The organism is Candidatus Aramenus sp. CH1 (assembly GCA_022678445.1).
Lineage (GTDB): Archaea > Thermoproteota > Thermoprotei_A > Sulfolobales > Sulfolobaceae > Aramenus.
The window spans coordinates 1-54,891 of sequence record JALBWU010000001.1 but is presented as its reverse complement, the minus strand read 5'-3'; the positions used below and the strand labels follow the sequence as shown (position 1 = coordinate 54,891).

Below are 54,891 nucleotides of genomic sequence, written 5' to 3'. Positions count from 1 at the left end.
TTACTACGTTATTCGCATTCCCATACCTATCCAAGAAGAGGTCCACGTATTTTTCCGTGCTGTAACCCTGCATCAGCGTAGTCACGGGCATTATGATTGTTGCATCCCTTAGCCTCTCTAAAGCGAGCCTAACGAAGTCTCCTTGTCTGTCGAAGACCACGCTCTGCTTTTCCACGTCGTCCGAGGAGACTACCCTCTTGAGAAAAGTCGTCTTTCCAGAGCCAGTGGTGCCTATTAACAGGACGTGGTGGGTGAGGGTGAACTCGTCCAACCTTACGTTGGCCTCTATTACCTCTCCACCAGAGTACACCTTTCCCACTACTATGCCCTTCTCAGGGATACCCAAGGCTTTCTCCAGTAGCTCCGGTCTTGGCCTAAACACTGGTGACTGGGGATCTATTGGTGACACAGCTGGCCTCACCCTTCCCTTGTCGTCCATCTCTGTGATGGGGGTAAGCTGTATGGTAGTTGGAGTCATCAGAGTCTAGGGATCACTGTAGTTATTCACTTCCCTTATCTTGAGGCTAGCAAGCATGTCAGATCTAGTTATGGCTTCCACCACCCCCACCATCGTGACCCTAGGTATTATGGACCTTATTGCCAAGTACTCGCCTCTCTTTACTTGAGTCCTTAAGTAGTCCTCAAAGGCCACGTCCACCACGACGTAATGCGACTCCCCCACCCTGACGTTCTCGAACCTCGTTACCCTCCCCACTATCCCGTCGATGGAGCTCCTCTTTGCCTCCTCTTCAGCCTCTTCCATTAGCTTCTTTAGCTTGTCAGTCTCCATAGCGTTTTATTTCGTTCGGATACATTTAAGCTATGAGAGTTGCCGTAATAGGTGCGGGTCACAACGGGCTCATAGCATCTTACTTCTTGAGGAAGGCGGGGCTTGACGTAGTCGTGTTTGAGGCCTCTAACAAGGTAGGGGGAATGACTGAGACCGTAGAAGTGAAAGGCGTTAAGGTAAGCAGGGCTTCTTACGTCCTAGGCCTAATGCCAAGAAGATTGTTGGAGGAGTTCTCGATCCCGCTCATAAGGCAGGATCCCGTCCAGACCATCTACTTAGATCGGCCAATACCCTTCTGGAGGGACAAGCAGAAGAGGGTAGAGGAACTGGAGAGGGCCGGGGAGAGCGGTTTCAGGGAGTTCGAGGAGCTGGTGTGCAAGTTCAAGTCCCTCTTGGAGAGGAAGTTCACCTTCGTCACTGAACCCCCCTCGGAAGAGGAAGTGAGGGAAGAGGCGGAAAAGGAGGGCGTCGGGGAGCTCATGAGGTTAACGGTAAAGGAGTTCCTCAACAAGTACTTGTCCAAGGAACTGCACGAGTTCTTCTACTACCCCGGGATGGAGGACTCTCCCGCCTACCTTGTAGCTTACTTTTACGCCGACTGGAGCTACGTCAGGGGAGGGATGGGGACAGTGGCTGAGAGGATAAGGGAGAAGGCTGAGCAAGCTGGAGCGGAGGTAAGGCTTAACTCGAGGGTAGAGGAGATAGTAGGCAGGGAGAGTGTCAATGGGGTAAAGGTCAACGGTAAGGTCCTGGACTTTGACGTTGTAGTGCTTGCCGGGAGTCCATTACTCCTCAATGAGCTAACAGACCTAAAGCTGGACGTAAAGGTGGGGCACAGTAGGTGGGTAAAGTACAACGTCGTGTTCAAGGACAAGCCAAAGCTCCCCGAGAACTTGAGGCCCTTCGCATCCTCCATTTTAGATACGTATGCAGGCGAAATAGTCATACCCTCCTTTGCGGACGACAGCCTCGGGGGACACGTAATGGAGATGATGGGCGACATAGACGAGGCCCTGGACATGATAAAGGGGGAGGTAGTGTACAAGGAAAAGCTCACTGCAAGGGACGCGGAGAGGGCGTACTTCCTTCCCTACGGCAACCTAAACCACTTGCCGATGGCTGAGCCATACCTATTCGACGGCAGGCCAGTTAAGGGATGGGGCTACACCACCCCCATAAAGGGACTCTACTTGACTGGGGCCGGCACGTACCCTGGAGGTCAAGTCACGGGGATACCGGGCTACAATACGGCAATGAAGGTTCTCAAGGACCTATCTCTTAAGAACCCTTGAAGCCAAGTATATTATTCCTGATGCTAGGGAGAACCAGTACGCTAGAGTGGGGTAGCTGAACACGGTAGCTGAGATCTGGGCGTTGGAGTAGGACAACTCCATCCTCTCTTGTCCTATGATGAAGAAGGGATAGGAGGTAGAGTAGCCTAAGAAGGGGAGCACGTAGTTGAAGGCCAAGTAAAGGATTACTGGGTCAAGCACGTACAAGTAGCTGAGGTAGTACACTGTGCCGTACGTTTTGCGCTCGCCTTTGTACAAGTAGACCAAGTATATCGAGGACACCGTTATCACGTAGAACCTAAAGGCAAAGAGGAGCAGGTTGACGATCTCGACGATCAACAAGTCCTGCCCTAACAAGTTCACGTATAGCTGGAACGGGGAGTCCTTCACCACTATGAGCCCGTCTATGCCGTAGCTCCACCAGTAGAAGGGCAACAGGGCTATGACCACGTTTAAGACTAGGGACAAAGAGGTCAACGGGTACTTCATCATATCACCTCGTGGAACGTCACGTTTAGCCCAAGGAACGACATCTCAAGGCTGACGTTGTAGTCCCCCGAGCTCACCTCTTTGGCGAAGGCCTGGTAGTCAGTGATCACCGGAGTTACGTTTTCCTCGGAGTGGGGGTAGACGACGATGCTCTTGGGCAGGTACATGTAGTTCCCCGTTATGTTGTAGATCGTTATGGTGAAGTTATCGGGGTTTTGTACGCAGACTGTTACGTCGTTGTCAGAGAAGTAAAACTTGAGCCCTGGGTTCTCCAGAGAGGTGCGTAAGTTCATTATCTGGTAAACTCCTTGGTTAAAGATCTGTGACACGTTAAGGAAGTAGAGGTTTACTATGACGATCACGGCGAAAGCCAAAAGCCCTAGCCCTTTGCCTAGATCCATTTAAGCTCACTCTAGTATCTCAGAAGGCAATCTTAAAACATGATGATTGTCGTGAGGGCCTTGCGGATTTAATTGCATAAAAGGTTTAGCAGTTTTAAAAGGTAAGAAACAAAAATAGATATAATGGCTCAAAACCTAGAGGAAATAATATCTCAGCTCAACGCCGGTAACTTGAACTACGCCCTCATGAAGATCAAGGAACTAATAGCCATGAACCCCAGCAGGGAGGCTTACGAACTTCTAGGAAGGATCCTCCTGGAGCTTGGGAGAGATGAGGAGGCAATTGACGCGTTCATGAGCGCGGGCAAGTTAATAGAGGTGGCCAAGATTATGGTAAACAGGGGCAGGTACGCCGACGCGCTAAGGGTTTTGGGAGATAACAGCGACCCAGAGGCAAAGCTACTGAGGGCCATGGCGTTCCTGAAGCTTGAGCAGTACAAGGACGCTTTCAAGGAACTGGAGGACCTCCCAGAGAAGTACGCCTCCACACCCCTTTACTACAAGGTTAAGGGCATAACCGAGTACTTCCTCGGGATGTACTACGACGCAATAAAGGACTTGAGTAAGGCAATCTCCCTTTACGGCTTTGACGCAGACTTGTTCTACTATAGGGCGCTGAGCCATATGGCGTTGGGCAACGACAAAGAGGCTGAGGAGGACTTCGACGTTGCAATAAACTTGAATCCCTACTACGCTGAGGCCTACTTGGGGAAGGGGATTATAAGGGAGAAGACTGGTAAGCTGGAGGAGGCAGTAAAGCTGTACACTAAGTCGTTGGCAATTAACCCCGGGATGAGGCAGGCGTACGTTAGGAGGGCAAAGACTTACTTCAAGATGGGGAGAGAGGAGAACGCTATGAAGGACGTGGAGAGCGCGATGAAGCTTGACAACTCCAAGGAGGGCTCAAGCTGACCTAAGCCTTCATCCGCTATGCCCTCTTGAGCATCTCTATTACCTCGCTCATCTTTGGCCTCTGGGCGGGGTTCGGGTGGGTAGTAGCGAGGATTATTGGGCGGAACCTCTCGGGCACGTCGCCTAGATTCCTCCCGTAATAGCTGGCGTAGATGTTCTTAGCCCTGTTTATTGCTTCCTGGTAGCCTACAGACCCGGACAGCATCTTGCTCACAGCCTCGTCCATCAGCTTGATCACCTCTGGTGGGTTATAGGTCACTCCCGTGAGGGCCTTGTACAAGGTGGCCCCAAAGGCGTAGACGTCCATGGAGGGCTGCGCCCCCCTCCTAGTTATCGCTGCCTCAACTTGTTCTATTGGACAGTACTCGGCTGTGTACTCAAAGAATGACTCTCCTATTCTTCTGGCTGAGCCCAGATCCCCGAGTTTCACCACCGTCCTCCCGTACTTCAGGTTCTCGAGTACCTCCTCTCCTAAGTTGCCCGGAGGGACCTTGAAGAAGACGTTCTGGGGCTTGACGTCCAAGTGGACGTACCCAGTTGTGCCCTGCAACTTGGGGTTGTGTATGAAGTCCAAGGCATACGCTATCCTCAGGAAAATCAACTTCACAGCGTCCGGCCAGTACTTTGACAGTATCACCTCCCTCTTTTTGATTAGGTCATTTAACGTTCCTCCTTCCGTCAGTTCCATGACTATTGCTGGGGGAGACGTCAAGTAGTAGGAGGTCTCGCCGTTTTCGATGCTCTTTATGGTGTTGACGTCTATGAAGGTACCGAATATCCTCACTATTGCGTCGTTGTTCTCAGACAGTTCCTGCAACTTGGAGGACTCCTTTGACAAGTCAACAAAGGTAGTGAAGCTCGCCCTAGTTGCCTCCTTCTGAGCCCCGGACAGTTTTGGTATCTTGATTGCGTATCTCTCGTTTCCCCTAACGCCTTCAAGGACGTAGGAGGTGCCACCGGAGCCCAACACTCTGGTCACCCTATAGCCGTAGAGTTCCCTACCTAGCCAGAGCTCTGGTTTCCAATGGTCTAAGGGAGGCGCCTTCAGTTGTTGAGGCTGTGGCGGTTGCGGTGGTTGTTGCGAGGTCTGCTGAGGCTGGTGGTTCCCGTAAAGCCTAGCCATTATCTGCTTTGCCTTTTGTGCCCTTATGTCCCTAGTGCCCTTTGAGAGTATAAAGCCAGCGAGCTTCTCTGCGTACTCTTGGTCTGTGGAAGCTAGGACTTCGAGGATCTTGTCAGCTGGCGCTGGCAGGACGTTTTTGCTTATCATGCAGTCCACTGAGTATCTTAGGAGTTTGCCGCACTTGCTATAGTCAATCCTGAAGTTGTCCTGCATCCATAAAATGGCGTTGCAGTTCCTGCTAGAAAGCACTTCCAAGAAGACCTCAGTCTCGGAGATGCCGTAGCTCTTGAGCATGTTCAGGTAGTTCCTGGCTATGCCGTAGTTCCCCTGGTTCAAAGCCTTCAGAGCCTTGCTCTCTAGGGCATATGGGTCAAACAAAAGGGGCGAGTTTACCCCTACCACGTAGAGGTACGCTAAGGGCAAGGGGGAAAGGAAGTAAGGTGCAGGCCACGTAATCGTGAGGTTAAGGATATTGAGCGACTTAAGGGCTTGGTAAGCAATGTACAACGATATCGCCAACGCCAACGCCGCAGGCACTAATCCCAGTTCCCTCTTGACAACTGAGACGAAGCTGAGGAAACCGACCACGGGCAATAGGTAGACCAAGGCTGAAGGTACGCCCCACAACGCCGCGAAGGACGCTATCCCAGCAAGGGAGACCGCTACTGAGGGTAAGGTAACGTCTATCTCGGGCCTCCCAGTCCTAAACCCAGGTCTCAGCGACGCTAAGGTCGAGCCTAGGAGCACTCCAAAACTGGATAGTAATCCTATCTCGTCTAGGTAAGTGTTTTGCCCACCCAAGAACGCGAGGACTGGTAGGTCGCTAGTCTGCGAAAAGCTTGGGGGCAGAGGTCTCAGCGAGTACGTTAGGAGGGGCAAGAGGACCGGTACGGAGCCTAGGAGAGTAGCTATGAGGGTCTTTAGGCCTCCCCTTTTCCTAACTAAGACAGGTAGGACTAGGGAGCTCCCGAGGAAGAACAGCAGCGAGAAGACAAGCTGTTCGTCGTTAAAGATCATATGGCTCTTGAAGATCACTATTCCAGGCACGGAGATCCCTATGGATACTAGCAGGGCCGAACCCAACGCCTTAAGGTAACCGGAAATTAGGCCAGAGAACGCAATAAAGGTAAATATCAAAATCAGCTCTACTTGGAGCCCAAGTTTCAATACAGTAGTGAGCGCCAAACTGTCATGGGAACTGGTTACGACGCTCCTGTATGAGTGGGCGTAGTATGTCAGGGACAGGAAAGCGAAGATTAACGTAAGAACGAATCCAACAACTTTGAAACTCCTTGATACCCCGTTTACAACAGCAGACTTCTTAGGTCTAATGGGCAACTTGCTTCACGAAAATCTTTCTTCTCAAATTATAACTTTTGCCTCTTTCACGTTCTTTTCATGGCTCCACGTATTACTCCCTAAGCTCAATAATCATTTATTTCGTGAGTATATAACAATGTAATATTAGTTAAATACAATTTTTAAGGTTATAATGAATGTTAATCCTACACATTCAAGAAAGTTTTATTATTTGTGACAGCAGTTGATTTATCTTGATCATGAGTAAGGCTAGGGAGGTTTCTCGCCAAGAACCCAAGAGGACAATAACCTTTAGGGACATAGTTTTCCTTTCTTTGGGGGGCCAGTCCCCTTTCCTAAGCGTGCTCACCTATGGCGTGGTGGCCTTCGTTATAGCCGGTCCCTTTGGTCCAGTAGCGATTATCCTGGGGACGTTATTGGTGTTAGTTAACGGGCTAGTGGTCTATAAGCTCTCAACGAGGTTCACCGAGTCCGGAGGGTACTACACGTACGCGTTCTACTCCCTTACGAAGAGACTTGGCTTCGAGACAGGCTGGGTCTACCTCGTCTACTCTACTCTTTACGGTGCGGCGTATGTGCTGGGCTCAAGCTACGTGGTTTCCCACGTCCTGCCAGTGAGCCCTTGGCTCGTGGCACTACTCATATTTGGAGTCTCGTCCGTCTTTGCGGTTCTGGGAATTAAGCCCACTGCGAAGTACGCGGTGGTAGCTAGCTTAATAGAGATCTCCATTATGGGCGTCCTGGCTGTGCTTTTCTTAAGGTCTACCAACTTCACCTTTTACAACCCCTTCAGCTTCCACATCCCAATATCGCAGTTGACGTTGGCGATACTCTTCGGCTCAAGCATACCTACAGGCTACGGGTCAATAACCCCTCTCTCCGGAGAAGTAAAGGACCCAAAGAAGACAGTGCCTTTAGCCATAATTACCGTTATCCTGTTGGGGGGACTTTTGGCTTCCTTTGACGTGTACGCTATCTCAGACCACTTGATATTTTACCACATTTCGGCCAACAATGTGGACTTCTTGAGGTTGATAGAGGACAGGTTGGGGATAATTACCTTGATTTTCGTGCTTTTCGCTGCGGCCAACGACGGAATACTCGCTACTCTCTCCTTTATGTTAGCTACTTCGAGGACCGCCTACTCTATGGCGGTGAAGGGATTTTTGCCCGAAAGTTTGGCTAAGTTTGAGCCTTCAAGGGGACCCTTAAACGCGGTTCTGTTGACTGCTCTGCTCTACGGCATCTCGGTGTTCCTAGGCCTTGACTTGGCCTCCGGAAACGCCTTCCTGGCGTTTGAGGCAATAGGCGAAATCGCAGTCCTTTCCAACTTGTTTGTGCACCTTGCTTCGGACTTCTCCCTCTTGAAAATATCCACGAAGAGGTTCAGGAAGAGGCTTCCGGAGATCTCGCTGAGTGTGGGAGCGGCTGCCTTCACTATTTATAATCTAGTTTACTCAATAAGCGGCTCCACCCCTAGTTTGGTGTACGCCTTCATGACGTTCATAATTATGGGCTTCTTGGCGGCAGAGGTAATTTACATGAGCAAGGAAGAGCAGGAGGAAAGCTGAAAAACAACTTTTTATTTTCTAAAGTTTAAAAACACCTATGGCCAAGATATTCGTTATTTCCACGGCAGGAAAGGACGACATAAATAGGGCAACTATGGCTATAAACTTCGCCCTTGGAGCTAGGAAGAACGCCAATGCCGCAGTGTCCCTCATGTTCTTAGGAAGGGGTGTGGAGACCCTGCTCAAGAACGCGGCTAACGCAGAGCAGATGAGGAAGTTGGTAAACGACATGATAGAAGCTGGGATCGAGGTAAGCTACTGCGGTATATCCCTCAAAAACCTAGGGTTAACTAAGGACTTGATTTTCGACAACGTAAAGGAGGTAATGGGCGGAGTGGAGACCGCGAGAAAAATAGATGAAGGGTATGCCGTTGTCTCTTTCTAAGAGAGCGTTTTTATTTCCTCTACTACAGCTTGCAACACGTTTGCGTTCTTTCCTATGGCGTATGTTAAGTAGTTGTTGTACTGTGCCACTATAGCGCTCGTAGAGTTAAACTCGAACGAGAGGTACTTTGCTCCATCTATTGACCCCGTTGTGTAGTTCTCTGTGACGTTTTGTGTATGTGACGCTATTGACGAGAACGCCTCCTCAGCGTCGCTCGCGTTAGCAAACTGGCTTACTCCCAAGGTCAAGTAAGAGGTAGTGTTGGTGTAGAATCCTATGTAGCCAGAAGATATGGTGGCGTTAAGCCCTATCTTAGACAGTATAGAGGTGTCGTTGACGTACCCCCACCCCGCTAGTTCCATGCTGAACTTAGGTAAAATGTCCGGGGGAGTCAGACTGAGGGTGGAGTTCTTTACCAGGGAGTTCACTTGCTCTATGAGGAGCTGCGCTGAGTAGTTGACGTTATTTAAAGTGCCGTTCAACAACACCCCCACGAAGACGGAGCCGTTAAACCCCAAGGCAATCCCCGCCCCAGAGTAATCACCGTAGAAGTAACTGAAGCTCTCGTAGTTGCCGGTCTTTTCAACGGTGAAGTTTAAGCCCAGCAAGGGTATTAAGGCGTATATGTAGTTCCTGTTTAGGGATGGGTTAAGTTTTGCGAAACCAATAACTGCAAAAGTAGAGGAGTTGTGTTTCACTACTTCAAATGCCCCTTCTTCAAACGTGACGTTGCCGAGGTTGAAGCGCGTGACGTTTACGTGTCCTGACGTTAAGGGAAGTCCGCTCAAGTTGTTCACTTCAAACCACGCCGCCACATAGAATGGGGTTATTCCTGTCACTCGCTCAGCGTACTTGGGGTCTTGGGACAGCGGCGTTGGTGCTTGTGGGGAGTTGGTTTGCGTAGTAATAATGCTAGGCGTCTTAGTTGGGGCTGACACGTGGGAGGAAGGGTGGTAGGTAAGTATCTCGTATACCCCTACGGAAATCAAGATAATGGCTATTATGCCCACTATAACGTTGGCTCTCATATATTCTATTGCTTTGGATATCTGCATTATAAAACTTCTGCTTTGGATATCTGCATTATAAAACTTCTTCAAAGTCCCTATACTTTTTTACTTTTTTGAATTTTTAGCATCTTATCGACGTGTCAAATATCTTTTAATTTTCTATATAATGAATATAATCAAAGTTTATAAACGCTGACGTCATCATTAAATTATGGTCTTATCCAAAAATATTATACTGATGTTGATTTTTCTCCTGTTAGGGATTTTGTTCCCGAGTTTTGTAGGGATAGGTCTTGGCTCTCAAGTACAGTACGTGGGACCTCAGCTACTGGGCAACGAGATCGGTCCGCTCAGCCCTAGTGCTCAAGTCTGCATCGAGGTTTTTGTGCCCCCTAAGAACATGAACGAGCTCTACTTTGTAGCTCAAGAAGTTGTAAACCACCAGATAAAACCTCTGTCAAACTCGCAGTTGGTCTCAATGTTTGGGCAACAGCAGCAGGTAGACGAGATTGCCCAAGGCTTTGAACAAGAAGGGTTCCAAGTGGTGTACGAGAGCCCCTTCTCTGTCTTCGTGCAGGCGCCTGCAGGCACTGTGGAGAGCCTATTCTCAACCCAGTTCTACTTGTTCAACAACAGCGGGGAAGTGTACTACAAGCCCGTGGTAACCCCTAAGGTACCAGAGTTCCTTAAGGGCGTCGTAATCGGGGGGTTGACTAACTTCACCTTAATTAGGCCTCAGCACTTTGTTGTGGGCAAGGTAGAACACGGAGCCCTAATCCCGACTTCCCTACAAGGGTTGCCCACTTTCCAGTTCTCCGCCTTATACTACACCCCAAAGGACTTCGAGGGCGCCTATAACGTCACAGGAAATAAGCCAGGATATAACGTCACTGTGGCAGTAGTCGACGCCTTTGGGGATCCGGAGATCTACCAAGACTTGAAGGCCTTTGACAAGATGTTTGGCCTACCTCCAATTAACTTGACCGTGATCCCAGTGGGCCCATACCATCCAATATACGGCATCTTCAATGGCTGGGCCACCGAGACCGCGTTGGACGTGGAGATGGTTCACGCAATGGCACCGTACGCCAAAGTCGACTTAGTCGTGGCCTCAAACAACGGGCCGGCATTGTTTGAGGCAATAGACCTCATAGTTAGCGAGGACTTGGCGCAAGTGGTGAGCATGAGCTGGGGGGCCCCGGAGAACTTGTACTCCGCCTCAGGCTTCTACGCAGTAGTAGATGGGGTTCAGTTTCCCAATTACCCCTACCTTGACTACTACTTCATGCTGGGCGCAGCGGAGGGAATATCCTTCTTCGCGGCATCAGGGGACGAGGGAGCTTATGGGGGTACCTTGACGACGTACGGTGGAGTGTTATTCCCGTCCTCTTCTCCGTTTGTGACCGCTGTGGGAGGTACCTCACTTTACGTTAACGTCACCTCCGGCTACTTGTCGTCCTATAACTCTACTGCCACCTACGGTTACGAAACTGCGTGGAGCGTCGACCCGTGGCACGCTGGTATAGGGACAAGTACTGTAAGCTCCACCGGAGGCTATAGCACCTTCTTCCCAGCGCCGTGGTACCAAATGCCCGTTACCCACTCCAAGTTTAGGACTACCCCTGACGTTGCTGCGGACGCCAACCCGTACACCGGTGGTGTGATAATAGTGGATGGCCAAGAGGAAGTTATAGGAGGGACTAGCATGGCCACTCCCTTGTGGGCTGGGGCAATAGCTGACGTGGACTCCTACCTTGGGAAGCCCCTCGGTCTAGTGAACCCCCTGCTTTACGCGATTTACGAGAACAAGACCTTGTATAGCGAGGCCTTCCACCCAGTTACGTTTGGTTACAACGGCAAGTACAGCGCCAACGACTCCTATAACCTAGTAACTGGACTAGGTAGCCCCAACGTGGGAGGCCTCGAGAGGGCAATATCCTACCTGCTAAGTCACGCTACTCACTTGGACGTGTCAGTGGGCACTTTCGAGTCCGGAGTTCCCTACCCCTGGTACATGTACGGCTCCACCTTTACCGTGGTCGCCTATATCTCTACGCAGGGAGGAAGGACGGTAACTAATGGCTCCTTCAACGCGTACATCTACACGTTGGACGGCTTCCTGGCGAAAGTCCCCTTGATCTTTAACGGCACGTACTGGGTCGGGAACTTCACGATATCTCCCGGAGACCCTCCCAACGTCTGGAGCGTAGTTGTCAATGGAACTGCCTACAACGAGTCTGGTGTTGGAGTGGCTGACGTGGACGTGGGCGAGTCAGTAAACATCCTGACGCCAGTTGGCAGTTTCCTGCCCATCGACGAACCAATAACAGTGGAGGCGTGCATCTATTATCCCAACGGCACGCCCGTGACCTCTCAGACCTTCACTGCGTATTTCATCCAGAACGGCGTGAGCTACGCTAACGTCACCCTCCTCCCGACCACCACGCCTGGGCTCTATAAGGGCGTTACAGCGTTCCTACCCCCGACCCCACAGGGGACTTACATATTGGTAATTAACAACACCTACGGCAGTACGTACACTTTCGACTACGTGGGAGGGATCATAGAAGGCCTAGTCTTTACGCCCATAAACGACGGGCTACCCTCAGCTGATCCAGGGCAGAACGTGACAATATTTGGGCTTGCGGTAGGTTCTAGCGGTCTTGGGATATTCACCTCTAACATGACTGCCTACATCTACAACCCAGACGGTAGGCTGGTCGCCTCAGTGCCGATGGTCCCAGCACCGGAAGTACCCCAGTTCGGCATCATAAACGCATTCTTCTTCCACGAGGCCAACTTTAGTATTCCAAGTAACTTCACTCCCGGGTTCTACACCGTGGTCATTGAGGCCAACGTACCCACGTCAGTGGGTACAGAAGTTGCAAACTTCACAACCTCTTTCTACGTGGGTAGCTCCACGCTTACTCCAGAGGTGAGGGGAGTGACTACAGCATACGAGGGCCAGAACTTGGTGGTCACAGCTAACATAACTTACCCCAACGGCACCGAAGTAAAGTACGGCGAGTTCTCGTTGACCTTGTTCCCATCTCAGTTCTCCTTCGCTTCGCTTGTAGTAGAGTTCGACACCTACGTGCCCATGCAGTATAACTCAGCACTTAACGAGTGGGTGGGAGTGTTTACAGTGCCCTCCGTGCTTAACGACTACACTGGCTACTCAGACTTCTACGAGGGGGCAAACCCGTACGAGCTGTCTGGCCCCTGGAACCTCGTAATAACTGGGGTCTCTGCAACAGGGCATAACGTATACTACTCCACCTTCCTGAACGTCATGCCCTACACGTACCTAGGAAACCTAGTTGTTGAGACTAAGAACATTACCGCGGTACCGCTCTTGACCTTCAATGGCACCACCTACGTCTTGGACAACGTCTACGTAAACTCGCTAAAGGTAAGCGGAGTGGGCGAGATAGTACTTGAGGACTCCATAGTCGGCGAGCTCGACGCGTACAACTCGACCGTAGTTGTAGAGGGCTCTAAGGTAACCCAAGTTAATGCCATGAGCTCTAACGTGACCTTTATCCAAGACACGCTCGGCGGGAAGATGATAGCCTTAAGCCTAACCTCCTCTACCGCTAAGCTGATAAGCTCCGTGATCGAGGACTCCTCTTACGCCTTTAACGTCAGCAACTCCGTTGTGATGCTGGAGGGAGTCAGCGAGGTCAACGTAATAAACGAGTCGACCCTGCCCGAGCCCACAGTAACTTACGTGTCTCCAGTGAACGTGACTACCGGTACTTCGACCGTGACCGTCAACGTCACTGGAGAACAGCTTAAGGTCACTTCAGTGGAGCTCGACGGTAGTCCAGTAAGCTATTCCGTGAGTACTACTAGCAGTGGAGTATCCATATCAATCCCCTTCAACGCCTCCAAGTTGCCCGACGGGCTCTACACAATAGAGGTGACTGTGTCCGACGGGCTAAGCTACACCTTGTATGCTAACATCTATAACTCCTACCACGAAGTGGTCTCCAGTAGCCAAATAAGCTCCCTGCACAGCTCCCTTAACTCTGTGGGCACTGATAGTTACGTCGGGATAGGCATAGCCTCAGTTGGCCTAATCATAGGGATAGTTGCGTTGTTTTTGTCCCTGAGGAAGAGGGGAGGTGAGTGAAATGAAGAGGTTGGCCCTAATCTACTTGTTGTTCCTCTCCCTGGGGGTCTTTTTATTTGTGACCCCAGCTAACTCAATCTCCACTACCCCAGTACCTCAACATCCCTTCATACCAACTAACGTTACTGTCAGCTCTGCAGTGCCCTTCAAACAAGACCCAGCCTTCTACTCATTCGAGGCGTACCACCTACAGCCCCCAAACGTGACCCCAGTGAAGGTGGTAATAGCTAAGGACTTGATCTTCAACGACACTGGGCTCAAGCCCTACTACCTCCACGTGTACGTACCTCCTGGGAGCTACTCCATGGAAATACTCAACGTCACTATTAAGGAGTTCAACGGGACGCAGTACGATAGACAAGTTTACGTATTTGCAGACGGCGTCCCAGTTTTCTGGGGCTCCACACAGGAGATAAACAACTCCACCGCTGAGGCAGACGTTACCATGTTCGAGAACCTGCTAAGGGGAAACGTCACCTTCGAAGCGGTCATACAGAACTACTACGACGCGAAGGTCGGCATAACTGGCCTTTACGAACTTAACATGACCCTCTACTTGTACCCCGGGCCACAGCCAAAGGGATTGCCAAACGCCTTCATACCGCTCTTCGTGAACGCCACTGTACCTTACAACTACTCCTACGTGGTTTTAAGCCCCTTGGAGGACTCCTACACTTCCACCGTAACCATCCCTAATGGTACATACAAGGTACAAGCGTTGATCTACGAGGAGGGAGGGGGACTTGACGAGTTCTGGTACACGAACGAACCTGCAACGAGGAGCATACTGGTCTACTATGACTCCCACTTGGCGGGCGTCGTCAACCCTTACGAGACCATATACACTGGAGGGATTGATCTATTCTACTGGAAACCGTTAACCTCCATAGACACGCTGTCCTTCCACAACCCCTATGTCATAGACTTAACGCCTATGTTGGCGTACGGCGAGCAAGCTAACATAACCGTGAGCGTCACCAACCTCGTGACAGCCCTCCAGCTCACCGGGACTCCGGATTACTTCTGGGACATAGCTGGAGTCCTAATGCTGTGGGTCAACAGCTCCAACCCCTTGGTGGACTCCACTGTGATCACGGAGTACCAGAGGTTCCTAGACAGCACTCCCATATTTAACCAAGGTTTCGTGGGATTCTACTACCAGGAGGGAGGGAGCTACCTGTTGAACTACACCTCAATGCTTTACTTCAAGCACGGCTACGAACTCGCCTCCACAGTACAAGAAGGGAGGTTCTACGCTTATCAGACGTTCAACAGCATATACGAGCTAGCCAACTTGTCGGAGACCTTCACGGAGTACGCAAAGGACTCTGGTATGTACAACTACACTCTCGCAATCTCGGGCAGTTACCCCATCTCCATGTACGTTGACTTCTTCGCGACGCCAATAACAAGTCCCAGCGTCATACCCTATAACTTGAGCTTCGAGCAACTGGGGAAGATACGCCTAGGGCTAAACTACCACTGCGCCTACTCCTTCAACGGCTACAGCATTAGCTCCAACACGGTGGAGAACTTGAAAGCAAAGGGAGGGTTCGGAGGGATACTGGAGGTAATAAACAGGTATGGAGGCGCGGTCGTCGTGAAGTTGACGTTCAACAACGCGGTCACGGCTAAGAACTTAAACTTCACATACTTAGTAAACGGAAAGGGCTTCGACGAGCTCTTCTCTGCAGAGGGAATACAGAACAGCACTGTCAACTTAAACGGTTACTACAAGTACGTGAGCGAGGAGTTCTCAAGCGCAGGTGACCCTAGCCCAACCCAGTTAGTAACCTTGACGTATGCGGTTTACCAGGAGGTGTCACCGTTCTTCTTCAGAGAAATGAGAGTCCTCTACGTCTTCGTCAAGGTATAAGTCTTCTTCCTCTTCCTCCTCTTCCCTTTGGCCTCCTTTACCTTGTTCCTCGCTCTTCCCCTTTTTCCTCTGGTACTCCTTCCTCGACTTCTCCTCCAAGTCCACATACTGCTTTGTGGCCTCGTTTAAGGCGTAGCCTAGCCGGTGGTATAGGAGGGCTGCCTCCGACTGCGATAGCTGGAAGGCGACCCTGTTTTCCCCGTCGTCGATCACGAGCAAGAACCTGGCCTCCTGCGGGAACCCCTTGTCGTTTACAGTCGCGTCGTCTATCAGTAGCTCGAGTACCTTGGTCTTCGAGTCCTTGGTGAACCTAGGTACCCTGAGTATTCTTTTCATGATGGATTTTAAGCTCCTTGGAGTAAAATGCTTTCATGACGCTGGGCAAGATAGGGAGGGACGTGTTCGACAAGGTGATCTACCCCAACCTCGGCGCAGTGAGGAAAGAGGTAATAGTACCGCCAAAGAACGGCGTTGACGTTGGAGTCATCGACTTGGGGGACGGGAGGGTGTTGGTCACCAAGACCGATCCAGTTTTCATAGTCCCCCAGTACGGCTTCAGGAAGGCGTCTTGGTTCGCAGTGCACATCCTCGCAAGCGACTTAATGACGTCCGGCATACCTCCCCAGTACGCCTTGATAGACCTAAACCTACCGCCCAGTATGACGGATGAGGAGTTCGAGGAAATGTGGAGGGGGATCTCAGACGCGTTGAAGGAGATCGGCGTAATGGTAGTAGGGGGGCACACAGGGAGGTACGAGGGGGTCAACTACCCAATGCTCGGAGGGTTCACAATGTTGGGTATAGGGGAGAAGGACAAGCTGGCAAATCCCTCCAAGGTAAGGCCAGGGGACAAGGTAGTAGTCACGAAGGGGCCAGCAGTGGAGGCTACTGCCCTCCTAGTGAACACCTTTCCAGAGTACTTCAAGCAGAGGTTGCCCGCTGACGTGTTCCAGGAGGGGTTGGGCATGTTCTGGAAGATGAGCTGTTGGAAGGACGGGTTAGTGGCGTCAAGGGTCGGGGTGCACGCTATGCACGACGCAACTGAGGGGGGCCTCTGGAACGCGTTGGTAGAGGTGGCCGAGGCCTCGAACTTGAGGATAAGGGTGTACAAGGACAGGATACCCATGTATAGGGCGGTGGGGGAGGTAACCAAGATGGTGGGGATCGACCCATTCTCGTCCATAAGCGAGGGGACCATGGTCATAGTGACCGACAGGGCTGAGGAGGTCAAGGAAGCCCTCGTGAAGGAGGGAATTGAGGCGGAGGTGGTAGGGGTCGTGGAGGAAGGGGAGGCCGAGGTATTGGTCGACGGAAAGAGGATAGAGAGGCCCAGCTACGACCCTTTCTGGGTCGCGTTCAGCGAGCTCTCAAGCAGGACTTAACTCACTTTGATAAACCCTCCCTCTCTTTATACTAGTAATGAAGGTCTCCACCCCAACTGGTCCAGTAGCCTACCCCTTGATTGCCTCGACGATGAAAAGGAGGGACTTCGAGATATCGTTCGACTCAAGGGACGGTGACGTAGTGCTCGACAGCTCGGCGTCCCTTGTGCTCGATGGGCTTAGGGTCCACTATTCCCTCATAAGCAGGATGCTCGTCTTCCACCCCAAGTTGGGCAGGAGAATAGGGGTGTGGAAGAGGGGGTCCGCAAGCGACGTGATTGCTAGGGTCGTTATGGCGACGAAGGGGTTAAGCGCCGAGGTAGTTTACGTAGAGCAACCGGACGAGGTCTTCAACCTCCTGAGAGACGGCGTAGTGGACTCGGCACTGGTCACCAACGTGGTGGACGGGGAGATAGTGGAGGACCTACTCCCCTTCTACGTCCCCGGGATCTGTGGGGCCCACGTAAGGCGCTTTGAGGAGGACTTCCTCTCAGTTTACCAAGAGGGGATAGACCTCTTTAGGGAGGACCCAGAGGGGGCCTCAGTCTACGTGGCGGACAACCTACCGGTGTTGAGGGCCTCCACCTTTATAGAGAGGCTCATGGGCAGGTCTGCATTGAGGGTGGAGAAGGTGTGCGACTACTCCCAGTTCGAGAGGGTGGTTAAGGAGGTCGCACAAAGTATTAAATCTTGAAAACCAACTACTTTCCACGTGAAGGTAGCCCTAATATACTACGGTGGCCAGTACAACCACTTGATCCTAAAGAACTTGAGGTACTTGGGAGCGGAGGCCGTCTCTGTTGACCCCAACTCCACCTTGGAGAAGATGAGGGACTACGACTGCGTGGTCTTCAGCGGTGGTCCCTACTCTGTTGAGTCAGAGATATCCAAGATGGGAAACTCCCCCATCTTTGTGAGGGAGCTGTCAGTGCCAATGTTGGGGATCTGCCTAGGCCACCAGCTCATCGCCTACGTCTTGGGAGGTAGGGTGGGGAAATCGCAGAGGCCCGAGTTCGGCCTCACCAGGGTAGTGGTAAACGACCACGATATCATACTTCAGAACATGCCCAAGGAGTTCAACGCGTGGGAAAGCCACAACGACGAGGTCATTGAACCGGCACAGGGCTTCAGGGTGTTGGCGTCAAGCGAAAACACCAAGGTACAAGCTACGGTCAACGAGCAGAGGGGAATCTTTACGGTCCAGTTCCACCCAGAGGTCAAACACACCGAGCACGGCCTCGAGGTCTTCAAGAACTTCCTCAAGGTGTGCAAGGGGTGATAAAGCAACTCTTCGTGGAGAGGCTTCTGGACTTCTTAAAGGAGGATGCGTACCCTGAGGACGTGACCAGCAGGATAGTCTCCGGGATAAACGCTAGGGGGATAGCGTTCTCCAAGGACACTGGCGTCCTTTCCGGTAACTACTTCCTGGTGCCCTTCCTCGAGTACTTGGGCTTTAAGGTGGAACAGTCCAGGAGGGACGGAGAAAGCGTCTCCTACAAGGACGTCCTCCTGGTGTTCCAGGGGAAGGCAGATGAGTTGTTGTCTGTGGAGAGGTTAGTGTTGAACTTGTTGGGGAAGCTCTCCGGGATAACTACCGCCACAGCCACCATGGTGAGGTTAGCTAGGGAGGTGAACCCCAGCGTAAAGATTGCGGGAACTAGGAAGACGACCCCGGGGCTGAGGCTTTTCGAGAAGTACGCCATAGAAGTGGGAGGGGGAGACCCACATAGGTTTAACTTGGCAGACGCCGTGTTAATCAAGGACAACCACCTCGCCCTCCTAGAGAGCGTAGAGGAGGCGGTAAGGAGGGCAAAGGCAATAAGCTTTACCAAGAAGGTGGAAGTGGAGGTCTCCAGTTACGAGGACGCCCTAAGAGCCTACAAGGCTGGGGCGGATGCAATACTCGTGGATAACTTGAAGCCAGTCGAGATAGTGCCAATAGTGAACGAGCTGAAGGGGAAGCTGATAATTGAGGCGTCCGGGAGGATAACTCCCGAAAACGTCAAGGACTACGCTAGGACCGGGGTCGACGTGATCTCCAGCGGTTACATAACGCACTCCGCTAGGTCCCTGGACTTCTCCATGGACGTGGAGAGGGCCTAAAAGGTCCTCTTCGTAAACGCATTTAACCTCCCGAGGAGAGTAAGGCTCATGCTAACGGAGGAGATGTGGAGCTCGATCTCGGACGTGTACTCCGCGATACTGTCCCACCCCTTTCTAAGGGAGCTTGCGGAAGGTACATTACAGGAGGAGAAGTTCAAGTACTACATTGCCCAAGACTATCTCTACCTCAAGGAGTTCAGCAGGGCACTCTTCGTGCTGTCGGCGAAGGCCCCTGAGGACCAAGGAGCGATCTTCGCGGAGCACGCGACCCACGTCATTAACATGGAGAGGGAACTACACCAGTACTTCATCTCTAGGTTGGGCATCAAACCAACGCCCCCGTCCTCTACAAACCTCCTCTACACGTCATTCCTCCTCTCCACTGTGTACTCGAGGCCCTATCACGAGGGGGTCTCAGCTGTCCTGCCGTGCTACTGGATATACATGGAGGTAGGGAAGGAGCTAAAGAAGAGGGGCTCCCCAAAGGAGGAGTACCAGAGGTGGATAGACACCTACGGTGGGGAGGAGTACGAGAGGGGAGTGAGGCAGGTCCTGGAGATAGCGAACTCCTTTAAGCTCACGGAGGAAGAGAAAAGGGAGGCAATAAGGAAGTTTAGACTTGCCTCGATCATGGAGTACATGTTCTGGGACTCTGCGTACAAGCTTGAGGGCTTTCCCTTCAGTATTTAGCCAGCTGTATCTGGGTGGCCTTGACGCCCTCTCCCAGCTTCACCGGTTCGCCCAGCTTGTACAACACCCTCTCCAGCGTTGCTATTGTAGCTATAGCGTCGTTCTCGTTAACCCACCCCATGTGCCCTATCCTGAAGTACTTCCCAGCCAACGCGGGGTGCACTCCCGGGGCAAGCTCTATACCGCTGTTGTTCATCTCTTGGAGGACCTGGGCAGGGTTTACCTTCTTAACAAGGACCCCAGTCACGGTGTTGCTGTAGGCCTCTGGTCTCTTGGCAACGATTGAGAGGCCCATCCCCTCGATTCCTGCCCTTATGGCTTGGGATATCCTCTCGTGCCTCTTGACCCTGTTCTCGAAGCTCTCCTTTTCAATGAGCTGAAAGGACTTGGCCAGCATTAAGATCAAGTGGACTGGGGGAGTAGAGAAGTAGGATCCCTTGCCCTCCTCCATCGACCTCATGACTGGTAGCCAGTTCTTCAAGTTCAAGTAGTAGCCAGCGACAGAGTCTTCGCCCAGCCTATTTACCGCGTTCTCCGAGAGCATCAACAGGCCAGCTCCCGGTGGAGTGCCAAGGGCCTTTTGGCTCGCTGTCAAGAAGACGTCTATGTTCTCCAGTTTGGTCTCCTCCGCGGAGACGCTGGATACGCCGTCCACCATGATTAAGTCCACTAGCCCCCTCACCCTCTTTGCCACCTCGTATATTGGTTCCCTTATTCCGGTGCTCGTCTCCACGTGGGTCATGGTCACGGCAGTGTACTTCTCCCTCTTAAGCTCCTCCTCTATCAAGTCCGGGCTGACGTAGTCGCCGGGCTCAGCCCTTAATACCTTCACGGACACGGGGTACCTAGAGAGGATGGCCTCCCACCTGTCGCCGAAGACCCCGTTTGACACAACGAGGACCTTGTCCCCCTTCCTTAGAAGGGAAGTGACGCTCTCCATGGCAGAAGTCCCTCCTCCTGGGATTATGAAGGGCTGGTCGTTAGGCTTAGCGTTGAACAACCTCCTCATTGCCTTGAGCGAGTACTGAAATGCCTCGACGAACTCCCTTGAGGTGAAGCCCACGTCTCCCCTCAGCCCCTCCTTGAGGACGTCCACGTCTATGGTGACGGGGCCCACGTGCATGAGTATTTTTCTCGTCATAGGATAGAATGGAGTTCTCGGATTAAAAAATGGTTCAGTACCCTACGTAAGGTATGCCTCTCCCGTAGCCAAAGGTTAAGAGCAGGGCCACGGACACGTAAAGCGCCAGGATCAGTCCCCACGCCACGTAGTCTGCCCTTGTGTACTTCACCTCTTTCATGTAAGTCCTCCTAGGGGTGGAGTTAAATGCCCTAGTGTCCGCAGCTATCGCAGTGTACTTTGCCCCTTTCATGAGGAATATTAAAGTGGGCACTAGTCCGTATAGGGCAGCTATCAACACGTAGAAAGGCCTCAGAAAAGCAGGCTTCCCGTAACCAAGCCCCCTCATGAGCTGGAGCTTAACTACAGTGTCCAAGATGTCAAATATCCTAGGAACCGTCCTCATGGCAACGGTTAAGGCGAAGATGAAGGGTAGGGGGAACTTTACCTTTGCCAAGTACCTCATCAAGTCAGAGGGAGTTGTGGTGAGTACTAAGAGGAGGCCTGCCAGCATTGGTGCCGTAAACCGGAAGGTGATTTGGAGGCCGTAGTACAAGGCTTGAAGCGTCAAGTAAGGCTCGTACCCTGCAAAGGTGAAGTAACTTGGCCACACCCACACTACGTTGAGCGTGTTGGTGTTAAAAGCCATTTGAAGGACGCTATAGGGGGTGTAAAAGGCGAACCCCGTAGAGACTCCGAGGATTGAGGACAGCAAGAGGTAGGAGACGTATAGGACTTTTCTCTTGGCTTCATTCAAGGTAAAGAAGAGCAACCAGAACACCAAGGTCAGAATTGCCCCAAACCACCAGATAGTCAGGGAGACCGCTACAGTTATGCTTATCACTATGACCAGCTTGGTCAATGGGCTTAGCCTGTAGAGGATGCCTTCCCCACTCTCGAACCTAGTAATGTGTAGGAACCCCCTTATTCCCACGAAGGCTAAGATTATCACAATGGGTCCAGTGGCCCCAAAGAGGAAGACGAACCAGCTTATCGCCAACTCCACCAAGGGAGGCAAGTTTGGCTGTTGGAAGACGAAGCTCACTTTCACCACCTCAGTAAGAAGTCCGAGGGGGGCTCAACGCCGTATCTGCGGGACACCTTGAAGACGTCCTCTGGTTTGCCATTGGCTACAACCTTACCCTCGCTCATGAGCACCACCCTGTCCGCAAACTCGTAGGCGAACCTCGAGTCGTGGGTCACCACGACTATTGAGTACCCCTTGTCGGTCATTTCCCTCAGCTCCTTCCCGAGCACTATCCTGTTGTAGAAGTCCTGCCCAGAGGTGGGCTCGTCCATGAAGAGCACCTTAACGCCGGAGGCGAGGACTGACGCCATGGCAACCCTTCTCCTCTGTCCCATGCTCAGCAACATTGGGTCCTGCTTTCTGTACTCCTCAAGCCCGAACTCCCTCAAGTACCTCTCCACCGCCTGCCCGAACCCCTTCACTCCCCTCCTCTTCAAAGAGAACGCTATCTCGTCCTCTACCTTGTTAGTCACAAGGATTAGGTCAAAGGACTGGGGAAGGTACATGAAGTACTTCCCCCTGTACCATATTGGCCTCCTTATCAGCTCCTCCCCCTCGAACCTTATCGAGCCAGTCACCTTTAGCTCGTTCCCGGAAAGGCCTGCTATTGCCTTGAGGAGCGTCGTCTTCCCTGCCCCGTTCCTACCCATTAACGCTATCAGCTCCCCCCTCTTGACCTCTATGGAGGCGTCCACGATCTCCCTGTCCTTTGCTGTCACCTTCAAGCTCGCCGACATTATGGGAGGTTCTGGGACCTCCTTCCTCTTCGGGACCTCTAGGGCAACCTTCCCCTCCTTTATCCCCTTCCTCACAGCCTCAAAGTCTGGCCTCGGCAGCTTCAGCTTCCTGGAGAGGACGAAGTAGGACGGGACCTCCACCCCAGCCTCCACCAGCGTCTCCACGCCCTCTATTATTTCCTCCTTCCTCAAGTCTAGGGCAACCCTCCCCTTGTCTACCAAGATTACCCTGTCCACGAAGGGGAGGACTCTCTCCACCTTGTGCTCTACCACTATCATAGTCTTCTTCCCCTTTAGTTCCCTCAAGGTAGCGAAGACGCTGTTTGTCCCCTCAGGGTCTATGTTCGACGTGGGCTCGTCGAGGATCAGGATCTTGGGCCTCATGGCTAGGACTGACGCTAGTACTGTCCTCTGTAGCTCTCCTCCAGACAGCTTAGTGGTCTCCCTATTAGCCAAGTGCTCTATCCCAGCTACCCTTAGGGCCTCTGACACTCTCTCCTTTACCTCCTCTGGGGGAAGGGCGAGGTTCTCTGGGCCGAAGGCCACCTCTTCCTCCACTAAGTAGTTGACCACTTGGCTCTCTGGGTCCTGCAGGACAGTCCCCACTACCGTGGACAGCTTAGACAGGGGAGTCTCCTTCACCCTGTTGCCCATTACGACCACGTCTCCCCTGAGCTCCCCTGAGATCATGTGGGGGATGACCCCGTTTATGCAGTTGACCAGCGTGGACTTCCCAGAGCCCGACTTCCCCACCACGAGGACGGACTCGCCCTCCTCTATATATAGCTCGTCCACTACTACTGAGGGCTTAGAGGAGCCTAAGTAAGAAAAAGACAGTCCCTTTACCTCCACGGCGTACATAATATTTACACCTGTACAGCTTTCTCTACTCTATTTGCCGCCAAACCCCCTAATATTCCTATTACCACGTCTCCGGGGATAAAGGATATCAAATCGTATATTATCCTTGACCAATTTACTACTCCACCGTAAAGGAAGGGCTTGAAGAAAGCACCGTAGAAGATGGGGTCTGGGATAGCCCATAGGAGGCCTATTATACCTCCCTCAATCGCCGCCAGTGCTATGGTCTTTGACCTGCTCCCCGTTACCCCTACGCCAAAGACCTTTCCCCCAGTTATCGCTATACCCAAGTCAACGAAGAGGCCGTAGGTCAAGGACTCGTATATGAAGTACATTGGCTCCCCGGAGAACCCGTAGTGGAAGAGGTCGCTGAAGAAGTCAAAGAGGAAGAGCGTTATCATCCCCGCCCCGATCTTCCTCACCAGCGCAACCACGACAAAGACTATGAACATCCTGCCAAGGAAGCCGACGCTGATGAAGTTGGAGAGACCAGATGGCACTGCCCTGCCTATTATTGCTCCTATAATGAACTCCCACACGTAGGCTGCAGCGGCGCCTATTCCAATGTAAACCCAGTCCACTGTCTTAAAGGCCTTTAGCCCCCCGTTCCTCTTTCCCAGTGCGATTGCTATGGCAAGGGCAAAGACGAAGTAGGCAATTACCACCTCTACTGGTATCTCGCCGGGCTGATTTATGTAACCTCCAATCCCGTTAAATCCCATTTTACTTCTATGATGGTTTAATTGTAGTAAAAATAAACTTTTGCTATATAGTGACTATAAAGTATATAGAAATAAAGATACTATTTATCCCGAAAAAGGCAAAAACTTTCACCTGCAGTCGTTAGCCGTATACGTGGGCATTCAAGGTTGGTACAAGACCTCAGTTCATGATAAATAAGAAGACAAACCTCGCCTGGCGGGGTAAGGTTTTAACATGAAAACGATTTCCTTTTATGGCGCTTTCTTTGGTGAACTAAAGATGAGGAGCCCCGATTACTCCCGCAATTCCGGAAGCGTCAAAACCGCAGTTGTGAGGCTCTTCCCTAGTGGGTAAACAGAGAAAATTGAGGAAGTTGGCAGACGTGACTGAAAAGCTGTGGAAGGAGACAAACTACGAGAGGAGACAACAATTCTTTCAGCAAAAGAAAGTGAACCTTAAGGGCACTTGGTACAAGTATTATGAAAAGTACAAGAAGGTCCTAGGAGTTAACGCTCAAGCTGTTTTGCAGAAGAACAACGAGGCTTGGTCATCGTTCTTCTCGTCATTAAAACGAAAACCGTCATTCATGAATCACGTCTCGCCACTAATTGACAACGCGTTGAGAAAACCTCTTTCCTTTCTCTTCACATCACGGAGTATCTCCCTTAAGGGGGAGTAACGCCTTAGACCTATGCAGAACCCTCGCAGGGCGGGGAGTAGGTCAAGTAACCTACATAGGTCTATGTAGAGTAAAATTACTATATAGGAAAAGTATATTTATTCAGAGATAAACAGAATCAAGTCAAAAATGGCTTTCAACGGGATCGGAGGGTATCTGAACAAGCCGGGAGAGATCCCCTTTGAGTTCGTAGTAGCGTACTTTTTGTTGATGCCTATCCTCATTTTTGCCCTAGCAAAGAGGAACGGTAGCCTCAAGTCCTTTAAGACGGTGGACTGGGTCTACATCGGGATAGGCGCCGCAGCGGCGACGGCGTGGGAGTTCTTCGTTGGTCCAATACTCGACCGCGCAATCCCTTCTAGTCTCTCCTCTTACGTGAACTTCGACTTCTGGGGGAGGATGTTCATAGTCTTTGCTGTTGCCTCCCTAGTGAGGAAGCCAGGGGTGGGCATTACGTCGCTCTTCGTCTTTGACGTCTTGGCAGACCTCTTCCACTACGGCTTTGGTGGACAGCCCCTCTACTTCATCTACGAGAGCTTAACCTACGGCGCCTTCGTCGACTTAGTCATAGCCATTACGGGGGGACACATATTTGGGCTCGGGCTCACGAGGCACCAGGCAGCGCTGGGTGCACTTGAAGGGGGGATAATAGGGTTCCTTTGGTCCTTACCGGATCCAATACTTTACGAGGCCTTCTTGATGCCGTTCATTTATGGGGCCGTCGTAAACTGGCAAAAGGTGATCTTCGACCTAGCCGCTTCCATACCGGGGACCACTATAGTGGGAGTGTTAGGAGGCTTCTCGTCAAATAGGGTGGGGAAGACGGCGCAGGTCTAGACGACACGAGTTTGTACCGAATAGATTTATCTAGGTCTCGGCATTCTCTAGTCTATGCGAAAGTACTGGGTTTTCCTGGCCCTTTTCATCGCCTTATCCGTAGCAATAAAAGTCTTGAGCGAGCCGAATGTACCGTTCAACGTACAAGTGTTCGAGGCAATTAACTACCACCAAGTTTCCTTCCTGAACCCAGTGATGGTGTTCCTTACTTTGTACGGCAGGGAGTACGTGTGGATACCGTTGACCGCCGTCCTACTTGTGTTCAAGAGGACTAGGAAGATAGCCATAACCTTGGCAGCCTCCTTCGTGCTAGCCATAATACTGGGCGAGGCGTCAAAGTACTTGTTCGCCCAGCTCAGGCCCTTCTATTACGTCCACGCCAACCTCTTGGTACCAGAGCCACACGACTACTCATACCCCTCGGGTCACGCCCTCATCGTGGGAGACGGAGCAGTTGTGCTCATGTCGACCTCTCCCAAGTGGCTCTGGATCCCCATGCTAATAGAGGCACTTCTGGTGAGCTACTCCAGAGTGTACGTCGGAGTACACTGGCCAGCAGACGTGTTAGGCGGGTGGTTACTAGGGGCGTGGACTGCGCTCTTCTCTGTGGACATGGAGAGGAGGGGCGTGCTCAAGGGAATAGAGAGGGCGCTTAAGGCAGAGTGACAGCACGAGTGCGCCTTCCCCTTCACGTGCCTGGAAGGGCGGGGTTCTGGCTGTGTAGCTTACCTTTTCAGCTTTTATGCTTCTACACATGCGTTTATATATTTACACCTGCATAAATTGGGTATGTACCAGCCACCCTACAACCCTTATGGTACGAACCCTTACGTCGGTCCCAACTGGGGAAACCCGAACATGCAGTTTTTGATGTGCCAGCAGTCCACAGGCCTCGGCGGGAAGACGCAAGTGATCCCCGTCAATTACCCAATAAACCTGCAGTACGTGGCGCAGGAGGTAGTCATGTTCCTGATGGGCCAAGGCTTTCAAGCTTTTCCGATGGTTGCCCAGAACATGGCAGTGATCCAGGCCCAACACTCAAGTCTTTTAGGTACCCTCACTGACAGCAACAAGGCCTACACGATAAGAATATGCCAAGGCCCAGGCATTGTCGTGGTCGAGACGGGCATATCTAACCTCCTCCAAGACCTCCTTGTTGCTGGCGGGACAGTGTTCTTAACGGACGAAGTGCTTCACAACAAGTTACTCACAGCGGCTGGAGGAGGCGTCGACGCATACGAGATCTACAAGGAGTACGCCCAGGAGGAGCAGATACTCAACATGATAACAATGCTGATAGCCAACGCCCCTCCGGCCTACCCCCAGGGATACGGTCCCCAACCAGGGCCACAGGTCCCATACGGTCAGCCGTACCCTCAGCAGGGGTATTATCAACCTCAGGGATACCCCCAGCCCTACCCACAACAGCCCTACCAGCAACTGCCGCAGACTTCTCCAACACAGCCTCAGGCCTCGCAAGCCCAGAGCCAGAACGTCCAGCCAGCGTCGCAACAGACGCAGAACTCTCAAGTTAAGAAGGTAAAGTGCTGGAGGTGTGGGACTGAGAACGATGAGGGGGCGAAGTTCTGCTACAACTGCGGTGCCAAGCTCTTGGAGCCTCAAGCCTCGAAGCAGTAGCTTAGTCCGTTTTTGAGCACCTCTGGAGAAAAACCGAAAAGGGCCACTTTCCTTTCTTTGTAGCCTACGTATATGCCGAGGAGGAGCCTGACTACAACCTTGTGGGCGTCACTCTGCCCCACGATCCCCTCCAGCTCTTGACAGCCCAAGGGGATGAAGTACTTGAACATGGTATCGATGTGTGTGAGGTTCTTTAAGTTCGCGGCCATCCTGCAGAACGTCACCACCCTCCTGAAGGCCTCGTCGCTCAACCTCTTCCTGCAGTTCTTGAGCACAGTGTCGTTTATTACGTCGCCTACTGTGACGTAGGGGCCTACCCTGAAGTCTGGGGGAGGGAGGGCCTCGACGTCGCTCGAGATGATGACGAGTTCTAGGTCGTTTGGGTCAAAGGCCTCAGAGAACGTGGACCTCAAGTTCTGCCTAAAGGAGGAAGTGGAGCTGTTGGCCCAGACCAACATCGCTATTGCGTACTTCTCCTCAGCTTGCAGTATGGAGGAGGACTTGGTCTTGGCCAAAAGTTCTAGTACTTCCCTCTTTACGTCCTCTGGGGTAAGTCCCACATATGTAGATTCGAACCAGAGAATATAAAGTAAGGGTTTAAATCGCGACAACTTTCAGAACTACTGTCTATTTCACCTCTCAATACTCGGCAAACTCATCATCAATTCCTATTGTAGCTTTGGGTTAAAAATCAGACGCTGGCGAACTCGTCACAGCTCAGGAGCATGATCGCTCATCACGTGGTCTCACAGGAGAAAGGACGCGAAATAGCCCTTCCTTCTCAGGGCGGAGAGGAGGAACTCCCTCCGCCTCACCTTCTCCGCAAAGGGACAGTCGACGCACTCCTTGACCTCGTCCGACTTCTCGTACACCTTGGAGTACCAGAAGGATATGGGGTCTACCACAGATATGACGTTATTGCTCACTCCCTTAACCATTGGCAAGTCAAGGGGACCCATGGAGTGTAGCTCTATAACGTCCTTCAGCACCTCCCTCCCGTTGCTCTTGGAAAGCAGGAGGTTTACGAAACCGCTCATCGCCCTGTCGTAGTCCTCCAACTTCAAGCTCCCATCCTTGGAGGTGAGGGTAAAGGAGGAGAAGACGTAGTCGTTTACCCTGAACTTGTCCTCTTTGTGGGTCGCTACTATGTCCACGCTCTGGAGCTCCACAAGTTCCTGTCCCTTTACGAAGAAGCCTACGTACAGCCCGTTGTTCTTGTGGGGGAAGGACAGGAACTCCATGGCCTCCGTCCTCACAGTGCCCTTACTGCTCAAGGACAGGAACCGCCCTACGCTCTTCTCCATCTCCACGTTCATGAACTTTCCCTTGCCCTTTGTCTCTTGGTGAACGAAGATCGCCGTGAAGAAGGTGAAGGACCCCTCTGTACTCAATGGATTCCCTAGCCTTGGGTCAAGCTTGACCGTGGAGAGGACTGGGTAGAGCGATTTCACGTCCAAGTTTACCGGCGTCTTGGCACCGTCCACCTTGACCGGGTTTTTTACTACGAAGTCCACCTCAACCGTCCCGCCCACCTCGGGGACGAAGGAGAAGAGCTTCCCGTTGTCCGTTATTAGGGGAATCAAGTAGTAGGAGCTGGGGAGCGACTTCAGCTCCCTCACCTTTTCTTCCAAGTTGACCTCCTCCTTTCCCCTCTCCCTCTTCTTCCTCTCTCTCTTGGGCTCCCTCTTGGGCACGCACTCGGGGAACATTGCAGCGTTAGAGAGCTTTAGCTCCACTACGTCCTTGCCTATGGCGTCCTTTACCTCGTCCAAGAAATCCAGGATCGCCCTGTGAAAGGTGGTCTTGTTGAACTCCTTCCTAAAGTGCCTGACTTCACCGTCGCTGATGCAGACGTAGGCGGAGAAGGAGAACTCGTCCTCCTTGGTCAATACAATTGGCACGTTGTCTTGGGTCACCAGAACCGCAACTGAGCCGTTCTCAGCGTGCTCTACGATGAACGAAAGCGTCTCAAACGGGTTCATTACAGATAAGGCGACTTTCGTAAAATTAAAGCGTTTATTTCGCTATCTCCTTATTGTTCTCCCTCACGTCCTTACTTCGGAACTCCTCTTGAAGCTCCCTCACTGTCCTCATGGTCTCCCTCAGTACAGCGTCTCTCACGGGCTCCTCATATATGGACTTTGCGACTACGTCTATTCCCAGTATGTACGTGTTTAGCGTTGTCTCCAGGACCTTAATCGACGGCTCGTCTAAAAGGAGGTCTATCTTTTTCTTTATGTTTTCCATAAGCCTTGGGACTACTACCTCGGGGTCTAAATCCTTTGGGACTTCGTACTTGGTGCGAACCTGCCTCTTCTCCTCTACGTTGTGTATAAATATGGCAGCTTGTACCATTATGTTGTTGGGTATCTTCAGGACGACCTTTTCGTCCGTGTAGATCACCGTGTAAAGTAAGGTTATGTCAATGACCCGTCCAGTGTAACCCGGTATGAGGAAGTCGTTGGAGAAGAACTTGGGAGGGTAGGTCGGCGCTATCAGTCCGTACTGCCATGTTGAAATGGTTATCCTGTCTCCCACGTGATAGGGCCTAGAGAACACCAGCATTATTCCGGCGAAGATGTTGGAGAGGACCGTCTGTGACGCAAGGCCTAGGACTAGCCCTGCAAAGCCCCCTGCTGCTAGGGCAGCTGTGACGCTTACCTTGATCAAGATGAAGAAGCCTATGAACGCGACTACGTAGCCCAAGAGCTGTGCTATAAATGCAACGTTGTTGGCGTTTGACGCCCCAATTAGCCTGATCGCCCTCCTCTTGATAAGCGACGAGATGAGTTGCGTCACCAGGATTGTTCCGACTATCCAGACTCCGGCATACGTGTAGAGGAGGTAGTCTGGAGGGACGACATGTAAGACGCTAAGAGCGAAGAGGCCTAGGCCCACTACCACCGCGCCTATTATGGTCGTCAAGATGAGCGCTATAATTTGCCTTTCCGATAGCCTTTGCATAGTAGTGTTAGTAGCTGACCGGTAATAAACGTTCTTTAGAATTAATCTGTAATTACGTTTTAATTCTGAAGAAGTGTTGTTAGGGGGTGTAGTGAACAAGACGTTTGCAAAAGCCTAGAGTAGACTTCCCCGATTTGAGGTCTTTTAAACCGCAACCCTTAACCGTAGTTAAACTCCCAGCGAGGTTGAAAGCTCGTAGGCTATGTAGCCCAAGGAGACCAAGGAGACTGCTAGGTTGAAGGGCCTCTCTATCCTGCTCGGCACTAGGTTCACCAAAGAAAGTGCCAGTAGGGAGGCAAAGGAAGACGCCACGAACGCCAGGAGTATCAGTACTGAGTAAGTGAGTTCCCCGCTAGCCAACGCTATGGTCAAGGACACTACCTTGGAGGAGGTCAGCACTAGGGCACCTTGAAGTAGGCCCAAACCCTTAGGCTCCACCTCTATCTCCCTTCCTACTAAGGATGCCCAGAGAAAGACCACGCTCACGATCATTCCAACAGCATATGACCCTATAGCGATGGCTCCCTTGGCCCCGCTGAAGGACAGTATGACGAGGGCAAGTGGGAGGGCTACCACCAGGAAGCCCGTTGTGTGGAAGAGGGCGAAGGACACCACCTTAGAGAACCTCTTCAGCATCCTGGTCATTACCACGTGGTCGGGGTCTAAGCCGTGGGTCAGCCCTAAGACTACCACGACCGCCAGGGACTCTAAGAGCTGAAAGGACATGCCCCCACTTCACTCCGTGGACTAAAAAGTTCTATTGATACTGATGTTATTCCTAATTATTACCTTCATTCTTCCCACCAAGGTTTTATTCTACGCTACAAAATTTCATCTATGACGAGGTACGTTATCCTAGGCAACGGTCAGCTAACATTATTGGCTGACAAGGACTACGAGCTAAGGGAGCTCTACTACCCCTTGCCCACCGACAACCACTTGGTCTTCTCCAAGGTGGGGCTGTGGTACAAGGGCAAGTTCGCGTGGCTCGACCAGCTAAACCCGAGGATATCCTACGAGAGGGACGCGCTGACGGCAGTTGTTGAGGCAGAGTTTGACGACCTAAAGGCGAAGATAAGGGACGCCGTGGACATGGCTTACCCTGTCCTAGTCAGGGAGGTTACCCTAACCCAGGAGGCGACCGTGTTCTTCGCGTGGAACTTCAACGTCTACAACAATAACGTGGGGGACACGGCGTTCTACGACCCCTTCACCGACTCCATGGTACACTACAAGAGGGACAGGTGGTTCATGTTCTCTTGCAATCTCCACACCTACCAGTACGCTACCGGATACAAGGAGATAGGGGGCCTGCAGGGCACTTGGAAGGACTGCGAGGACGGGGTGCTCTCCATGAACCCGATAGCTCAAGGCTCGGTGGACTTTGCGGTGAGCTTCAAGGCCAACGGCACGTTCTTCTGCTGGTTAGTCGCCTCCAACAACTACGAGAACGCGAGGAGGCTCTCCGAGTACGTGGAGAGGAAGACGCCCAAGGAGCTCATGGGTAGGACTAACAACTACTGGAGGGCTTGGCTCTTCAAGGCCAGGGAACTGGACGAGGTAGCCAGGAGGTCCTTGCTCATCATAGCAGCCCACTGGCAAAACAACGGCTCAATACCTGCAGCCCTTGACACGGACATAATGAGGTTCAACAGAGACACCTACAACTACGTGTGGCCTAGGGACGCTGCCTTCGCCTCAATTGCTATGTCCTTGGCTGGTTACCAAGACTTCTCCAGGAACTTGTTTAACTTCAGTAAGTCCCTACTCTACAAGGGGTTCCTCTTCCAGAAGTACACCTGCGATGGTCACTGGGGGAGCACTTGGCACCCGTGGACCTCTGGCTACATCCCAATACAGGAGGACGAGACGGCGTTGATGCTCTATGCTGCCTGGGTCCACTTTTACTTGTTCAGGGACGTGGACTTCATAAAGTCGTTTTACAGACCAGCTATAAAGGCAGCAGCGGACTTCTTAGCAGGGTACAGGGACGAGGAGACCGGGCTACCCCTCCCCTCTTACGATCTATGGGAGGAGAGGCTAGGGGTCCACTTCTTCACTTCAGCTGCGGTGTACGCAGGGCTTACGGCAGCGGCGAAGTTCGCGGAGTTCTTTGGCGACGAGGACTATAGGGTGAAGTACTCAGCTGCAGCGGAAGAGGTAAAGAAGGGCCTCGACAAGTTCTTCGTAGGGGATCACTTCGCCAGGAGCCTCCACGACGACAAGGTGGACTCAAGCACGTTGTTGGGGGCGATGCTTGTCCTAGATCCTAAGGACGAGAGGGTAAAGGCCAACAGGAAGAAGGTAGAGGAGGTCTTAAACGTAAACGGGGGAATAGCCAGATACGAGGGGGACTGGTACTTGAAGGAGGACGAGAGGCCCAACGCGTGGTTCATATCAACCCTATGGCTTGCACAGCACTACGTGTTTGAGGGGGAGCCAGAGAAGGGGAAGAAGTACTTGGAGTGGGTGCTGAAGAACTCCCTCAGTACTGGGGTGATCCCGGAACAAGTTTCACCCTCGGGGAACTACCCCTCAGTCTCCCCCCTAGTCTGGAGCCACGCAGAGCTAATAAGGACAGTCTACTACTTAGAGAACGGTTTCAATAGGTTTATTTAATAGTGTGACAAGAGAACTTTCATGAAATGGGCGCCAGTTGTAATAATTTTTGCCACGCTTTTCTCCTTAGGTTACCTGCTGACGGGGTACGTGGTTGACTCTGCCTTACTGGGCGTCTTGGGCTCCCTGTTTTACTTGTTGAGGTCTGGGGGGAGGAAGTACGTCGACTCCGTGCCCTACGCCCCGCTAATAGCCTTTGCCCTCTCCTCTACATCAATCTCCTTAGCGCTAATCTCCTTGGTGGTGAAGATACTGGTAATCGCGGAGGTCTTCGTGTACTCCCTCCTCGTGACCATTACCTTCGTATCAGCCTCAATGGTTGTGGGGTACTTAAGGAGGGTAAAGGGATAGTCCCTCCATTGCGTCCTTGAGCAGTCCCCTGAGCTTATGGGGCTCAAGCTTGTCCCTAATACCCTTTAACGCTATGCCTATCCCGACCCTCTCCTCCCCCCTCGCTAAATGGTACAGCTCCTCGAGGAGGGCCACGTTTAACCCCCACACCCTCCAGACTGCGTAGGGGAACGTGTGCTTCTCTATTGCCAAGTACCTCTCCACCAAGGGGTCTGTTGACCTCGAGAGCGACTCCTCTCCCCCGTGGAATACCTCTCCTCCAGAGAAGTAGAAGGCGTCAAACCCCTTCCTAACGGCGTGGAGAGCTATTACGCTCTCGTTGTAACTCCCCCTCAGCGAGTACTCGGGCAACTGGAACCCTTGGTAGACCTCCCTTTTGACGCTCATGTTCACCCCGGCTATGGCAAGTGTCTTCTCATTACCGACGTGCTCTCCTCTGTCTACTGAAAGCCCGGTTTTGGTCAAAAAGCCCGTGTACTCCTTGAACTTTGGGCAGTACTCCTCCATGTAGATCGTGCGGCTTAGCCTCTGGAAGAGGGCGTTGGGGTAGTTCTTCCACTTCCTCCCTACGACGCGCCCTGTGAGGACTCCAACTCTCTGGTTCTCCTCGTGGAACCTCACGTGGTCCTCTACCCAGTGCTCGGAGGGAACCGCGTCGTCGTCCGTGACGAGGAGGAGGGGAGAGGAAGCATTCTTCAAGGCAATGTTCAGCGCCTCCTCGTAGTAGCCCTCCTTTTGCTCTATTGCCTTGTTGTAGTCCTTTGTCCTCAGTTCGCCCTTGTAGACCAGGATTACCTCAGCGTCCCTATACCTCTTCAGCCTCTCTAGGAGGGCGTAAAGGGAGGGCCTGCATAGAGTGGGGATAGCTATAGTGACGTCCATAAAGGTATTGGGAAAAAGGGGAAAAATGTTTTTGTTACGAAAAGTGGTATTACACGCTAGCCACGGGTTAGGGTCGCGGGGCTCCCACGGATAGAGATATAACTTTCTCACCGAAGAACATAACCATGCCGTGGATACCTATAAGGTCTGCCGACAAGTTGCTCTCTTCCCAGATCCTCAAGCTCCCAGAGGGCAAGGTATTGAGGGTGGAGAGCTTCAAGGGGGACAGGTGGTTCGAGGTAAAGAGGGATGGGGAGGAGTTCGAGTTCAGCGAACACGGCTACAGGAACGCGGTGTTTAAGGTCAAGAAGGAGGAAGTGAAAGAAACGGTAAAAAGGATAATTGAGGTCGAGTTCCCCAGGAGCCACCAACTCAGGGTATCCCTAAGCAGTTAGCATTGAGACGAAGCTCTTTATTGCGTTTACTAAGGACTTCACTAGCTTGTTCACTATGGCCTTGTACGCGAATATTATCAAGTACCTTATCCTTATTATGAGGAGGAGTTCCTTGGCAATCCTCTCCTGCCTCTCAATTACTGCCCTTAAGTTCCCAGATACGTAGGCCTTTATGTCGCTAATGAAGTTGAGGAATTCCCTCACGGCCACCCTTATCTCCGATATCTTGTTTGAGGAGAGTACCCTCTCGTACTCCTCGTACTTGCTCCTGAGGAGCGATGCGTTAATTATATCATCAAAATACATGTTATAACTCTTGAGAGGTATTATCATAAAAGGGTGATGAGTTTTCGGGGAGTGAAAGCCGGTGATCGGCTTTCAGCGGGCTGATCCACACCTTTTAAACTCAACCCATTGAATGATATAAGTTTCTATAAAGGTTAGTTTAATACCGTGAGAGTATGAATCATCATTATGAAAGTTGTAATCTTAGGATCAGGGTTTGCCGGTATTTCAGCTTACTTAAAGAACCCCAGAGCCGTCGTATTAGACAAGGAGGACTACTTCACCTTAACGCATAAGCTTGTGGACGTGGTAGAGAGGGGAGATCCATCCCTCGCCCTGATCCCCCTCCCTGGGAAGTTCCTGAGGGCCAGGGTAAGGGGAGTGGACTTTAAGAGGAAGAAGGTCATTACCAGCGAAGGGGAGGTGGAATTCGACAAGCTAATAATCTCTCTGGGTTTCGAGCAGGACACGAGCAAGGTAAAGGCAAGGAACGTAATGAAGCTGGAGAACGTGGAGGACGCGTTGAAGATAAGGGAAGCCCTAGGCAAGACAAAGAGCGTTGCAGTCTTGGGGGGTGGGACGCTTGGGGTGGAGCTGTCAGGGGCCTTGGCGAAGATGGGCAAGAAGGTCTTCCTCATTGAGGCACAGAGGAGGTTGCTGCCCTTCATGAGCCAGGAGTCCTCAGACTTCGCCCTCAGTAGGCTACAAGCCATGGGAGTTGAGGTAATGCTTAACGCAAAGGTGGACAGCGTGGGAGAATTCGTAGAGACGTCGTCTGGGAAGGTAAGGGCAGACCTAGTCGTCTTGACTGCAGGCATGAGGGGGCCCTCCATAATAAGGGAGTTGGGGCTGAGCAACGTCAACAACAGGATGTTAGTGGACGAGTACTTGAGGTCGGTGGACTTCGAGGACGTCTTCGGGGCAGGGGACTGCATGACTGTGAGGAACTCCTTTGTCCCCATGTCCGCACAAGTGGCGGTACAGTCGGGGGAGAGGGCGATGCTGAACGCCTTAGGGGAGGAGGAGAAGTTCTCCTACAGACAGCTGGCCGTAATACTGAGGGTCGGGGACGAGTACTTCGGCGACTTCATGGGCAGGTTCGTAAAGGGCAACCTCGCTAGGCTCGTGAAGGACTTTGGGGTGTACAGGGCAGTGAAGATGGTGGAGAGGGCAAGCTTAATTTAACTTAAACGCAACTCTTTTGTCATGGAATTGCTAGTATCAGCTGGTACTTTCTTTTTCCTCAAGAAGGGGATAAAGTACAGCGACACTGCGTACGCCCTCCAAGCAGGGGGGTGTAAGGCGAGGTGTGCCTTTTGCACGCAGTCCTCCGTCAGCAGGGCAGACAAGGCCTACCTTTCCAGGGTGAAGTGGTACCCCGTGAAACTGGAGGACGTGAAGGATAAGCTCTCCTCGTTTAAGCGCTTCTGCCTCCAGACGGTCTTGAAGGACGGCTTTGAGGAGGAGGCGTTGAACATCTTGAGGCAGGTTAATATCAGGAAATCCGTCACTATCGCCCCCGTGGACGAGAGGTATCTATGGGAGATGAAGGAGGTAGGCGTGGACTACTTGGGGGTGGGGATGGACACCACGAGGGGGAACTGGGAGAAGGTGGGGAAGCCCTACTCCTTCGAGAGGTACCTCGAGTTCGTCAAGAGAGCAGTGGAGGTCTTTGGAAGGGGGAAGGTCTACGTCCACCTGGTCTTCGGCCTAGGGGAGGACAAGGGGGAGTTCGTGGAGCTAATGAAGGAGCTATTCTCCCTTGGGGCTGAGGTAGCGCTCTTTGCCTTCACCCCAGTGAAGGGGACGCCAATGGAGGATCACCCAAGGCCCTCCCTAGAGGAGTACAGGGAGGTGCAGAGGATAAGGTTTGCCCTCTCAACTGGGGCCACTCCAAACGAGAAGGCTTACTTCACTTCGGGCTGTCCCTCATGCGACAGGCCCTTCTACAACGAGGACCCAAGGGAGAAGCCCTACAACGTACCCTTAATGGAGGCGAGGAGGCTGTGATAGGGGGGTTCGTGATAAACAGGAAGTTCACAGTCCTCAGCTTGACGGGAGGTTCGTGTTCCTTGAACTGCTTCTACTGCTCTGCAAAGTACATAAGCTCAATGCTCCCAGCCCCCACCCCTGAGGAGCTCTACAAGGAGATCTCGAGGATGTACGAGAGGGGGGTCAAGGGCTTCCTGGTGAGCGGGGGGTTCAACGAGAGGGGGGAGTTACCCATCAAGAAGTACCTTCCCGTCATGAGGAAGGCCAAGAGGGAGATGGAGGTGATATTTAACGTCCACCCTGGGCTACTGGACAGGGAGACCATAGAGGAGATGAGTGACGCGGTTGACATAGTGGATTATGAGTTCGCCTACTCCACGGGAGCCTACAAGTCGAAGGGGGTGAAGAGGCCTAGGGAGGACTACCTCAGGGTGTTAGAGGACTTGATAGACTACGGCCCCAAGTACGTTGTTCCACACCTCATGCTGGGGTTGCCCAGCGACTCCGACGAGGAGGTGGAGGACGTGATAAGGCTCCTCGCCTCTTATAAGCCCTACTTGGTCAACTTCCTGGTGCTCATCCCTACGCCCAGCACCCCCTCTAGGCTCTTGAAACCGATGGACGTCGCGAGGGCAGTTAGGCTCATAGAGCTTGGCCACGCGTTAACTGGTGGTAGGACTAGCCTGGGTTGCATGAGGCCCTATCAGCTCAAGGAGGAGCTGGACAGGGAGGTCGTGAAGAGGGGAATAGTGCAGAGGATAGCTAACCCTCACCACAAGGTAGTCAAGGAGTTCAACCTCTCCCTCTACGACGGTTGCTGTAGCCTACCGGAGGAGTACCTAGGTGAGTTCAAGTATGAGGCTGATAATTGAGGGAGGCAACCCTGGAGAGAGGCAGATGGCGTTAGACGAGGCAATGTTAATCCTCGCTAGCAACAACTTGGTGGAGGAGACTGTGAGGCTCTGGAACTTCTCGCCAACTACGCTGACCATAGGCAGGTTTTTGGCAGTGAGGGACTGGGTAAACGAGGAGGAGAGGAAGAAGCTGGGGATACCGCTAATAAGGAGGTTCACGGGAGGGGGGCCTGCGCTCCACGACGAGAGGGGGGAGGTGACGTGGAGCGTGTTGATGAAGGGCGTTGACGTCATGGAGGCCTACAGGCAGATTGGCTCAGCCTTAGTCAAGGCAATAGGGCTCCTAGGCCTCAAGGCCGAGTTCTCCCCGATCAACGACGTGACAGTGATGGGCAAAAAGGTGGTGGGAATGGCTGGGGCAAAGAAGAGGGACGCCGTTCTAGTCCACGGAACCTTCATGTTCTCTACCTACCTAGGTTACATGAAGGTGATAAAGTCCCCAGAGGCAAAGGTCAAGGAAAGGGGATCTCCAGAGGGAAGGGTGAGCAATTTGTCCGCCCTCCTGGGCAGTGAGATTAGCAGGAGGGAAGCTGTGGAGGCGTTAATAGAGGGGTTTTCGAGCGAGTTCAAGCTGAGGGACGGGGAGCTAACAGAGCTAGAGGTAGAGCTGAGCTCACAGCTAAAGTTTAAGTACACGAACGAGAGGTGGACTTACTTAAGATGATCTGCGAGAAGACCTTCCGGTCTAGACAAGGGAAGACAGTAGTGCTGAGGGTGTACTTAGAGGGTAGCAGGATAGAGAGGGTCGAGGTGACGGGCGACTTTTTCGCTGACGAGAACGACGTGGAGTACCTGGAGAGGAGCCTAAAGGAGCTAAAGCCAGCCAAGGTAGAGGTCATAGGTGTGGACGTTGACGAGCTCCTAGAAAAGGTAAAGGAGTGTACCTCATAGCTCGCCCTTAAGGCACATCTCTATCTTCTTCCCGTCGTCGTCGGGGATGGGCCTCTTGAGGTTAGCCGGGGCGTTCCTCAAGTACTTGGGCAGTTGTGCAGGGTCCTCAACGAACCTCAGCTTGTCTAAGATCCCCTTGAGGTCGCAGACCCCGGTGACCTCAGGGAACACCTTGACCCTATGTACGAATATCCCCTTGTTCCTCACAGTTTCCTCTGGGAAGACGGGGGTCTCGTCCACGTACCAGTCGCTCTCCACCCTCACCACGCCTACTACCTTCCCTCCATACACCTTCGCGTAGTACTTGCTGACGTAAATGATGAGCTTGTCCCCCTTCTTTATGTAATCGCTCAAGTCGGTCTTGTACCCCCACACGCCCTTGGTCAGTATGATGTCCCACATGTCCTCCTGGATGGGGATGAGCCAGTAGGTCATACAAACTCTTAAGTTGAAAAGGTTATAAAACTTCTCTGTATCAATTTATTGTTCTGATATGGATAATTCAGGGAAATGACGTGAGGCCAACAGTGAAGACATGCAATGGATATGTGTAGGCAAAGTCCGTGGTGGAAGGGCTTTTAACCCGTTAAATTTTGTCACTAAGGGTTGAAGACGACCTCAAGCGTCTGCTACACGTGGGGTCGTTGACTATCCTGAGAAAAACTTACGGCGTGGTCTCAGCTATATAAGCCTCATTTTAAGTTCTATCTTATGAAGCTTAGAACACACTATGTGTTCACGCTTGGCCTTCTAATCCTGACCGACTCCTTCCTCTTAAGGAACTTTACACTGTCCCTCTCGCTTTCCTTAATAGTGTCACTCCTGGCCAACTCGTTGATCGATGGCTTGGGCCACAGAGAACTTCACACGCTAAAGGGAGACATAATAACGAGGACCCCACTGACTCACACTTTTCCGAGGAGCGTCGTCTGGGGGGTAATCTCCTCTCTCCCAGTAGTGGCGTCAATTTACTACTTCAATACCCTGCAGTACGAGCCTAGCGCGTTCAAGTTGATAGCCCTTAGCTTGGTGGACGGTGCGATAGCTGGGCCCTCCCACCTAGTCCTAGACGTGTTCACAGAGAAAGGGGTCTTCGTCAAGAGGGGAGGGAAATGGAGAAGGTTTGCCTTGGCTCACTTTTCATACAGCAACCCTTTCGCTAATGGTGTAGCAATAGCAGTGGGGTTAGTTATGATTTACTTAGGATTTGCCTTGGGACGCCTCTGAGTGCGTCAGGGTATGATGAATTATTTTTGAGTCCGTACAATGCTAATAGTTTGCGCGAGGTAGGTTATAGGCTCTTACACTGAAGTAAGACTCGGGAAAAAAGAAAGGGGAGAAAATTTTTACCTTGGACTTTTACTTCTTTAGCTTCTCCAATAACTCTTTTGGAGCGTCCTTCTCGCTTACTGCTCCCCTTCCGGTCTTGCCGTTGTCGTCATAGGTGAAGGATATCATCTTCCCTACTCTCCAGACCTTCTTTATCTTGGAGATCTCTACTTCCTTCTGTTCTCCCTTGTACTTGAACTTTACTTTGGCTGCCATTAATTCTAAACATTTCGTAAGGATTAATTAAAATTACTATCGAGTTCTAAGTATTACTTTGTGTAATAAAATAATTATTAATACCGATCTTCGTTTACTTGCTTAAGTAAATATACACGTGAATATTACGCTGATGATATTACTTAGTCACGTAAATCTTAAATACTCCCCGAATTATGTTTGGTTGTGTCAAAGAGGACAATCTTCGTAAGAGAAAGTTCCGGTTTAATAAAGCAAGTCAACCTCCTAGACGCTGTAATGTTGAACATAGGCAATATGTCAGCTGGGGTAGCTCTCTTCGAGTCCATATCGCCCTACGTCAACTCCCAGAACAACCCCACTATAGGTGGACCAGGGGGAGTCCTGTGGCTCGCCTCGCTAATAGGCCTAGTGTTAGCGATCCCCCAGCTTATATTGTACACTATGCTGAACAGGAGGATAGCGAGGACCGGTGGAGACTACGTGTGGATATCGAGGTCGTTGAGCGGGGGGATAGGGGCCACAATGGCCCTCGCCCTCATGGTCGAGAGCCTAGCCTACTTCGCGCTAGTGGCATTCTTCTCTGTGTCCTCTGTTAACGCTGTGCTCTGCACGATAGGAGGGGTTGACCACTCCTCTGCCCTCCTGAGCTTGGCGAGCAACGTCTTCGTAAACCCCTACGGCAATCCGACCTTGTTCCAGAAGGCCATATTCTACCTAATAGGTGCGGCGTTCTTCGGACTCATCATAGCCTTGAATGTCTTTAGGGCAAAGTGGGGCTACAACGTGGTCACCGCGCTGGGCATATTCTCCTTAGTGACCCTTGCAGTAGCAATGGTTATCATAGCTGTCTTCTCCCCCTTCCAGCAGAAGATTGAGCCTTTCCTCTCAGCGGAGGGGATATCAGTACCCCAAGTGCCCTACGCTTTCATGCCAAAGGTTAACTGGGCCTACACCTTGCTGTTGTTACCCATCTTTGCCCTCTACACTTACCCGTGGATGCAGGCGGGACCTGCAGTCTCAGCCGAGTTCAAGAATGCCCAGAGGGTGGCAAAGCTAAACCTGGTAATAGCTCTGGCCATCACTGGGTTCTTCGTAACTGCAGGCTTCCTAGAGATGGACATAGTTGCTGGATACTACTTCAACTACTACGCGTACGGCACCTTCGTCTACAACTTCTGGGACGTCGCCATAGCTCTAGCCTCAAACCCAGCACTGCAGTGGTTCATAGGCCTTGGGGCAATAGTGTGGAACTTCTACGTCCTCTCCTACGGCGTCATAGTCTTCTCAAGGTACATATTCGCCCTCTCCTTCGATAGGGTCTTGCCGGAGAAGTTCTCCGAGGTCAACAAGTACGGTTCCCCTGTTTACGCTCACCTCTTGGACTTAATAGTTACCTTGGGCCTGCTTGCCATCCCAGTGTTCTCTACCTCTGCTGCTGTTTCCCTATACGGTGCCACAATACTGGGCGCCCTCTACTTCGCCGTTGTTAGCGTCGCTGGGCTAGTGTACGGAGTCAAGAACAACCTCAGGGTGTTGCAGGTAGCTGGTGGAATATCCGCTGTGTACTTCGCCTTTCTGACCTACGAGGCAGCGGTGAACCCGGTGTTCGGCTTCTTCAGCGAAGTGGACGGGGTCCCCGTGACGATAATATTCGTAGTAGGGGTGCTGGTCCTAGGAGCTCTGGTTTACTTGTACTCAAAGCACCAGAACGCGAAGAGGGGCATAGACATATCCCTAGCGTTTAAGGAGATCCCACCAGAGTGATTTTTATTCCTCAAGCCTCCTTCCTTTTTTATGGAAATCCTCAGAGACCAACTTAACTGGAAGAACCTCTCCCTGCCGTTAGTCTTCCTAGTAGCTTCTTTGAACCCCTTCACGGAAGAGGCGGAGTTCCACGAGCAGTGGCTCTTCATGACCACCCATTACCTCCTCTACATAGCGGGGTTCTTGATAGGGATTAAGGCTATCAGGGGTTCTGCGGTATTTCTCCTTCCTGGGATCGCGTTGCCGGTATTCTGGCACGTCCCCCTTTTCTTCGCCCTCGCTGGGGCCTACCTACCTTGGAGGGTGGCAAACGACTTGACTCTCTTCCTAGCTGGAGTCTCAGCAGGAATGACGATATACAAGCTAAGCAACGTGATAAAGATCCTGCTATTTGTTCTCTGGATGAGCGCGGACAGCGTTCTCTCGGTAGTGCTCATCGTCGGGATTCCAGCCTACTCAGAAGAGGCCTACCGCTTTTCTCCCTTCCCGGTTTCCCAAGAGCCTGTCACGGGCCTAGTGATGTTCGGCATAATGACCGCAGTATTCGTGTACGTGGTCGTTAACTTGGTGAAGTCAATATTTCACATATAAATTTTATAACGTCAGACAGAATAGAGATCACATGTCGTTATTTAAAAATAAGGAGAAGATACATCACGTAAACCACTTGCCAGAGGCGATGAGGAAGGCCATAAAGACCCTCATCGACTCCTCAATACCTGACGTAGCAAAGGCCTACGGTTTTAATTACTTGACCCCTAAGATAGGCGAACCATTCTTTGTCCCCTTCTCTGAACTTGACGGTAAGTTCAAGGACACCAGACAGGCGTACGAGACTATTCTGACGGAGCTGAGGCTGAGGAGGGAGGAGGCCATGAAGAAGTTCAGGGAGTGGTATCCCAACGCCAAGGAGATAGAACACTTCCGCTTCACTTTCTACTCATATGTGAACCCAGAGGAGGGGATGGACTTCGGAATAGGGGCCAACCCCCTAGCGTCCCTTCCAGAAGGCGAGTTCAAGGTCGGAGAAGTGGCTGACTGGGTCAAGGACAGGGACGTCGTCCTCTTGACCCCAGCCCTGGCAGGTTACTTGGCTAACGGCAACTCTGTGCTGAACAAGGCAAAGAGCGTCAAGTTCGTCGACCCCGTAGTGGAGAGGAAGGAGGAGATAGTGGAGGCGTATATGTGGGCAAGCCAAACGTTCCACGCCAAGTACGATAAGGAGAACGACTACGACCCACTCTTGGGAAAGTATTACATGGAGAGGCTGTTCGAGATAATCGACCAGGAAGTGGGAAAGTACCGAACAGACAAGGTGGACGGGGAAGTTGGAGTAGTGCAAGTTTTCATGACGCCTAAGTCTATAAACGTTGGCGGGAAGATACTGGACGTGTGGAACTCGAACTCCGAGTACGCGGAAGCCATTAAGGATGGAAGGTTCTACGACTTGTCGGTTATTCCCATAGTGCTAAACTTAGAGAAGGTGAGGGAACTAGTGGAGGAAGCTAAAAAAGTTGTAAACGTCCTAGTGGTCCTCTCCGACAAGAAAATGCACCCCATAGCTAACGACAACTTCTTAGGCATCCAAGGGAAGGTAGCTGTAGACAAGGAGTTCGTTAAGGTCATTGAGCTTCGCTGATAACTTGGAGGATATAATTTTCTGCTTGTGCTATTTGCGGCGGCACGTTACCGCTCTCGATCTGCTGGTAGAGCGAAGTGGAGGAGGAGTTTGCCTGCAAAAGCTCTTGAGGAGTTAGCATGTAGGGGTAACCAACCATCAGCCAAGTGCCATTTGGCCCGGTTATTATCAGCGTGGTAGGTATATGTCCATCAAGTAAGGCTATAGGCTGGGAGAAGCCGAAGTTTGGATTCTCAATCTCCCACTGGTAGACCAAGGCGCCGATCCACGAGGGCAGGCTGGAGTTTATCTCCTGGAGGCCCACTTGGACTAACTGGGACTTGGGGATTGGCTGGCCAGAGGGGGTGGCGTTCAAGTACTGGTTGTATATGTAGAGGTAGGTGAACTGGACAGTAGAGTTGGGCACAAACTTGTTAAAGATCAGCCCAGGCACCGGGACGCCTATGTCCCCCTCCGTGAGGGAGTAGTGGGTAGAAACATCTAAGTGCCCGTAGTGGCTCAACGCCAAGTAGAGAGGCCAGGAAAGTGTGGCCCCAAACGGGCAACCGTACCAGCTTATAAAGTACACGTGTGTGCTGTTGGAGTACCCTTGATTGGAGACCTTTATAAGCGTGCCAAAGGAGTCTTGTGCTGCAGCAGAGCTGCCACTCGAGTGGTGGAGGTAGGGCAAGGAGAAAAACAATGCAATGAAAACGGCCAACAGGACGAAGGGGACGTAGATCAGCTTGCTTTCCTTCTTCTCCTTCCTTTTCTTGGCAGCCATTGCATACTTTTCCGTTCCTGTATTTTTAAGTCTTATCACAATTATGACTATTTTATAACAAAAGTCTACAAGTAGCAGACCTTTACTCCCTGGAGCACCTCCAGGGTCTGGCACTCCATCCTCTTTATCCCCAGCAACTTCTGTAGCTCCTTTAAGACCCCCTTGTCCACGTAAGTCACCTTATATGCAGTGATCAAGTCCCAGTAGTCGGAGTGCCTCCTTAAGGTAATGAGTGTGGGCTTGAGGGAGAGTAGGTCGACCATTGAGTCCTCCCTCTTCTTAGTGGACACTAGGCGGTACTCCTTTACCACAACATCTCCCGAGACTCCGTTTACCTCGTAGCCATCTACGTACACCGTTATGACCAAGTTGAGCTTTAGCGAGAGCGAGAACTCCTGTCCATCTAGAGCCACCTTGTACTTTTCAAGGTAGTTGCTCCACCTCTCCAGCTTCCTTCCCCTGGTCTTGGACCTCACTATCCCCTGTAAGCTCATTGTTGAAACTACTTCTGACGACGTGAAACTGAGGAAGTCCGAATCCCTGAATATGCAAACTCCCTTACACTTTGCCTCTGTTATCTCGTTGTTGCAGACGTAAGAGAATTCGGGGAGAGGGGGCACAAGTACCTCCTCGGGCTTCTCTACTCTAAGCTCCACAGTGTTGTTAGCGTTGTCCCGATTAATTTTATTAATCTCTCTTCATAGGAAATAAACAGATAAACGGGGAACCGTTGACAAATACTTCTTAAGAAAGTAAGTACTTATCTTGAAAAAATTAATTTATAGTTGAAAGGTTAAATCATGAATAGAAATGTTTAGTAAAAAGTGTATTATCTTATTAAAAAAGGATTATAAGAATTTTAACACTAACTGTGATTGCCATGAATGTGTATTACCTAGCTGTAGGAATAACCTTCCTAATAGATATAATCTTGTACTCCGTGTTCTCGGTGTTCAATAAGGTACAGCCAGAGCTTTTCGGACTATCGTTCTTCTACTGGTACCAGATACTGATGCTGGTAATATCGACGGTGCTAATGGTAGGAGCGTCAGTTGCAAAGAACGGGGAGGTGAAGGGGAGTGGCAGTAGGTAACATAGACTATATGTCGTTGGTTGTCTTCATAATCCTCTTCGCCGTCTTCGCTTTTCTGGGCTTCTACGGAGCTAGGTTCAGAAAGGGGGATCTAAGGCAAATAGAGGAGTGGAGCCTAGGCGGGAGGAGACTAGGTACTATCCTAGTGTGGTTCTTATTGGGAGCCGACCTGTTCACGGCGTACACGTTCATTGCCGTACCAGCAGGAGTCTTCGGTTCGGGCTCGCTATACTTCTTCGCTGTGCCCTATGTAGCGTGGGGGTTCTTCGTTGCCCTGCTCACAATGCCGAGGCTCTGGACGGTCTCGAGGAACAGGCACTACGTCACAGCTGCAGACTTCGTGAAGGACAGGTTCAACAGCAAGAGCTTAGCCATGGCGGTAGCTCTCACTGGGATCGTGGCTGAACTACCTTACATCGCCCTTCAGATCGTCGGAATGGAGGCAGTACTAGAGATACTGCTGTTGGGACTGGGATTGAGTAGCAAAGTAGTTACGGAGCTGTCCCTTGTACTGGCTTTCATCGTTCTCGCGGCCTTCACCTTTACTAGCGGTCTCAGGGGAGCCGCGATGACAGGGATTTTCAAGGACGTCTTAGTGTGGTTGACCGTGATCACCGTTATCATCGCAGTACCCCTCCAGATAGGAGGATTCTCCCACGCGTTTACCGTTGCCCAGAACACCAAGAAGATATTTGAGACCCTACCTCCATCCCTATACACTGCCTACTTCTCCCTTGCTTTAGGTAGCGCATTCGCCCTCTACCTCTACCCCCACGCAATAAACGGTAGCCTCAGCTCCAACGACAAGCAGAAGCTGAAGTACAGCACGTCCCTCCTTCCCGTATACGGCATTGGACTGGCGTTGATAGCGCTCTTCGGCATTCTGGTCTACGGCGTCCCAGGGGCTCTGTCATTGATAAAACACACGGGTAACGCTGCCCTCGCTGTTCCAGCGCTAATATCCTACACGATGCCAGACTGGTTCATAGGTATTGCCATGTCAGCCATATTCATTGGAGGGCTAGTGCCAGCCGCAATAATGGCCATAGCTAGTGCGAACCTCTTCGCAAGGAACGTGGTAAAGGAGATAAACCCAAACATGTCACCACAGACAGAGACAAAGCTGGCCAAGTGGATGTCAGCTGTGTTCAAGTTCTTGGCGTTGGGCTTCGTGTTTGTGGTCCCCGCGTCTTACGCTATACAGCTTCAGTTGCTCGGCGGAATAATAATCTCCCAGACTCTCCCCGCAGTGTTCCTGGCGTTGTTTACCGAAAAGCTGGAGCCTAAGTCCACCTTAGCTGGGTGGGCAGGAGGAATAATAACTGGTGTTGGGATAGCCTACTACAGGAACTTCGTCCAACTGCACCAGACCGCATTCACTACGTCGCTGTACCCGCTATTCGGACAATTCCTATACATGGCGTTGATAGCCCTTGGCGTTAACTTGGCGATAACGTTGATAGGCTCTGCCATTGCCTATGCTTTAGGCTGGAGGCCTAAGAGCGTCATAAGCAAGCAGGAACTAGAGGTAGTAATACAAAAGGTCTCTTAACTTTCTCCTCTTTTTCCCCTTCCTCAAAGTTAAAAACTCCTTTTTTACATCCAGAAGAGATCTAAAAACGCTAAGTCCTGTAACAGTATTGCGTCCACTAGCGACAGCGCGACGAGCAAGTACAAGTCGTCGGAGTACTCCTGTAACGTATCGTAGTCTCCGTTCTGGATTGCTTGGACGAGCATGTTGGCCTTTTCCTCTAAGTCTTGTTTAGCCTTCTTGGCCTCCTCAAGTCCAGTCGGGGTAAGCGCATATACCTTCTTCTTGAAGATGATCCCTTTCTCCTTCTCCGTCACTAGCCCTTCCCTTTCTAGGCCCTTCAAGTTAACCTCTACCTCGTCGACATCCTGCCTAAGGACTTGTGCTATTTCCTCCTTTGACATCTCTCCCCTGCCGTATAGTAACGCAAGTATGGAGTCCCTTATCATAATAGAAAGCTCGGAAAACCACATAAAAAGCTTTGATTACGTTAGTTGAGGGGTGACGAGGGTCCTAATCCTCCTAACGAGCTGTTCCTCCTTCCTCGTGTAGAGCGTCACCGCTAGCCCCTTTCTTCCCATTCTCCCTGCCCTTCCTACCCTGTGTATGTAGGTCTCGACGTCCCTTGGGGTATCGAAGTTTACCACCTCGTCCACGTCAATCACGTCAATCCCCCTAGCGACTACGTCAGTAGCTACAAGTACCTCTGCCTCGTTCCTCCTGAACTTCGTCAAGTTCCTGTTTCTCGCAGACTGCGGTAGGTCGCCGTGGATGTAGGAAACCTTGAACTCGTCAGCGAGCTCCTCTGCCACTTCCTCTACTTTTGCCTTCGTGTTAACGAACACGATGGCTTTTCCCTCTATTAGCTCTTTGGTCTTCTCCACCTTATCCATCCAACCCCTTACAAGGAGGAACTTGTGCTCTATCTCCACCGGCTTGTACTCGTCTACCTTCAACAGCTTGGCATTAGGGGCGAACTGGTAGGCCAGTTCCTCCACTTCCCTCGGCACAGTTGCCGAGAAGAAGCCGAACAGCCTCGCGTGAGTGTGGGAAAGTATCATCCTCACGTCGTCCTGGAAGCCCATGTCGAACATCCTGTCGACCTCGTCAACTACAGCAACGGGGAAGTTCAGGTCTAGGACTCCCTTGCCCCAGAGGTCGAGGATTCTCCCTGGAGTGCCGACCACTATGTCGCTGTTGGCTTCCCTCTCCTGCCTTTCGTAACCTACACCACCTATGATGAGGCCAAAGGTCTTACCCTTGTACTTTCCGAGCCTCTTGCCTTCCGCGAGAACTTGAGAGGCGAGCTCCCTGGTAGGGGTAAGGACTAACGCCCTCTCCCCCCTCTCCAAGATAGGAATCATGAACGAGGCGGTCTTCCCGGAGCCCGTTTTGGCTTGGACTACCACGCTCTCCCCTGAAAGGAAAGGAGGTATGGCAACTTCCTGTACCTTTGTAGGCCTCTCGTAACCTACTTCCCTCAAAGCTCTCTTCAATTCTTCGCTTAAATTTTCAAACATGCCACGGAACTCTCTTCGCTGGATATTAAGCTTTCCTGGAGAACCTCCGGAAGAAGTCCAGGTCTCCAGGGGAGGACAAGAGGACGGCGTCAACGTAGCTCTCCAGCGAGGAGAGGACGGAGGGGACGTCCTCCTCCTTAAAGGTAGGCTGGGTCAAGGAAGAGAGGAAGTCCTTGTTCTTCTCCGTCATCACTATTAGGTAGGGTATGACGTTCCTCTTTAGCCCCTTCAACGCGTCGACCCCTGAGAAGTAGAGGCCCAAGAAGAAGTCGGCATTGGACTCCAGCCTAGCCATCACTTCCTCTCTGCTCTTCCTCAAGCTGAGCATCATCCCAGCCCTAACGCCCAAGGACTTGGATATGTTGACTCCCTCTTCTGATGACAAGTAGCCAATCTCCCTTCCCACCTTTGGCTTGTCGCCCTTCGTGTAGGCTATCTCGAAGTTGAAAGCCTTTGCGGAGTAGCTCAAGGAGTACACAAAGAGCTCGTTTACGTCGTAGAGCCTCTGGTTGACGATGAGTCTCTTCCCCTCTCCTAGCCTCTCCCTTATCAGCACGGCCACCGTTGAAGGCAACACTGAGGGTAGGCCTAGGGGAGAGTCCGGTATGTCGTAGCCGTCAAAGGAGGACATCACGTCCAGTTCCCTGAGCAGTTTCTCCCTGTTAGCCTTAGGGTGAAGCTCCGCTAAAATTTGCATAAAAAAGTCTTTATTGTTCGCTATATATATCTTTACTGTGAAATGTACAAAGTGCGATAACACTGCAGTAATAAAGATACCGTACGCAGGGCTCTACTTATGCAGGGAACACTTTATCGAGTGGTTAGAGAGGAGGTTTAAAAAGGTCGTGAAGGACTACAAGATGTTCGAGGGGAGCAAGAAGGTAGCAGTAGCAGTGTCCGGCGGTAAGGACAGCACAACCCTCCTCCACTTGCTCCACGCTCTCTCCCAAGAGGAGGGCTTCGAGCTCGTAGGCATTACCATAGACCTAGGCATAGACATGGGGAAGAAGTATTCGCAGTCGAGCACGGAGTTCGCCGTGAAGAATTACGAGGCCTTGGGCGTGAAGTACAAGGTGGTGAGGCTCAAGGAAGAGTACGGCTTTACCATAGATGAAGCCAAGGTAAAGATAAGGAGGCCAGTGTGCAGCACTTGTGGGTTGACTAAAAGGTACGTACTAGAGGTCGTGGCAGAGGAGGAGGGAGCTGACACTCTAGCAACTGGCCACAACTTGAACGACGTAGCTCAGTACGTGATAACGGGGTACTTCAACGGTGACGTCCTCAGCTTGGCTAGGCTAAGGCCCGTGTCCCCAGCTGAGAACGGTTACGTAAAGAAGGTAAAGCCCCTGTTCCTCACCCCTGAAAAGGAGGTAATGACGTACGCCCTGCTTAAGGGGATTCCGTTCCTCTACGACTCCTGTCCCCACACGTTCAGGGTGGGAGGAGCTAGCTCAGACGCGATCAGGAGGACCCTGGAGGAGCTGGAGGACAAGGTTCCAGGCTTCATGGCAAGCCTAGTGAGAAACTTCGAGGAGAAGATAAGGCCCCGCATAGAGGACGTCCCGAAGGAGACCTTGGGGAGGTGCAAGATCTGCGGGAGGCCTACAAATAAGGACAGGGAGATATGCTCGTTCTGTTCGTTGAGGATAAAGCTTAATACCCTTCCTAGTCCAGGGATTTAAGTAGTGGAGAAGGTCAAAAAGGTAAGGTTTATCCTCGAGTATCCTGACGATTCCCCTGGAGGGTATGTGGAGTACGACGGAGTGTTCTCAAAGGTTTATAACGAGAAGGGGGAGTTCCTGTTCCAAGTGACTGGGGTATTCCCACCAAAGGTGGCCACAAAGGACTACAGCTGGATAGAGAAGGTCTTGGAGAGGGGGCTCCAGGACGGGAGGAAGAGGTTCATCCTCTACGTAGCGTCGCGGTACTTGGTAAACGTAAAGAAGTACGACGAGGACACTGTCATTGAAAAGATGAAGGAGTTCTACTACAAAAACGGGACTGGGAAGGTGTACGACGCGTGGTTGAGGTCAGTGGTAAGAGGAGTGAAGGAGAAGAGGCTCTACCCGCCTTCCCTGAGGGCTCTCCAGGAGAGGGACAAAGAGCTTTTCGAGGAAATAAACAAAGTATTAAAAAATGGTTAAAACTTGTTTTGGAAAAATCTTAAAAGGACCAAAAGATATATCTGGTTTTATGTCCGAGATAAACCAAGAGAAGAAGGAGACTGTACAGGAGAAGGAAATTCAAGAGGACAGCAAGCCGTATAGGGCTTCCACGTGGGTACTCTTGGTAGGGTCGCTAGGTATCTTCTTCGTGATGACAGTCATCTTGGCGGAGTACTTGGATAACTTCGCTCCTTGGAGGCCAGTTGTTCCTGTAATATTGGGGTTTGCCGTGTTCTTCCTAGTGGTGGGGATTTTCCTTAGGACGAAGTTTGGAAGGCTAGCCCTCTAAGGGGACGCGTCAATAGAATGCTGTGGTCAACTTTGTATCAGTGCAACTTGTTGAAAGTCCATGAGCTTTAGAGCGTGCGAACTGGGGGCAGTTAGAGTAGGTCAATTTTCTTAAGGTAATTTTTGCAGTGCCCTCCTCCGTGACCGTCCAGCCAGTACTTGGAGGGACGTTCAGAACATATCGACGAAATTGATAGAACAGAGGGAAGGCCTTATAACGTTCCTAAAAATGTTCACTTGCGAAAAACTCCTCAGAAAACTATTCTGACGTCTACGGCAAATGCCCCTCTCTCGTTTACTATCAAGGGATTTATGTCCATCTCTTTCACGTTTAAGTCTACTATTAGCCTTGACACAGACACTATAGTCCTTATTAGGGACCCCTCGTCGTAGTTCCTCTTTCTGGCAGTTAACATGTCGTGAACCTTGCTCTCCTTCAGTATCTCGAGGGCCTCGTCTTCGTAGACGGGGGCTATGGCATGTCCTACGTTTTTGAGCACCTCAACGTAGATCCCACCGCTTCCCACTACTACCGAGTGGCCGAATACAGGATCCTTAATTCCTCCAACGAACACTTCGAGCCCTGTCAGTTGCTCTTGGATCAAGACCCTCTTCGTGATCTTGGAGAGCTCCTTGTACACCTGCTTTGCCTGCTCTTTCTCCACGTTCATCACCACTCCCTTCATTTCCGTCTTATGTACTGGAGTGTCTGCGGAGATCTTCATTACGACGGGATAGCCTATGTTGTCTGCTATCCTCTGCGCCTCTTCCTCACTCTGGGCAATTCCCCACTTTGGCGTTCTTATTCCGTAGATCTCCATTAGCTGCAGCGCCTCGTAGTCCCTTAGGTACTGCTTGCCCTTCACTAGTTCAAGGGCGGAGTTTATTGGCTGAGCTACTCTTATCTTCTTCCTGACAATGGGCTTGGTCGTGTAGTACCTTATCGCCTTAATTGCGTTCTCCGGCATGTTGAAGGCAGGGATGGAGGCAGACTCCAGTATCCTCATTGCCGAATCTTCGTCCACCCCCATGGTCACTGCGACTATGCCTTTCCCCTTGAAGTTCAAGAGCACCTTTGCTACCTCGCTGTCGCTCACCACTGGAAGCGACTGCACTATGACGAGCTTTGTGCAGTCTAGGTCTTGGACTATCTTTAACGCCTCCATGTACCTGTCTCTCCCGGCGTCCCCTGACAGGTCAAGCGGGTTCTTCGGAAGGCTTGTGGGAGGCAGGACTTTCCTAAGCTCGTCCTTAATCCTCTCTGGAAGCTCAACCATGCTCAAATTGTTCCTCACTATTGCGTCTGAAGTGAGGACTCCGTGGCCACCGGAGTTTGTAATGACTAAGACGTCCTCGTTTATTGGCTCTGAGGATGTCACCAGCCTGCTCAAGTTCAGGAAGTCTCCAAGGTCCTCGACAAATATTCCCCCAACAGTTCTAATAGCAGCTCTAAATACCTCATACGACCCAGCGAGGCTTCCAGTGTGAGTCTTCACAGCCTCTGCTCCCTTTGACGTCGCTCCACCCTTGATGAAGATCACTGGTTTCCTCTGAGTAGCCTCAGGCAATACGTCAAGGAACTTCTCCCCATCTGATACCCCCTCCAAGTAGACGAATATCGCCCTAGTCTCCGGATCCCTGGAGAGGTACTCTATGACCTCGTACTCCTTCACGTCAGCTTGATTACCCATGCTTACAAGGAAGCTTATTCCAGTTCTAGTCCTCTGGGCCCAGTCAAGCATGTAAGCCCCTACTCCTCCGCTCTGCACTACGAGGGCTATGTTCCCCCTCGTTATGTTGGCGTAGGCAAAGGTGCCATTGTAGTCAGGGGAAATAATGCCCATAGTGTTGGGGCCGAGGAACCTTATCCCTCCCTTCTTCGCAATGGAGACGAGCTGTTCTTCTAGTTTTGCCCCCTCCTCTCCAACCTCCTTGAAACCCGCGGTGATCACAATTGCTGCCTTCACCTGTTTCTCCACTGCGTCCTCCATAACTTGGACTACGTAGTCCCTAGGCACCGAGATTATGGCGAGGTCAACGTCCCCTGGAATCTCCTTTAGGGACTTATACGCTTGGAGGTTCTCGACCTTCTCGGCCTTGTTGTTCACCGGGTAGATCTTTCCCCTGAAGGAGGCAAGAAGGTTCCTTGTAATTATGTTCCCTATCTTCTCCCTGTTCCTTGAAGCGCCAACTACAGCTATTGAGGAAGGTCTAAATAAGTAGTTTAAACTCATAGTGATAAGTAGAGAACTGTGGTTAAAATGTTTAGAGAGGTGTGCATGAGGTGTGGAAAGGAAAGGGAAGGGCTCGAGGTGAGGTGTAAGAGGTGCGGCGGGCCCTTCAAGGTGGAGGTGGAGTTCCCCTTCTCCAGTGACTTGAGAAGGAACTTCCCATACATTAAGGAGTGGGTAACGCTTGGGGAGTTCAACACTCCCACCATAAGGTGGGGAGATATAGCGTTGAAGATGGACTTCTTGAACCCCACTGGGTCGTATAAGGATAGGGGCTCCGTCACCTTGATCTCCTACTTAAAGCAGAAAGGCGTAAAGAGCATCTCTGAGGACTCCTCTGGCAACGCTGGGGCGTCAATTGCAGCTTACGGAGCTGCCGCGGGGATGGAAGTGAACATCTACGTGCCCAAGAACGCCAAGGCGGGGAAGCTGAAGCAAATAGAAAGCTACGGGGCAAAAGTGGTAAGGATCGAGGGTACTAGGGAGGACGTGGCGAGGGCTGCCGAGACCTCTAGCCACTATTACGCGTCCCACGTGCTCCAGCCTCAGTTTAGGGACGGGATTAGGTCTCTGGCCTACGAAATAGCTAGGGACTTAGGCTCCGTAAAGACCGTCTACCTGCCCACTTCAGCAGGGACTCTGCTCCTAGGGGTGTACGAGGGGTTCAAGCACATGGTAGAGAGCGGCGTTATGAGGGAAGTACCCAAGCTAGTAGCAGTCCAGACCGAGCAGGTGATGCCTCTATGCGCTAAGGTCAAGGGGCTTAACTACGTACCACCAAAGGAAGTGACATCGCTAGCCGACGCCTTGGTCTCCACAAATCCTTTCCTCTTGAGGGAGATGGAGGAGGTGGTGAGGAAGTACGGCGACTGCGTAGTTGTAACGGAGGACGAGATAGCCTCAGCGTGGAAGGAGTTGGCGAGGAGAGGGGTATTGGTGGAGTACAGCTCCGCGACGACGCTAGCTGCCTACATGAAGGACATGGGGAAGGACAGCGTGCTAGTGCTAACCGGATCTGGGCTAAAGGTACTCTAGGATCTGACCCACTCCTCGCCCTGCGAGGGTTCCGCTGAGGTCTAAGGCGTTACTCCCCTTTAAGGGAGATACTCCGTGATGTGAAGAGAAAGGAAAAAGGCTTCTTCAACGCGTTAACAATCTTCTTAACTCCTAGTTTCACAATGTTTAACGCTCCGTTAACCTCGCTGTGAAGCTTATGGCCAAGAGGACAGTTTACGACTCCCCTAGGCCTTCTCGTTACATTTGCGTTATGGTAAGCGCAGAAACGCGAGGTATTGTACTCAATCACTAGGTACGTCTTTATGCCGTACTCGTGGAGTTTGTTCGCTAATGCGCCAACTTGCGAAAAGACCAAATTTGAAGTGAGCTTGTTACCCTTATCCTAGGAATGAAGTAAGGACAGCCCAAGTAAACTGTGGAGACTCCAAGATCCCATAAGGACTTAGCCAAGTGAGATGCTAAAGTTCTGTAGTAATGAAGAAGCCTACGGTAAAGCCTCGAGAAAATTCTTTCCCTTTCCCTCAACACCTCTTCCACAGCTTCTTGTTCTTGAACCTTTTCTGTCTCACTCTTCAACTTGTCTAGTTCGGCGATCTTTTTCTCAAAGTAAAAGTAATTGCTCTTCACTACGGAACCCCTATAAAAGAGAACAGTACGTTCTCAACAACGACAGTAGCCAACGCGTTTACGCCAAGGTCAATTGACGCAATCCTGTCGCCCTTAGGCTTTTCAACTTGAATCTCTCTCCTCAAACCGTGGACGACGAGAGAGTCCTTCATCGGCTTACGCTTTTCTTTGCGGTGGTTCTGCCAACGTCGACTGGAATACAAGCGTAAAAGTTGTTGCCCATCACGCGAATCTCCAGTCTACCTTGTGCGCCAAACCACCTTAACCTTCAAAGGGCATCTTCATTTCCCAATCCTTCAGAAAGATGACGCGTTTTTCCTCGTCAACTTCGTAGCGATCTTGCCTAACTACTA

General features: G+C 51.5%; 61 protein-coding genes (1 of these 61 only partly in view). 33 read left to right on the top strand and 28 right to left on the bottom strand.

Annotated features, from left to right (window positions below):
* On the bottom strand, window positions 1-478 hold the 5' portion of the coding sequence (locus tag MPF33_00305) for a DUF87 domain-containing protein (GenBank protein ID MCI2413686.1). The gene continues 263 nt to the left of window position 1, outside the view; only the first 478 of its 741 coding nucleotides appear in the window; it begins with the start codon at window positions 476-478; its stop codon lies beyond the left edge, outside the window.
* Window positions 479-484: 6 nt separating this feature from the next.
* Complete coding sequence (locus tag MPF33_00300; GenBank protein MCI2413685.1) at window positions 485-790, bottom strand: hypothetical protein; 306 nt, start codon at window positions 788-790, stop codon at window positions 485-487.
* A gap of 32 nt (window positions 791-822) precedes the next feature.
* Between MPF33_00300 and MPF33_00295 the strand changes: the two genes are divergently transcribed.
* On the top strand, window positions 823-2,082 hold the full coding sequence (locus MPF33_00295; GenBank protein ID MCI2413684.1) for an NAD(P)/FAD-dependent oxidoreductase: 1,260 nt from the start codon (window positions 823-825) through the stop codon (window positions 2,080-2,082).
* On the opposite strand, the gene MPF33_00290 is transcribed toward MPF33_00295, so the two are convergent.
* Both MPF33_00290 and MPF33_00285 read right to left on the bottom strand, forming a co-directional pair.
* The gene (locus tag MPF33_00290; GenBank protein ID MCI2413683.1) at window positions 2,062-2,571 is read right to left on the bottom strand and encodes a hypothetical protein; all 510 of its coding nucleotides are present in this window, start codon (window positions 2,569-2,571) and stop codon (window positions 2,062-2,064) included. The genes MPF33_00295 and MPF33_00290 overlap by 21 nt on opposite strands.
* Window positions 2,571-2,972 (bottom strand): hypothetical protein, encoded by a 402-nt coding sequence (locus MPF33_00285; GenBank protein MCI2413682.1) that lies wholly within the window; start codon window positions 2,970-2,972, stop codon window positions 2,571-2,573. Before MPF33_00285 ends, MPF33_00290 begins: the two co-directional genes overlap by 1 nt.
* A gap of 123 nt (window positions 2,973-3,095) precedes the next feature.
* On the opposite strand from MPF33_00285, the gene MPF33_00280 reads away from it, so the two are divergent.
* The gene (locus MPF33_00280; protein ID MCI2413681.1) at window positions 3,096-3,884 is read left to right on the top strand and encodes a tetratricopeptide repeat protein; all 789 of its coding nucleotides are present in this window, start codon (window positions 3,096-3,098) and stop codon (window positions 3,882-3,884) included.
* 16 nt (window positions 3,885-3,900) lie between these two features.
* On the opposite strand, the gene MPF33_00275 is transcribed toward MPF33_00280, so the two are convergent.
* Entirely contained in the window at window positions 3,901-6,345 is a 2,445-nt protein-coding gene (locus MPF33_00275; protein ID MCI2413680.1) for a protein kinase, read from the bottom strand.
* Between the two features lie 221 nt (window positions 6,346-6,566).
* Here MPF33_00275 and MPF33_00270 point away from each other — a divergent pair, with 221 nt between their 5' ends.
* Window positions 6,567-7,898: an APC family permease gene (locus MPF33_00270; GenBank protein MCI2413679.1), complete on the top strand. Its 1,332-nt coding sequence runs from the start codon at window positions 6,567-6,569 to the stop codon at window positions 7,896-7,898.
* A gap of 37 nt (window positions 7,899-7,935) precedes the next feature.
* Window positions 7,936-8,283 (top strand): DsrE family protein, encoded by a 348-nt coding sequence (locus MPF33_00265; GenBank protein ID MCI2413678.1) that lies wholly within the window; start codon window positions 7,936-7,938, stop codon window positions 8,281-8,283.
* On the opposite strand, the gene MPF33_00260 is transcribed toward MPF33_00265, so the two are convergent.
* A complete protein-coding gene (locus MPF33_00260; protein ID MCI2413677.1) occupies window positions 8,280-9,338 on the bottom strand; it encodes a hypothetical protein in 1,059 nt (352 codons plus the stop codon). The genes MPF33_00265 and MPF33_00260 overlap by 4 nt on opposite strands.
* Before the next feature lie 166 nt (window positions 9,339-9,504).
* On the opposite strand from MPF33_00260, the gene MPF33_00255 reads away from it, so the two are divergent.
* Window positions 9,505-13,428 (top strand): protease pro-enzyme activation domain-containing protein, encoded by a 3,924-nt coding sequence (locus MPF33_00255; protein ID MCI2413676.1) that lies wholly within the window; start codon window positions 9,505-9,507, stop codon window positions 13,426-13,428.
* A 1-nt stretch (window position 13,429) separates the two neighbouring features.
* Window positions 13,430-15,304, top strand: coding sequence for a glycopeptidase (locus MPF33_00250; protein ID MCI2413675.1), 1,875 nt, complete (start codon window positions 13,430-13,432; stop codon window positions 15,302-15,304).
* On the opposite strand, the gene MPF33_00245 is transcribed toward MPF33_00250, so the two are convergent.
* Window positions 15,251-15,640 (bottom strand): hypothetical protein, encoded by a 390-nt coding sequence (locus MPF33_00245; protein ID MCI2413674.1) that lies wholly within the window; start codon window positions 15,638-15,640, stop codon window positions 15,251-15,253. The genes MPF33_00250 and MPF33_00245 overlap by 54 nt on opposite strands.
* A 35-nt stretch (window positions 15,641-15,675) precedes the next feature.
* Between MPF33_00245 and MPF33_00240 the strand changes: the two genes are divergently transcribed.
* Genes MPF33_00240 through MPF33_00220 form a run of 5 tightly spaced genes read left to right on the top strand, consistent with a single transcriptional unit; the run spans window position 15,676 to window position 19,479 of the window.
* Window positions 15,676-16,686: an AIR synthase family protein gene (locus MPF33_00240; GenBank protein MCI2413673.1), complete on the top strand. Its 1,011-nt coding sequence runs from the start codon at window positions 15,676-15,678 to the stop codon at window positions 16,684-16,686.
* A 37-nt stretch (window positions 16,687-16,723) separates the two neighbouring features.
* Window positions 16,724-17,380, top strand: coding sequence for a DUF3834 domain-containing protein (locus MPF33_00235; GenBank protein MCI2413672.1), 657 nt, complete (start codon window positions 16,724-16,726; stop codon window positions 17,378-17,380).
* A gap of 18 nt (window positions 17,381-17,398) precedes the next feature.
* Window positions 17,399-17,965 (top strand): GMP synthase subunit A, encoded by a 567-nt coding sequence (locus MPF33_00230; GenBank protein MCI2413671.1) that lies wholly within the window; start codon window positions 17,399-17,401, stop codon window positions 17,963-17,965.
* Window positions 17,962-18,789: a carboxylating nicotinate-nucleotide diphosphorylase gene (gene nadC / locus MPF33_00225; GenBank protein ID MCI2413670.1), complete on the top strand. Its 828-nt coding sequence runs from the start codon at window positions 17,962-17,964 to the stop codon at window positions 18,787-18,789. The genes MPF33_00230 and nadC overlap by 4 nt, the downstream gene beginning before the upstream one ends.
* Window positions 18,790-18,837: 48 nt before the next feature.
* Window positions 18,838-19,479: a TenA family protein gene (locus MPF33_00220; protein ID MCI2413669.1), complete on the top strand. Its 642-nt coding sequence runs from the start codon at window positions 18,838-18,840 to the stop codon at window positions 19,477-19,479.
* On the opposite strand, the gene MPF33_00215 is transcribed toward MPF33_00220, so the two are convergent.
* From MPF33_00215 to MPF33_00200, 4 genes are read right to left on the bottom strand one after another with little or no spacing between them, the layout of a single operon-like run.
* The gene (locus MPF33_00215; protein ID MCI2413668.1) at window positions 19,469-20,620 is read right to left on the bottom strand and encodes an alanine--glyoxylate aminotransferase family protein; all 1,152 of its coding nucleotides are present in this window, start codon (window positions 20,618-20,620) and stop codon (window positions 19,469-19,471) included. The two genes, MPF33_00220 and MPF33_00215, sit on opposite strands and share 11 nt — an antisense overlap.
* 34 nt (window positions 20,621-20,654) lie before the next feature.
* The gene (locus tag MPF33_00210) at window positions 20,655-21,644 is read right to left on the bottom strand and encodes an energy-coupling factor transporter transmembrane protein EcfT (protein MCI2413667.1); all 990 of its coding nucleotides are present in this window, start codon (window positions 21,642-21,644) and stop codon (window positions 20,655-20,657) included.
* 2 nt (window positions 21,645-21,646) lie between these two features.
* A complete protein-coding gene (locus MPF33_00205; GenBank protein ID MCI2413666.1) occupies window positions 21,647-23,224 on the bottom strand; it encodes an ATP-binding cassette domain-containing protein in 1,578 nt (525 codons plus the stop codon).
* A gap of 5 nt (window positions 23,225-23,229) precedes the next feature.
* Window positions 23,230-23,946 carry a hypothetical protein gene (locus MPF33_00200; GenBank protein ID MCI2413665.1) on the bottom strand — a complete coding sequence of 239 codons (717 nt, stop codon included), beginning with the start codon at window positions 23,944-23,946 and terminating at the stop codon, window positions 23,230-23,232.
* A gap of 326 nt (window positions 23,947-24,272) precedes the next feature.
* On the opposite strand from MPF33_00200, the gene MPF33_00195 reads away from it, so the two are divergent.
* The 4 genes from MPF33_00195 (at window position 24,273) to MPF33_00180 (ending at window position 27,080) form a co-directional block, all read left to right on the top strand.
* Entirely contained in the window at window positions 24,273-24,605 is a 333-nt protein-coding gene (locus MPF33_00195) for a hypothetical protein (GenBank protein MCI2413664.1), read from the top strand.
* A 129-nt stretch (window positions 24,606-24,734) separates the two neighbouring features.
* Window positions 24,735-25,442 (top strand): hypothetical protein, encoded by a 708-nt coding sequence (locus tag MPF33_00190; protein ID MCI2413663.1) that lies wholly within the window; start codon window positions 24,735-24,737, stop codon window positions 25,440-25,442.
* A gap of 54 nt (window positions 25,443-25,496) precedes the next feature.
* Window positions 25,497-26,108: a phosphatase PAP2 family protein gene (locus tag MPF33_00185; protein MCI2413662.1), complete on the top strand. Its 612-nt coding sequence runs from the start codon at window positions 25,497-25,499 to the stop codon at window positions 26,106-26,108.
* A gap of 123 nt (window positions 26,109-26,231) precedes the next feature.
* Complete coding sequence (locus MPF33_00180) at window positions 26,232-27,080, top strand: zinc ribbon domain-containing protein (protein MCI2413661.1); 849 nt, start codon at window positions 26,232-26,234, stop codon at window positions 27,078-27,080.
* Here MPF33_00180 and MPF33_00175 read toward each other — a convergent pair.
* The 4 genes from MPF33_00175 to MPF33_00160 all read right to left on the bottom strand — a co-directional run bounded on the left by MPF33_00175 (window position 27,062) and on the right by MPF33_00160 (window position 30,770).
* The gene (locus MPF33_00175; protein ID MCI2413660.1) at window positions 27,062-27,640 is read right to left on the bottom strand and encodes a hypothetical protein; all 579 of its coding nucleotides are present in this window, start codon (window positions 27,638-27,640) and stop codon (window positions 27,062-27,064) included. The genes MPF33_00180 and MPF33_00175 overlap by 19 nt on opposite strands.
* 186 nt (window positions 27,641-27,826) lie before the next feature.
* Window positions 27,827-29,062 (bottom strand): hypothetical protein, encoded by a 1,236-nt coding sequence (locus MPF33_00170; protein MCI2413659.1) that lies wholly within the window; start codon window positions 29,060-29,062, stop codon window positions 27,827-27,829.
* 34 nt (window positions 29,063-29,096) lie between these two features.
* Window positions 29,097-30,044 carry a mechanosensitive ion channel family protein gene (locus MPF33_00165; protein ID MCI2413658.1) on the bottom strand — a complete coding sequence of 316 codons (948 nt, stop codon included), beginning with the start codon at window positions 30,042-30,044 and terminating at the stop codon, window positions 29,097-29,099.
* Between the two features lie 168 nt (window positions 30,045-30,212).
* Window positions 30,213-30,770 (bottom strand): hypothetical protein, encoded by a 558-nt coding sequence (locus MPF33_00160; protein MCI2413657.1) that lies wholly within the window; start codon window positions 30,768-30,770, stop codon window positions 30,213-30,215.
* 111 nt (window positions 30,771-30,881) lie between these two features.
* On the opposite strand from MPF33_00160, the gene MPF33_00155 reads away from it, so the two are divergent.
* Together MPF33_00155 and MPF33_00150 are read left to right on the top strand one after the other, a co-directional pair.
* The gene (locus tag MPF33_00155) at window positions 30,882-32,663 is read left to right on the top strand and encodes a glycoside hydrolase family 15 protein (protein ID MCI2413656.1); all 1,782 of its coding nucleotides are present in this window, start codon (window positions 30,882-30,884) and stop codon (window positions 32,661-32,663) included.
* A 21-nt stretch (window positions 32,664-32,684) separates the two neighbouring features.
* Window positions 32,685-33,014 (top strand): hypothetical protein, encoded by a 330-nt coding sequence (locus tag MPF33_00150; protein ID MCI2413655.1) that lies wholly within the window; start codon window positions 32,685-32,687, stop codon window positions 33,012-33,014.
* Here MPF33_00150 and MPF33_00145 read toward each other — a convergent pair.
* Window positions 32,994-33,896, bottom strand: a complete 903-nt coding sequence (locus tag MPF33_00145) for a glycosyltransferase (protein ID MCI2413654.1) — start codon at window positions 33,894-33,896, stop codon at window positions 32,994-32,996. The genes MPF33_00150 and MPF33_00145 overlap by 21 nt on opposite strands.
* Window positions 33,897-34,021: 125 nt before the next feature.
* Between MPF33_00145 and MPF33_00140 the strand changes: the two genes are divergently transcribed.
* Window positions 34,022-34,291: a hypothetical protein gene (locus MPF33_00140; protein MCI2413653.1), complete on the top strand. Its 270-nt coding sequence runs from the start codon at window positions 34,022-34,024 to the stop codon at window positions 34,289-34,291.
* Here the strand turns inward: MPF33_00140 and MPF33_00135 are convergent.
* On the bottom strand, window positions 34,280-34,597 hold the full coding sequence (locus MPF33_00135; protein ID MCI2413652.1) for a hypothetical protein: 318 nt from the start codon (window positions 34,595-34,597) through the stop codon (window positions 34,280-34,282). The genes MPF33_00140 and MPF33_00135 overlap by 12 nt on opposite strands.
* Before the next feature lie 168 nt (window positions 34,598-34,765).
* Here MPF33_00135 and MPF33_00130 point away from each other — a divergent pair, with 168 nt between their 5' ends.
* Genes MPF33_00130 through MPF33_00110 form a run of 5 tightly spaced genes read left to right on the top strand, consistent with a single transcriptional unit; the run spans window position 34,766 to window position 38,373 of the window.
* Entirely contained in the window at window positions 34,766-35,761 is a 996-nt protein-coding gene (locus tag MPF33_00130) for an FAD-dependent oxidoreductase (protein MCI2413651.1), read from the top strand.
* Window positions 35,762-35,782: 21 nt separating this feature from the next.
* Entirely contained in the window at window positions 35,783-36,586 is an 804-nt protein-coding gene (locus MPF33_00125) for a radical SAM protein (protein ID MCI2413650.1), read from the top strand.
* Window positions 36,583-37,440: a radical SAM protein gene (locus MPF33_00120; GenBank protein MCI2413649.1), complete on the top strand. Its 858-nt coding sequence runs from the start codon at window positions 36,583-36,585 to the stop codon at window positions 37,438-37,440. Before MPF33_00125 ends, MPF33_00120 begins: the two co-directional genes overlap by 4 nt.
* A complete protein-coding gene (locus tag MPF33_00115; GenBank protein MCI2413648.1) occupies window positions 37,424-38,146 on the top strand; it encodes a lipoate--protein ligase family protein in 723 nt (240 codons plus the stop codon). The genes MPF33_00120 and MPF33_00115 overlap by 17 nt, the downstream gene beginning before the upstream one ends.
* Window positions 38,143-38,373: a hypothetical protein gene (locus tag MPF33_00110; protein ID MCI2413647.1), complete on the top strand. Its 231-nt coding sequence runs from the start codon at window positions 38,143-38,145 to the stop codon at window positions 38,371-38,373. Before MPF33_00115 ends, MPF33_00110 begins: the two co-directional genes overlap by 4 nt.
* Here MPF33_00110 and MPF33_00105 read toward each other — a convergent pair.
* The gene (locus tag MPF33_00105) at window positions 38,368-38,808 is read right to left on the bottom strand and encodes an EVE domain-containing protein (protein MCI2413646.1); all 441 of its coding nucleotides are present in this window, start codon (window positions 38,806-38,808) and stop codon (window positions 38,368-38,370) included. The two genes, MPF33_00110 and MPF33_00105, sit on opposite strands and share 6 nt — an antisense overlap.
* 276 nt (window positions 38,809-39,084) lie before the next feature.
* Between MPF33_00105 and MPF33_00100 the strand changes: the two genes are divergently transcribed.
* On the top strand, window positions 39,085-39,600 hold the full coding sequence (locus MPF33_00100; GenBank protein MCI2413645.1) for a DUF1286 domain-containing protein: 516 nt from the start codon (window positions 39,085-39,087) through the stop codon (window positions 39,598-39,600).
* Window positions 39,601-39,732: 132 nt separating this feature from the next.
* Here the strand turns inward: MPF33_00100 and MPF33_00095 are convergent, their stop codons facing one another.
* Window positions 39,733-39,918: a DNA-binding protein gene (locus MPF33_00095; GenBank protein MCI2413644.1), complete on the bottom strand. Its 186-nt coding sequence runs from the start codon at window positions 39,916-39,918 to the stop codon at window positions 39,733-39,735.
* Window positions 39,919-40,104: 186 nt separating this feature from the next.
* Between MPF33_00095 and MPF33_00090 the strand changes: the two genes are divergently transcribed.
* Genes MPF33_00090 through MPF33_00080 form a run of 3 tightly spaced genes read left to right on the top strand, consistent with a single transcriptional unit; the run spans window position 40,105 to window position 43,303 of the window.
* On the top strand, window positions 40,105-41,664 hold the full coding sequence (locus MPF33_00090; GenBank protein MCI2413643.1) for an APC family permease: 1,560 nt from the start codon (window positions 40,105-40,107) through the stop codon (window positions 41,662-41,664).
* A gap of 30 nt (window positions 41,665-41,694) precedes the next feature.
* Window positions 41,695-42,255 carry a DUF1404 domain-containing protein gene (locus tag MPF33_00085; protein MCI2413642.1) on the top strand — a complete coding sequence of 187 codons (561 nt, stop codon included), beginning with the start codon at window positions 41,695-41,697 and terminating at the stop codon, window positions 42,253-42,255.
* 31 nt (window positions 42,256-42,286) lie between these two features.
* Window positions 42,287-43,303: a hypothetical protein gene (locus tag MPF33_00080; protein MCI2413641.1), complete on the top strand. Its 1,017-nt coding sequence runs from the start codon at window positions 42,287-42,289 to the stop codon at window positions 43,301-43,303.
* Here the strand turns inward: MPF33_00080 and MPF33_00075 are convergent.
* Together MPF33_00075 and MPF33_00070 are read right to left on the bottom strand one after the other, a co-directional pair.
* Window positions 43,287-44,066, bottom strand: a complete 780-nt coding sequence (locus MPF33_00075) for a DUF929 domain-containing protein (protein MCI2413640.1) — start codon at window positions 44,064-44,066, stop codon at window positions 43,287-43,289. The genes MPF33_00080 and MPF33_00075 overlap by 17 nt on opposite strands.
* Before the next feature lie 65 nt (window positions 44,067-44,131).
* Window positions 44,132-44,722 carry a hypothetical protein gene (locus MPF33_00070; protein ID MCI2413639.1) on the bottom strand — a complete coding sequence of 197 codons (591 nt, stop codon included), beginning with the start codon at window positions 44,720-44,722 and terminating at the stop codon, window positions 44,132-44,134.
* A gap of 224 nt (window positions 44,723-44,946) precedes the next feature.
* Between MPF33_00070 and MPF33_00065 the strand changes: the two genes are divergently transcribed.
* Window positions 44,947-45,159 carry a DUF3311 domain-containing protein gene (locus tag MPF33_00065; GenBank protein MCI2413638.1) on the top strand — a complete coding sequence of 71 codons (213 nt, stop codon included), beginning with the start codon at window positions 44,947-44,949 and terminating at the stop codon, window positions 45,157-45,159.
* Window positions 45,160-45,169: 10 nt separating this feature from the next.
* Complete coding sequence (locus MPF33_00060; protein ID MCI2413637.1) at window positions 45,170-46,711, top strand: sodium:solute symporter; 1,542 nt, start codon at window positions 45,170-45,172, stop codon at window positions 46,709-46,711.
* A gap of 44 nt (window positions 46,712-46,755) precedes the next feature.
* On the opposite strand, the gene MPF33_00055 is transcribed toward MPF33_00060, so the two are convergent.
* From MPF33_00055 to MPF33_00045, 3 genes are read right to left on the bottom strand one after another with little or no spacing between them, the layout of a single operon-like run.
* Window positions 46,756-47,139, bottom strand: a complete 384-nt coding sequence (locus MPF33_00055; protein MCI2413636.1) for a MarR family transcriptional regulator — start codon at window positions 47,137-47,139, stop codon at window positions 46,756-46,758.
* A gap of 36 nt (window positions 47,140-47,175) precedes the next feature.
* Window positions 47,176-48,210 carry a DEAD/DEAH box helicase gene (locus MPF33_00050; protein MCI2413635.1) on the bottom strand — a complete coding sequence of 345 codons (1,035 nt, stop codon included), beginning with the start codon at window positions 48,208-48,210 and terminating at the stop codon, window positions 47,176-47,178.
* Window positions 48,211-48,235: 25 nt separating this feature from the next.
* The gene (locus tag MPF33_00045) at window positions 48,236-48,907 is read right to left on the bottom strand and encodes a hypothetical protein (protein ID MCI2413634.1); all 672 of its coding nucleotides are present in this window, start codon (window positions 48,905-48,907) and stop codon (window positions 48,236-48,238) included.
* Between the two features lie 37 nt (window positions 48,908-48,944).
* Between MPF33_00045 and MPF33_00040 the strand changes: the two genes are divergently transcribed.
* From MPF33_00040 to MPF33_00030, 3 genes are read left to right on the top strand one after another with little or no spacing between them, the layout of a single operon-like run.
* A complete protein-coding gene (locus tag MPF33_00040; GenBank protein ID MCI2413633.1) occupies window positions 48,945-49,892 on the top strand; it encodes a TIGR00269 family protein in 948 nt (315 codons plus the stop codon).
* Window positions 49,893-49,895: 3 nt separating this feature from the next.
* Window positions 49,896-50,354: a DNA primase noncatalytic subunit PriX gene (priX, locus tag MPF33_00035; protein ID MCI2413632.1), complete on the top strand. Its 459-nt coding sequence runs from the start codon at window positions 49,896-49,898 to the stop codon at window positions 50,352-50,354.
* Window positions 50,355-50,403: 49 nt separating this feature from the next.
* A complete protein-coding gene (locus MPF33_00030; protein MCI2413631.1) occupies window positions 50,404-50,664 on the top strand; it encodes a hypothetical protein in 261 nt (86 codons plus the stop codon).
* A 250-nt stretch (window positions 50,665-50,914) separates the two neighbouring features.
* Here the strand turns inward: MPF33_00030 and MPF33_00025 are convergent, their stop codons facing one another.
* The gene (locus MPF33_00025; GenBank protein MCI2413630.1) at window positions 50,915-52,897 is read right to left on the bottom strand and encodes an acetate--CoA ligase family protein; all 1,983 of its coding nucleotides are present in this window, start codon (window positions 52,895-52,897) and stop codon (window positions 50,915-50,917) included.
* 27 nt (window positions 52,898-52,924) lie between these two features.
* Between MPF33_00025 and MPF33_00020 the strand changes: the two genes are divergently transcribed.
* A complete protein-coding gene (locus MPF33_00020) occupies window positions 52,925-53,929 on the top strand; it encodes a pyridoxal-phosphate dependent enzyme (GenBank protein ID MCI2413629.1) in 1,005 nt (334 codons plus the stop codon).
* Window positions 53,930-53,978: 49 nt separating this feature from the next.
* On the opposite strand, the gene MPF33_00015 is transcribed toward MPF33_00020, so the two are convergent.
* The 3 genes from MPF33_00015 to MPF33_00005 are packed head-to-tail and all read right to left on the bottom strand — an operon-like array spanning window position 53,979 to window position 54,690.
* Complete coding sequence (locus tag MPF33_00015) at window positions 53,979-54,266, bottom strand: transposase (GenBank protein MCI2413628.1); 288 nt, start codon at window positions 54,264-54,266, stop codon at window positions 53,979-53,981.
* Window positions 54,239-54,538: a transposase gene (locus MPF33_00010; GenBank protein ID MCI2413627.1), complete on the bottom strand. Its 300-nt coding sequence runs from the start codon at window positions 54,536-54,538 to the stop codon at window positions 54,239-54,241. Before MPF33_00010 ends, MPF33_00015 begins: the two co-directional genes overlap by 28 nt.
* Window positions 54,538-54,690 carry a transposase gene (locus MPF33_00005; GenBank protein MCI2413626.1) on the bottom strand — a complete coding sequence of 51 codons (153 nt, stop codon included), beginning with the start codon at window positions 54,688-54,690 and terminating at the stop codon, window positions 54,538-54,540. Before MPF33_00005 ends, MPF33_00010 begins: the two co-directional genes overlap by 1 nt.
* Window positions 54,691-54,891 lie beyond the last annotated feature (201 nt).

Excerpts from the sequence above, each read along its gene's own strand:
- MPF33_00300 (MCI2413685.1), bottom strand. The coding sequence starts at position 790 with ATGGAGACTGACAAGCTAAAGAAGCTAATGGAAGAGGCTGAAGAGGAG.
- MPF33_00295 (MCI2413684.1), top strand. The coding sequence starts at position 823 with ATGAGAGTTGCCGTAATAGGTGCGGGTCACAACGGGCTCATAGCATCT.
- MPF33_00290 (MCI2413683.1), bottom strand. The coding sequence starts at position 2,571 with ATGAAGTACCCGTTGACCTCTTTGTCCCTAGTCTTAAACGTGGTCATA.
- MPF33_00285 (MCI2413682.1), bottom strand. The coding sequence starts at position 2,972 with ATGGATCTAGGCAAAGGGCTAGGGCTTTTGGCTTTCGCCGTGATCGTC.
- MPF33_00280 (MCI2413681.1), top strand. The coding sequence starts at position 3,096 with ATGGCTCAAAACCTAGAGGAAATAATATCTCAGCTCAACGCCGGTAAC.
- MPF33_00270 (MCI2413679.1), top strand. The coding sequence starts at position 6,567 with ATGAGTAAGGCTAGGGAGGTTTCTCGCCAAGAACCCAAGAGGACAATA.
- MPF33_00265 (MCI2413678.1), top strand. The coding sequence starts at position 7,936 with ATGGCCAAGATATTCGTTATTTCCACGGCAGGAAAGGACGACATAAAT.
- MPF33_00260 (MCI2413677.1), bottom strand. The coding sequence starts at position 9,338 with ATGCAGATATCCAAAGCAATAGAATATATGAGAGCCAACGTTATAGTG.
- MPF33_00255 (MCI2413676.1), top strand. The coding sequence starts at position 9,505 with ATGGTCTTATCCAAAAATATTATACTGATGTTGATTTTTCTCCTGTTA.
- MPF33_00250 (MCI2413675.1), top strand. The coding sequence starts at position 13,430 with ATGAAGAGGTTGGCCCTAATCTACTTGTTGTTCCTCTCCCTGGGGGTC.
- MPF33_00245 (MCI2413674.1), bottom strand. The coding sequence starts at position 15,640 with ATGAAAAGAATACTCAGGGTACCTAGGTTCACCAAGGACTCGAAGACC.
- MPF33_00240 (MCI2413673.1), top strand. The coding sequence starts at position 15,676 with ATGACGCTGGGCAAGATAGGGAGGGACGTGTTCGACAAGGTGATCTAC.
- MPF33_00235 (MCI2413672.1), top strand. The coding sequence starts at position 16,724 with ATGAAGGTCTCCACCCCAACTGGTCCAGTAGCCTACCCCTTGATTGCC.
- MPF33_00220 (MCI2413669.1), top strand. The coding sequence starts at position 18,838 with ATGCTAACGGAGGAGATGTGGAGCTCGATCTCGGACGTGTACTCCGCG.
- MPF33_00215 (MCI2413668.1), bottom strand. The coding sequence starts at position 20,620 with ATGACGAGAAAAATACTCATGCACGTGGGCCCCGTCACCATAGACGTG.
- MPF33_00205 (MCI2413666.1), bottom strand. The coding sequence starts at position 23,224 with ATGTACGCCGTGGAGGTAAAGGGACTGTCTTTTTCTTACTTAGGCTCC.
- MPF33_00200 (MCI2413665.1), bottom strand. The coding sequence starts at position 23,946 with ATGGGATTTAACGGGATTGGAGGTTACATAAATCAGCCCGGCGAGATA.
- MPF33_00190 (MCI2413663.1), top strand. The coding sequence starts at position 24,735 with ATGGCTTTCAACGGGATCGGAGGGTATCTGAACAAGCCGGGAGAGATC.
- MPF33_00185 (MCI2413662.1), top strand. The coding sequence starts at position 25,497 with ATGCGAAAGTACTGGGTTTTCCTGGCCCTTTTCATCGCCTTATCCGTA.
- MPF33_00180 (MCI2413661.1), top strand. The coding sequence starts at position 26,232 with ATGTACCAGCCACCCTACAACCCTTATGGTACGAACCCTTACGTCGGT.
- MPF33_00170 (MCI2413659.1), bottom strand. The coding sequence starts at position 29,062 with ATGAACCCGTTTGAGACGCTTTCGTTCATCGTAGAGCACGCTGAGAAC.
- MPF33_00165 (MCI2413658.1), bottom strand. The coding sequence starts at position 30,044 with ATGCAAAGGCTATCGGAAAGGCAAATTATAGCGCTCATCTTGACGACC.
- MPF33_00160 (MCI2413657.1), bottom strand. The coding sequence starts at position 30,770 with ATGTCCTTTCAGCTCTTAGAGTCCCTGGCGGTCGTGGTAGTCTTAGGG.
- MPF33_00155 (MCI2413656.1), top strand. The coding sequence starts at position 30,882 with ATGACGAGGTACGTTATCCTAGGCAACGGTCAGCTAACATTATTGGCT.
- MPF33_00150 (MCI2413655.1), top strand. The coding sequence starts at position 32,685 with ATGAAATGGGCGCCAGTTGTAATAATTTTTGCCACGCTTTTCTCCTTA.
- MPF33_00145 (MCI2413654.1), bottom strand. The coding sequence starts at position 33,896 with ATGGACGTCACTATAGCTATCCCCACTCTATGCAGGCCCTCCCTTTAC.
- MPF33_00140 (MCI2413653.1), top strand. The coding sequence starts at position 34,022 with ATGCCGTGGATACCTATAAGGTCTGCCGACAAGTTGCTCTCTTCCCAG.
- MPF33_00135 (MCI2413652.1), bottom strand. The coding sequence starts at position 34,597 with ATGTATTTTGATGATATAATTAACGCATCGCTCCTCAGGAGCAAGTAC.
- MPF33_00130 (MCI2413651.1), top strand. The coding sequence starts at position 34,766 with ATGAAAGTTGTAATCTTAGGATCAGGGTTTGCCGGTATTTCAGCTTAC.
- MPF33_00125 (MCI2413650.1), top strand. The coding sequence starts at position 35,783 with ATGGAATTGCTAGTATCAGCTGGTACTTTCTTTTTCCTCAAGAAGGGG.
- MPF33_00115 (MCI2413648.1), top strand. The coding sequence starts at position 37,424 with ATGAGGCTGATAATTGAGGGAGGCAACCCTGGAGAGAGGCAGATGGCG.
- MPF33_00110 (MCI2413647.1), top strand. The coding sequence starts at position 38,143 with ATGATCTGCGAGAAGACCTTCCGGTCTAGACAAGGGAAGACAGTAGTG.
- MPF33_00105 (MCI2413646.1), bottom strand. The coding sequence starts at position 38,808 with ATGACCTACTGGCTCATCCCCATCCAGGAGGACATGTGGGACATCATA.
- MPF33_00100 (MCI2413645.1), top strand. The coding sequence starts at position 39,085 with ATGAAGCTTAGAACACACTATGTGTTCACGCTTGGCCTTCTAATCCTG.
- MPF33_00095 (MCI2413644.1), bottom strand. The coding sequence starts at position 39,918 with ATGGCAGCCAAAGTAAAGTTCAAGTACAAGGGAGAACAGAAGGAAGTA.
- MPF33_00085 (MCI2413642.1), top strand. The coding sequence starts at position 41,695 with ATGGAAATCCTCAGAGACCAACTTAACTGGAAGAACCTCTCCCTGCCG.
- MPF33_00080 (MCI2413641.1), top strand. The coding sequence starts at position 42,287 with ATGTCGTTATTTAAAAATAAGGAGAAGATACATCACGTAAACCACTTG.
- MPF33_00075 (MCI2413640.1), bottom strand. The coding sequence starts at position 44,066 with ATGGCTGCCAAGAAAAGGAAGGAGAAGAAGGAAAGCAAGCTGATCTAC.
- MPF33_00065 (MCI2413638.1), top strand. The coding sequence starts at position 44,947 with ATGAATGTGTATTACCTAGCTGTAGGAATAACCTTCCTAATAGATATA.
- MPF33_00060 (MCI2413637.1), top strand. The coding sequence starts at position 45,170 with ATGTCGTTGGTTGTCTTCATAATCCTCTTCGCCGTCTTCGCTTTTCTG.
- MPF33_00055 (MCI2413636.1), bottom strand. The coding sequence starts at position 47,139 with ATGATAAGGGACTCCATACTTGCGTTACTATACGGCAGGGGAGAGATG.
- MPF33_00050 (MCI2413635.1), bottom strand. The coding sequence starts at position 48,210 with ATGTTTGAAAATTTAAGCGAAGAATTGAAGAGAGCTTTGAGGGAAGTA.
- MPF33_00045 (MCI2413634.1), bottom strand. The coding sequence starts at position 48,907 with ATGCAAATTTTAGCGGAGCTTCACCCTAAGGCTAACAGGGAGAAACTG.
- MPF33_00030 (MCI2413631.1), top strand. The coding sequence starts at position 50,404 with ATGTCCGAGATAAACCAAGAGAAGAAGGAGACTGTACAGGAGAAGGAA.
- MPF33_00025 (MCI2413630.1), bottom strand. The coding sequence starts at position 52,897 with ATGAGTTTAAACTACTTATTTAGACCTTCCTCAATAGCTGTAGTTGGC.
- MPF33_00020 (MCI2413629.1), top strand. The coding sequence starts at position 52,925 with ATGTTTAGAGAGGTGTGCATGAGGTGTGGAAAGGAAAGGGAAGGGCTC.
- MPF33_00005 (MCI2413626.1), bottom strand. The coding sequence starts at position 54,690 with ATGAAGGACTCTCTCGTCGTCCACGGTTTGAGGAGAGAGATTCAAGTT.